We start from the raw sequence: 55,477 nt of genomic DNA, 5'->3' as shown, positions 1-55,477 counted from the left end.
GTCGTGTCCCTGGTTCTTCCGATAGCTATCGGAACTGGAGGTACCACATCCGACCCTTGATTTCTTAATGATTTCAAGGGTTTTTTGTTTTTAGTCGTGTCCCTGGTTCTTCCGATAGCTATCGGAACTGGAGGTACCACATCCGACCCTTGATTTCTTAATGATTTCAAGGGTTTTTTGTTTTTGAACTAAGCAACGTGCTTATTTCGAATTAGTTGAATTTAGATTACCAAATATGAGTTGTCATTCGTATTCTACAACCTAGTAATAAAATAATTGTCGCAAACCTATAAACTTACTATTAAAAACGTTTCAAAATCTCTAGACTTATATCGAAAAACAACGACCCTTCCTCGCTTTCAAAAAAGCAGTTTCAATTAAGCTAAAAACCCACCTACTTAAACAAACCGACAACAAAGTCGATAGTAATTCCAACACCGATTACCAACAAAAACTGCGTGATGCCTCCCAAAAAATACACCAAAAGCGATTTGCCATAATTTAGTGCTTTTGCCCGATTAAAGAACTGCGCCAAGACAATTACAGGATACAGTATCGTAGTTCCTAAAAGTAAAATATTGGTAATGCTTTGGTTTAAAAAGCTGGTAAACGGAAGGATTACTCCAACCAACAACATGCCCTGCGCCGAAACAAAACACATCAACGTCATGATTTCAAAAATGTTGTAGCCGTATTTTCTGAAAAACAATCGGGCCCAGCTGGCAATAAAAAAGCTCTTCACGATAAAATCGTAGCCAAAGTTTTTTTGAAACCACGATTGGATCGCATAAACCGTAGTGCCATAGAAGTATGAATCGGTTGGCGGAGTTGTTGCTGCGGGCTTAAAATTGTTGTAGATAATCGTGTAAATAACCGCCGAGAAAATCAAAAACCCAATCGGTTTCATGTGTTGGTCGCGGCGTTCGTTAATAAACGTTCGAATACTGGCAGCCGGACGAATGCAAAACTCCTTTACATTGAAAAAAAATCCCTTATCCAAATGCCACAAATGAAGTAATTCGTGCGAAATGTAATGGCTGTCGATCCGTTTTATTTGGCAGTTTGTAACATTCTTATTAGCAGATTCGTTAATCAACTCACTTTTGCTATTTGTCATAATACTCGTTTTGTTCATGCTCGTTTCTAGTAGCAAAGTAATGAAAAACCGACTTTAAACACACTGCCGAAAAGTAAATCAAAAAACATCAAGGCTACAAAAATAGAATATGCAAAAAAGCCTTGCAACAAAATGAAGCAAGGCTAATCATAAGTTAAATCAAAAAGGGCGTAAGTTCAATGTAAGAATTGAACTCATTCTAAAACCTTAGAAATCTAGCACCAAACCTACTGTAGGAATAATGGTATTATTGGAATTATCCACTTGTATCAATTGTCGCGGCGAAACTACCGCATCGTTTTCGTCGCGAAGTAATCCAAATTGTGGTATTTGTGGTATACGCTGCGCTAGTAAATTCTCAAAATCAACAAACACGTCTAGTGCAACTTTCTTGAAATTCCATTTTTTATCAACTCGAACATCCAACTGATTGAAAACACCTAGCTTTCTTGTTCCTAATGCATTGTAATCCAAGATTATTTCAGGATATGCAGCGAGAGTTTGTTGCTGATCAACGGGAACATACGGAGTTCTTCCCGCAAATCGATTTCGTAAACTAACCTCCCAATTCTTTTTAAACTTGTACCCTGCTGTTAACGAAAATAGGTGTCGGCTATCCCAAACCGATGGTAAATACTGATTGGCAACACCCGAAAACTCACTGTAAAAAAAGGTGTATGAAGCAATAGCAAAGAAATTCTTCACAAACTTTTGCTGAAACATGACCTCCGCTCCATAAGTTCTGCCGCGGCCATTCGTAGCAATAGCCTCATTACCTAAGACTTCAAAACCGCCGCCTTTGTTGGCTAACGAAACGCCATCTTCTAAAGAAACCGGATAATCGCGGTACTTTTTATAGAATCCTTCCACAGTTAGTTTTGATGCTTCTCCAATTGCTTTTTCAAATCCGGCAACGTAATGCGTACTATTTGTATAATTTCCGTTTTTATTTGCCAGTTCACCATTTTGGTCTCTAAATCCAAGTATGGTATACGGTAAAATCTTGTAATAACTGCCTACACTGGCGTTGAACCGATAGCCTTGACCTAACTTAACCGATAAAGCAACACGCGGCGAGAACGTTTCGAGTAAACTCACACGATCCAAAAATGTATCATCATCGAAGCGAAACCCAGCCGAAAAATCAACACGATCGTCAAAAAAGCTGCTGCTAGCGTTGGCAAAAAAACCGTATTTAAAAAAATCGATACTTGTTGAATACGTTCCCGTATTGGAATCGATAGTATTATTGTTATAGCTGGAAAACTGTCCGTTAAAACCTGTAGTTACTTTCACTTTGTCAAAATAGTACGTGAATTCCTGACGCATTTTGGTTTCAATTTCCTCAGCCTCGTTGCTAAAGATAATTCCCTCACGGTTAACAGTATCTTCGTAATTCACAAACGAGTTTTTAAAGTAATTGTTTGAAATTGTAGTTTGCGCATTTCCTAAATTGTTTTTGAACCGTCGCTTCCACGTTAAACCGATCGCATTAGAACGCTGTTCGATATACGGCGACTGTTCCAAAACTGCGCGCTCACTTGGCGTCAAATCGTTTGAAGCCTCTAGCGAAAACTCGTCGATCGAACCAACACCAATCAAAGAAATATCATTGTATGCATCAATTTTATGATTGATTTTGTATTGGTAATCCCAGTAATTTGGTCGTATCGGTAATCCGATAAACTCAAACAAAAATTGCAGATAACTTCGTCGAACCGAAGCGAGGAATGTCGTATTGCTTTTCTCCTTATTACCTTTAAATAATGGCCCTTCAAAAGTTGCTGCGGCCTCTGAAGCACTTAATCGAAAGTTGGTTTTGTACGAAGTAGCACTGCCCGTGCGTTGCTTAAACTGCAACACTCCGGATAACGGATTGTCATATTGGGAACCAAACGCCGATGTGCTTAACGTAACATCATCAATAAAGGAAACGTTTAAAATGCCGACCGGGCCTCCCGAACTTCCCTGTGTACTAAAATGATTGATAGTAGGAATCTCCATGCCGTCTAAATAATAAACGGTTTCGTTAGGAGCACCACCCCGAATAATTAAGTCGTTTCTAAAACCTCCCGGCGAAGGAGAGATGCCGGGTAACGATTGCGCCACGCGAACCACATCGTTATTCGAACCTGGATAATTGGCAATTTCAACAGCTGAAAGCGATTGTATAGATAACGGCGTTTCTTTACTGCGCTTTAACTTACTGCGCTTAATTACAACCTCGGTTAATTCTTGAGCCGACTCTACCAAATTAATAGTTAATTCGGCATTTCCCGCCGATTTAACAATCACATTAAACACAGTCTGCGTCTCATATCCGTCGAAACTTACCGTTAAATTATAGGTTTTAGGAACTACCTGCTCAAATTTGAATACACCATTCTCATCTGTAGTAGTAACGTACTCGGTACCCTCCAACAATACGGTGGCTCCCAATAACGGACTCTCAGCCTTGCCTTTTACAATTCCCGTAAGCACTACTCCCTGCTGCGCAACAACAGCCTGCAAAGAAAACAATGCAAAAAGAACCCAAATAGTTTTTTTCATTTTGTATGTTTTTGTATTATTTTTGCGCAAATTTAATTCAAAAATGTATTATTTTAATATTTTAAGTTTTTTTTAGCGCTACTTGAATCACAGTGTTTAATTTTGAGGATATGAATTCTAAGGATTTACTGCACACCATCATAAACGATTTCTACGATTTTAATTCGCATGAATCGGAGTCTGATCAAGCTTCCATGCAGAAGTTCGTAGCGTTTTTAAATGCGAAATACGACACGGAGAAAATTGAAGTACGACCGCTTACCGACGCCGATACAGAAATCGACTTACTAGTACTTGAAAACGAAAACGAAGACAAGCGCGACGTACTGCTACTCTTTATTTACTTGTTTAAATACGCCAGAAACTACATTAAAATGGCTTTGGCCGAATCGGAAATTCATACCGCAGATGAATTTGCCTTTGTAATTTCAGTTTTGATGACTCCTGAATTAACTAAAACTGATTTATTTCAAAGAAACATTGTTGAAAAAACTAGCGGAACGGAAATCCTTAAACGCTTAGTTAAAAAAGGTTTAATTCACGAGTATAAATCCGATAAAAACAAAAAAAATATCTACCTGAAAATCACGCCTGAAGGCGAGGGGGTAATTACTCGTGTATTACCTAAAATGCAGGAGGTTACCGAAATTGTTTCTGGAAATTTAAGCGCGTTTGAAATTAAAAATCTACTTAAATCTCTAGCCAAACTCGAAGCCTTACACAACGATATTTACAACCAGCACAAAGACCGGGATTTGACGCAAATACTGGAGTTCATCAAGCAAGCGAAATAGTTTTTCTTTCTTCTTTGGGCAACTGCTGCCTCTGTTCCGCCGGCAGCACCTGGCTGTTCCTGCAATCTTTTAACCTGAGTTCGATTTAAAAATTACAGTCAGAAAACAGATAAATGGTTGACCACAAGGCAGAATTGTTTTGAGATACTATAGTATCGCAAAAAATTCTAACGAAGTAGGCGACCGTTTATCTGTTTAGCGTCTGGGTCGTTCATTCATAAGGATACCAGTTTTTTCATTTTAATTATTTTCAGCGTTCTGACAAAGATTTTTAATCGAACTCAGGTTTTTACTGCTCGCGCCCTCGCAGTAAAAGGATTTCCGTGCCATCCCTGTTGTACCTAACCCAACCCACAATACGTGTTTTTAAAACTTTCCGCTACCTTTGCCGCAAACAACACAACTATGCCTATTATCGCACCTTCTGTACTTGCAGCCGATTTTGCTAATCTGCAACGCGACGTCGATCGCATCAACGAAAGTCAAGCCGATTGGTTTCACATCGATATCATGGACGGGGTTTTTGTACCCAACATTTCGTTTGGTATGCCCGTGCTCGAAGCCATTCAAAAGCACGCAAAAAAACCGCTCGACGTGCATTTAATGATCGTCGATCCCGATCGATATACCGAAACTTTTGCCAAATTGGGTGCCAATACATTAACGGTGCATTACGAAGCGTGCACGCACTTACATCGCAGCTTGCAACACATAAAAAGTAACGGCATGCGCGCAGGAGTTGCTTTAAATCCGCACACACCGGTACATTTGCTTTCCGACATCATTCGCGAAATTGATTTGGTGTGTTTAATGAGCGTAAATCCGGGTTTTGGCGGACAACAATTTATTGAACACACCTACGAAAAAGTACGTGCCCTTAAAAAACTGATCGTTGAAACGGGAGCAAAAACCCAAATTGAAATAGACGGTGGTGTAAACAGCGGAAACGCAACGGCCTTAGTACAGGCAGGCGCCGATGTTTTAGTAGCAGGTAATTTTGTATTTAAAGCCGAAAACCCGTTACAAGTGATTGCCGACTTAAAAACGGCACACTAACGATTGTATTAATCGAGTTTTTCGGTAAGTTTTTTAAAGACTTTTCGCGCTTCTTTACCTTCATATAAAATGCTGTAAACCGCGTCGATTATAGGAGTTTTGGCGCCGTATTCTTCGTTGAGCTTGTACGCACTTTTTACCGCGTAGTAGCCTTCGGCAACCATACTCATTTCCATCATGGCGCTTTTTACGGTATAGCCTTTACCAATCATGTTTCCGAACATGCGGTTTCGCGAAAAAACCGAATAACCGGTTACCAACAAATCGCCGAGATACGCGCTGTTGTTGATGTTTCGTTTCATTTTGTGCACTTTGCGAATAAATTTCTTCATTTCGCGAATGGCGTTACTCATTAAAACCGACTGGAAATTGTCGCCGTAACCCAAACCGTGCGCAATACCTGCGGCAATGGCGTAAATGTTTTTGAGCATGGCGGCATATTCGGTACCGATAATATCGTCACTGATTTTTGCTTTGATGTAATTTCCGGAAAGCGCCTGTGCTACGACCTTTGCTTTTTTTGCGTCGGCGCAGGCAATAGTTAGGTACGATAAACGCTCGAGCGCTACTTCTTCGGCGTGACACGGCCCAGTGATTACGCCAATATTTTCGTATGGAATTTGATAAACTTCGTGAAAATGCTCGCCAACAATTAAACTGGTTTCGGGCACGATACCTTTGATCGCAGAGAAAATGACTTTATCTTGAAGGGAAACTTCGAGTTTCGCAAGTTCGTTATTAAGAAACGCCGACGGAATAGCAAAAATGATGATTTCGGCATTTGCGATGGCGTAATTGATATCGGTTGTAAGATCGAGTTTTTCGATTTGAAACGTTACCGAACTTAGGTAGTTTGGGTTGTGATGCTGCGTTTGCAGGTGTTCGATGGCTGCTTCGTTTCGCATATACCAAATTATGCGCGATTCGTTTACGCAAAGCATTTTGGCAATGGCTGTGGCCCAGCTTCCGCCGCCGATAACTGCAAATTTAGTCATTTACTACGCTTTTGTGTTTAGCGTGGCAAATGTAAGCAGCTGATTTTGATATTTGAAAGCAAATTGCAGCGAATTCGATTTCGTAACTTTTGGAAATGGTTTTTCTTTGGCACAAATCTTGGGTTTAGTTGGCCGCGCGAAGGATAGAGCGGATTACCCCGCAGCCACAAAAAGCGCGCACAAGCGGTTTTTGTGGCGAGGCGTATAAGCGAAAGCCTGACGGCGCAGAAAAACCCTGTACTACCATTCGAATTACAGCGAAATTTCGGGTTTTACTGTGCCGGCGCGCCCAAAAAACAACTAAAAATTCGTGTACAATCGTTATCTTTACCTCACTTAACTTTCTACCATGCGTGCAATTTTTCTCGGATTGTGGTTTCTTTTAAATGTATATTCAGGTTTTTCGCAGCTTCAAAAAGAAGTTGAACCGCCTTTTCACATAAAAACGGCTGCATTTTTTCAGGACGGAAAAATGGTGTTGCCAATGTTTCAACTAAACGACAATTTTCATTTTGAGTTTGATGATTTGCATGGCGACGAAGCCGATTATTATTTTGAAATTGTGCATTGCGATTACGATTGGAAAAAATCGGAATTGGCAAAAGCCGAATACTTAAACGGCGTGGATGGGCAGCGCATTCAGGATTATTTGACTTCGTTTAACACCGTGCAATTGTATTGCCATTACCGCATGCCTTTTCCGAACCGTTTCATGAGTTTTCGCGTAAGTGGCAACTACATTATTCAGATTTTGAACTCGGATCGCGAAGTGGTTTTTTCGCGCAAGTTTGTGATCTATGAAGATCGTGTTTCGGTTCCGATGGTTATTAAACGTCCGCGTACATTAAAAGATATTGAATACAAACAAAACGTAGAATTTTCGATTAAATCGCAAGATATTTTGTTTCAAGCGCCCTTACAAAACGTAAAAGTTTGGTTGCTGAAAAACGGCGATTTTAAAACAGGAATTACCAATATTAAACCACAATATACCATTGGCAACGATTTGATTTACCGGTACGACAAGGAAACGCAATTTTGGGGCGGCAACGAATACCGATTCTTTGAAAACAAGGACATTCGGGCAGCGAACAATTTTATTGCAAAGATTGAAAGTAAAGAAACTTACATTGCGTATTTATATCCAGACAACGCACGCGCCAACCAGCCTTACACCTACGCACCCGATGTAAACGGTATTTATCAAGTACAAAACTTAAACTCGCAAAACAACGCTGTAGAAGCCGACTACGCTTGGGTGTATTTTAGATTGGTTGCGCCAACCTACATGGGCAACGACGGCGTGTATATTAACGGAATGTTTAACAACTGGTCGTTAGCACCCGAATTTAAAATGGATTACAATACCGAAGGTGGCTATTTTGAAAAAGCGTTGATTTTAAAACAAGGATTTACGAACTACCAATATGTTATTGCCTCAGAAAACGGGAAAATTGATTACGAAAATGCGCCCGACGGCAACTTTTATCAAACGGAAAACAACTATTTTGCTTTGGTGTATTACCGAGAAAACGGTCAGCGATACGATCGTATTATTGGAAAAGGCAGTGCTAGTTCGATTGATATCAGCAACTAACAAAGATTTAAACTTGCTTCGTTCGAAAATTTGCTAACTTTGAAGTGTGAAACTGGTTGAGCGCTATGGTTACTCAAATAACACAAGGGATAAAAATTTCGGTTAGAACTTCTTTTGAAGGAACTTACTACAAAAACGGTAGGTTGCACTACGCATTTTGTTATGAAATTTCGATAGAAAATCACAGTAAAGACAGCGTACAATTGATGTCGAGACACTGGGACATTTTCGATGCGCTTCAAAACATGGAAACCGTGGATGGCGAAGGTGTGATCGGTAAAAAACCTGTTTTAAAACCCGGCGAGCGTTACAGCTATACTTCAGGCTGTTTATTGGCTTCGCCATTTGGAGCTATGCGCGGCTATTTCAACATGATTAATTTTACAACGACCCGCAATTTCCGGGTAATTGTGCCGAGCTTTAAACTAAGCGCCGATTTCGCCTTGAATTAATTTCAGCGCTCTTTATTTGTATTTCAAACTTGGTTCTGAAAATATGCACTTACGTCGAGAACTTCGCGTTGGGCAATAGCGAACACCTTATCCGTTGCGGTTGGTTCGAGTATGTACTTTCCGGTAAAAACGCCAAAGGCAGGTAAAATTAGTTGGTTTTGAGATTGAAAAAAACAAGGCAATCGCAAGGATTGTCGGCCAGCACCACGCAACAAAACGCCGGGATGTATGTGTCCGCAGATGTTTAGCTTCGAATCGGTTTCGGTAGGATGATGCGTGAGTAACAATTCGTTGGTTTCGATTTCGGAAACTACTTCAATACCCAACTTTTTGTAATGTGATTCTGAAATAATATCGTGATTTCCGGCGACCAATACGTGCTTTTGTTCTGCATTTCTTTCGATAAACGCCGAAAACGCTCGCCAATCGTTGTTGGTTTTGGAGTGAAATAAATCGCCGAGATAAATTACTGATTTCGGATTGAAAAATGAGAGCACTTCTTCTAACAACTCGAAGTTTACCAAACCTGCCGCTGCCGGAACGGCTAATCCGTTTTTGCGAAAATGCGCCACTTTACCGAGGTGCACATCGGCAATTAATAAGCAGTTTCCATTTTTCCAGAAAGCGGCTCCGGAGTAATGCAAAACGAATTCGAGCTGATTGTATTTGAGTAGCGTTGTCACAGATAAATTCCGATGCAAGGTAATTCAAGTATAGGAAACGAGCCGACAATTACTTCATAAAACTGGCGGTCATTTTCGCGATTCGGTCGGCAAGCGTTTCGCTGCTGAGTTTCTCTCGAAGTCGGTCGGTGATAATTGGAAACGAAAACGGCGTGGGTTTCGAACATTCTTTGATGACGATATTTTGTTGGTTAATACGTTCCAAGGCAAGAATCACACGTCCTTCTTCTAACTGATGCTCGAAGGTTTCGCTAATGGCTTGTTGCAGCAATAAATTATCGGGTTCGTAATCGCGAAATACTTCGAAGAACAGCTGCGAACTTCCTTGTAAATGTTTGGTTTTAATTAATTTACCGGGATAACCCGTAAAAACCAATCCGCTTATTACGGCTATATCTCTAAATTTTCGTTTGGCCATCTCGGTGGCATTTAAACTGCTTTGCAAGTCTTGATGCACGTATGAAGCTGAAAACAAGTTGTTGTCGATTACCGATTCTAAATCGATGGGTTGATCGGAAAGCAACTCGAAACCATAATCGTTGTAAGCCAGCGAAAAGCTAATAGGCGTAAGTAAACTAATTCGGTAAGCGAGTAAGCTTGCCAGCGCTTCGTGCACAAACCGACCTTCAAACGGATAAAATAAGCTGTGATACCCTTCGCGTGTTTTGAATGTTTCGATAAGAAATTCGTTGCTCGACGGCACGATTGATTCGCGTCTTTGACGGGTAAAAACGGGTTCCATTGCCGCGAGTTCGACGGATAAATCTGAAGTATTTGCACGATAGAGTTCTTCGCGCAGGAGTTGCGACATTTGTGCGGAAAACGACAAGCGACCACCGAGCCAGCTGGCCAGTTTTGCTTTTCCGCTTCCGGTTGCGTTGCGCACCAAAACCTGCATGTTTTTAATTTGATAGAGTTCTAATCGGCGTCCGCCAAACTGAAAAATATCACCGGGTTTTAATCGTGAAATGAAGTATTCCTCAATGGAACCGATATAACCGCCGCCAAGAAATTTGACTTGCAGCGATACGTCGCCAACGATCGTGCCAATTTGCATGCGATGGTGCATGGCAATTTTGCGGCTGTTGACTTTGAATTTACCGTCGGCTTCGATTTCTACTTTTTTGAATTCGTCGTATGCTTGCAAGCTTTGTCCGCCTTTGGTTATGAAATTTAAAATCCAGCGCCATTCCTCGTCGGTCATCGCTTGAAAACAGAATGTATTTTGAACTTCTTGTCGAATTTCGTTCGGGTAAAAACCATCGGAAACGGCTAGTGTTGTAAGGTATTGTACTAGAACGTCGAAGCTGTTTAGATAGGGAATGCGATCTTCGACCAAGGTGTGTTTTACAGCTTTTTGAAGTGCCGACGCTTCGATGAGTTCCATGGCATGCGTTGCCAAGAAGTAAATCACCGATTTCTTTCCCGGTTGGTGACCGCTGCGTCCGGCACGTTGCATGAATCGCGCAACGCCTTTCGGACCGCCGATTTGAATAATGGTTTCAACTGGCGCAAAGTCGACACCTAAATCTAAACTCGACGTACACACTACTACTTTGAGTTGCTCGTCGCGAATAGCCTGTTCGACCCAAAGTCGGGTTTCTTTTGCGATACTGCCGTGGTGCATGGCAATTTCACCGGCAAATTCCGGATACTTATCGAGTAATTGCTGAAACCAAATTTCGCAAGCCGATCGAACATTGGTAAAAATTAGTGTGGTTTTGCTTCGCTTTACGATGGCAGCTACTTCGTCGAGCAGGTGTAAACCCATGTGCCCGCGCCACGGATAGGCATCCATGGTTTCGGGAAGTATCGCGTGTACTTCAATTTGCTTTTGAATATTGGCTTGCACGAGTACAGCCTTTTCGTTTGTTTTCGAATCTAAACCTAATAAAACTTCACGTGCTTGTTCGAGATTTCCGATGGTTGCCGAAATGCCCCAAATACGCAAATTAGGTGCAATGGTTTTCATCCGCGACAGCGCAAGTTCCATTTGTACGCCGCGTTTCGTACCCAGAAGTTCGTGCCACTCGTCGATTACAATGGCTTGACATTGCGACAAACGTTGTGCGTAATCTTTTGAAGCGAGCATCAGTTGCAAGCTTTCTGGCGTTGTGATGAGCAAATCGGGAAGCTGTTTTTGCTGTTTTCTACGTTCGGCTTCTGCGGTGTCGCCGGTTCGAATGCCAACGGTTAAGTCGAGCTGAAATCCTTCGATAACGCGTTCGGCAGCCTGTTTTATCTCTACCGAAAGGGCGCGTAAAGGTGTAATCCAAATAGCTTTAATTCCGGTTTTCGCTTTCGCGGAACGAGATCGCTCCCGAATTTGTTCAAGGACAATCGGTATCCACAAAGCATACGTTTTCCCGCTGCCGGTGGGTGCATTCAGCAAACCGTTTTTGCCTGCGAGGTAGTGTTCCCAAGTTTCTTTCTGAAACGGAAACACCTGCCACTGCTGACTTTGAAACCACGAATCGGCTCGCGCAAATAGTTCTTCGTTTGTCATTTCGGAATCAAGCTTTTTAAATCGTCGAGTGTGTTAGCTTCGTCGATTTTTTTATCGGTTCGCCAACGTAAGATACGTGGAAAACGGGTTGCTATTCCCGATTTATGCCGTTTGCTAAGTGCTATTCCTTCAAAACCGATTTCAAAAACCAGCTCAGGTTTTACGCTGCGCACCGGACCAAATCGTTCTAGTGTATTTTTCTTAATCCAATCGTCGACTTGCCGAAATTCGGCATCGGTTAATCCGCTATATGCTTTTGCAAAGGTAACGAGTTGTTTTTCGCCGTTTTCTTGTTCTTCCCAAAGTGCAAAGGTGTAATCGGTAAACAAGTTGGCACGCCGCCCCGAGCCGCGCATGGCGTAAGTTAGCACGGCGTCTATGGATAAAGGCTCGATTTTCCATTTCCACCAATCGCCTTTTTTACGACCTACTTGATACGAGCTGTCGAGTTTTTTCAGCATCAGACCTTCGGAACGCATTTCCCGAGCTCGATTTCGTTCGGCTTCGACGGCTTCCCAAGAATCCAAAACCAAAAACTCCGATTCGAGTATGGGAGCAGCTTCCGGAAGTTGGTTTAAAACAACTTTTAGTAATCGGCGTCGTTCGCTGTAAGGAAATTGTCGGATGTCGTTGCCTTCAAATTCTAATAAATCGTATGCTTTTATTCGAATTGGAACTTTTCGAAGCAAATCGGCACTAACGGTTTTTCTTCCGATGCGTGTTTGTAAATCGTTAAACGTGCCGATGTTGTTGTCGATCCACGGTAAAATCTCGCCGTCGATTACGGTTCCGTCGGGAAGCAGCTGGGTTAACACTTGCAATTCCGGATATTTATCGGTTACGAGTTCTTCCCCACGACTCCACACGTAGAGTTGTTTGTTTCGAACAATGGTTTGCGAGCGGATTCCGTCCCATTTGTGTTCGATGGCAAATTCGTTGGCATTCCCGAGTTCTTGTGGTTCGCCTTCTACAGGATATGCGAGGAAGAACGGAAAGGGTTTGCTTTCGAAATCGGTGCTGCGTTCGGCGAGAATTAAATCTTCGAAAGTGGTTTTTGCCGGTTTCCAATCGCCCATCAATTTGTAAGCAAGTACATCTTCATCGACGCCGGTAGCATTGGCCAAGGCGCGTGTCATTAGCTTTTGGCTTACGCCGATTCGGAAACTGCCGGTGATGAGTTTGGTGAACACAAAGCGTTCGTAATAGTTGAGTTGCAGCCAATTTTCGTGCAGGTATTCGCGTTTTTCGGTATCGGATTTGGCTTTAAGCGCAATCATTTCTTCCAAAAAGCGACTCAAGGATTTTTCAGACGATTGTTGGGTGGGTGGAAGAATGAGCGCGATGGTTTCGGCCAAGTCGCCCACAATATGATAACTTTCTTCGAAGAGCCACAGCGGTATTCCTGCGAGTTCGTTAGCCCAAACGCGCAAGAGTGTTGTATTTACGGGCCGCGGTGGCCTGCGGTGGGAAAGAATGGCAATGGTCCAAACTTTGTCGGCATCGTTGGCTTTTTTGAAGTAGTTGGTTAATGCGGCTACTTTTACATTGGTTTTGTTCGAGCTGTCGAGTGCTCGTATGAGTTCGGCGAAGTCTTTCATACGGCATCTTCTGGTTTTTCTTCGCCGTTAAGTTCGGCCATTTCGCCTTCGTATTGGGTTTGCTCGGTTCGGGCGTCGTAACCCAGCGTTCGGAGGTAGCGCGAAAAAATATCGGCATACCCGTGGGTACAAATTACTTTTTCGGCTCCGGTTGCGGTTATGGCTGAAAGTAGTCCATTCCAATCGCAGTGATCGCTTAGCACAAAACCTTTATCGATGGCTCGTCGGCGGCGTGCCCCGCGAAAGGTCATCCAACCGCTGGCAGTTCCGGTTACGTAGGGCGTCATTTTTTTTAGCCATACGCTGCCGTGCGCCGAAGGTGGTGCTAAGACCATTTGTCCGATGAGATCTTCTTTTTTCACGGCTTTGGTTAAGGGAATGGTTTCAGGCATTTGAGCGAACTCGCGCAGCACTTGCGTCATATTTTCAACGGCGCCGTGGGTGTAGATGCGGCCGATGGATGGATCGAGAAATTTCAAAATGCGTTGTGCCTTACCGAGACTGTAGCCAAAGAGCACGGAAGTTTGTTTCTCGGCCTGATTTTCGGCCCACCAGGTATTGATGTCGTACATTACTTGTTGTTGTGGAATCCAGTTGAAGGCGGGCAATCCGAAGGTACATTCGGTGATAAAGGTGTGGCATTTTACGGGTTCGAAAGGTGTGGAAAGTAGGTCGTTTTCGGTTTTATAATCGCCGGTAAAGACCCAGACTTCGCCTTGATATTCGACACGTACTTGCGAGGATCCGATAATGTGTCCGGCGGGATGAAGTGAAAAAGTTACGCCGTTTATGGTAAAGGTTTCATTCCAGGCTACTCCGGTTGCGTTGATCTCGCCCAAACGGTGCTTTATGATGGGCACATTGGTGTGATGGGTAATGTAGTGTTTGTGTCCCCAGCGCGAGTGATCGGAATGTCCGTGTGTGATTATAGCACGATCTACGGCGCGCCACGGATCTAGGTACACATCGGCTTGTGCGCAATAGATTCCTTTATCGTTGAAAGCCAGTAGCGGTGTTTGAAGTTTTCGCATTTTTAAAAATACGCTTATCGCGAAAAGCAGTAAACTATTTTGAGATTGCTTTAACGTTTGATTAGGGGAGGGAGGTGGGAAATAAGTACTTGTTACGTGGTAGGAATTTGATATTTTTGAAATTGAAACAAAGCACTAACTAATTCTCAGCTTAAATTAAACAGCTCGAAGAAAATTCGCGAAGTATTCGAACGTTTTGTATTTTCAGGTTTATAAGACTAGAAATAAGTTTTACTTTTGAAAAAACCGTCCAAACAAACACTACAAGATGAATTCTTTTGGAGAATATTTAAGAAATAAGCGGGAGCAGCAAGGGCTGCCACTTAGAAAAGTTGCTGCCGAACTTGACATAGACACATCTATCCTAAGTAAAATTGAGAGAAATGAGCGGATGGCGACAAAAGAAATGTTGCCGATTTTTGCTAAGACTTTGGAAATAGAGGGAAGAGATATACAAATTGAATTTATTCGTGCGACCGTTTTAAGTACACTCGGCGACTTGGAATTTTTGGCTGAAGGACTAAAAAACGTATTGAAGAAGATATGAGTACACAGTTTTTTACAAATCGAGACAGCAATAATCTGTTAACAAAATTCCAAGGAGTTCTTGAACACATTCCAAATCTTCATTCATTTGATGCTTTGGTGGGTTATTTCCGATCGACAGGCTATTTTAAATTAAGGCCGTTTCTTGAAAATATTCAGCATATAAGAATTTTGGTTGGTATAAACGTAGACCAATTGGCGGCTCAATATACCGCTGTAGGACAACAATATTTAAAAGACCCCATTGAAACGAAAGAAGCTTTTCTAGAACGGCTGAGAACCGATATTGAAGAAGCGGAATACAATAAGGATATTGAAAAAGGTATATTTCTTTTTATTGAAGATATAGTTACAGGCAAAATTCAAATAAAAGCGCATCCTGAAAAAAATCTACATGCAAAAATTTACATTTTCAAACCTCAAAACTTCAATCCTAATTCAACGGGTACTGTTATAACTGGCTCTTCAAACTTTACCGATAATGGACTCGGAACAGCTGAAAAGTCAAATTATGAATTTAATGTCGAACTGCGAAGATTCGATGACATTAAGTTTGCGTCTGATGAATTTGAGGATTTGTGGCTTGAAGCAATTGATATTTTACCCATTGACGTACAAGGACTTAAAAAAGTAACTTATTTAAACGATGAGTTTACCCCTTTTGAATTGTATATCAAATTATTGATCGAATATTTTGGTCAGAGAATTGACTACGATCCTGCAAACGTTGATTTATTATTACCCGACAACTACAAACGTCTAACTTATCAAGCAGAAGCAGCAATTGAAGGCTACGAAAAACTAACAAAGTACAATGGGGTATTTCTTGCCGACGTAGTAGGTCTGGGAAAAACCATTATTGCCTCGATCATAGCTAAAAAATTTGTTTTTGAAAATGGGTATCATTCTAAAATACTAATTGTTTATCCACCTGCATTGGAGGCGAACTGGAGAAAGACAATTAAAGATTTTCACATTTGGAACAATTGTTCTTTCATTTCAACTGGAAGCCTACACAAGGTAATCGACAATGAAATACTAGATTACCCTAATGCAGACGAATTTGACTTAATCATTATTGACGAAGCGCATAAATTTAGGAACGACACTTCACAAATGTACGAGAAGTTGCAAACTATCACAAAAACCGACAGACGTATTCCGGGTGTGGATGGTGATGTAAAAAAGAAAGTGATGTTGCTAACTGCAACACCTCTTAACAACCATCCAGCGGATATTGAAAATCAAGTCTATTTATTCCAAGACAAACGAAATTCAAATCTACCAGCGGTTAAAGACTTGCAACAATTCTTCACACCCCTAAAAGAAGAATACGATAAACTCAAAAAAGATGAAGTATTAAACGTAAGAAAGGTCAAAGCAATTTTTGACAAGATTCGAGATAAAGTTGTTGAGCCTTTGGTTATCAGAAGAACTAGAACAGATATTCTCAACAATCCTGAGTATCTAAAAGACATCAAAGATCAAGGCATTGAATTTCCTGAAATCAATCCGCCGAATGAAGTGAATTATGAGTTTGACAACAACCTTTCGCAACTTTTTGATAAAACTATAACTCTCTTAACTGGATTAGACGAAAACGGCAAAGAGGTCGGTGGTTTGGGGTACTATAGGTATAGAGCCATTGAGTACTTGTTAAACGAAGAGGATAGAAAACGATATGGTGATGTAGTGTCTATCTCAGGTCGACTTTCTGCCATTATGAAAACTTTGCTAGTGAAAAGACTGGAAAGCAGTTTCCACGCTTTTAAAATGTCATTAGGCCGTTTGTTAAAAAACACAGACCATATGATTAAGATGTTTGAAGATGACAAAGTTTACGTGGCTCCTGATATTGATGTTAATAAATATTTAGATGAAGGTGATGAAGAAGGCTTAGAGGCTAAAATCAATTCCAAAGGTGGTAACAATCAAATTTATCAATCTAAAGACTTTAAAGAAACTTTTATTCCCTTGCTTAAACTAGATCATAAAATGGTTGCTGATCTAGTCGATGCTTGGAAGGAAATAAACTACGATCCTAAACTAGATAAGTTCTTGGTTGAATTGCAAAAAACCTTTTTAAAGAACACCGCAAACCATTCGGGTAAATTGGTGATTTTCACAGAGTCTAAAGAAACAATGGATTACATTGAAAAAGCTACCAATCAAGCAGGTTTTACTAAAACAATAGGAATTAGCGCCAACAACAGAAAAGAAAAAGAGAAGACAATTCGTCTAAATTTTGATGCTAACCAAGATAAGGCTGATTGGCAAAATGATTTAGATTTTATTTTTACTACAGAAGTATTAGCTGAGGGTATTAACCTGCATCGTTCTAACGTTATTATCAATTATGATGTGCCTTGGAACTCGACTCGATTAATGCAAAGAATTGGGCGTGTTAATCGTATTGGAACGGAAGCAAAGGAAATCAATGTGTTCAATTTCTACCCTTCTGACAAATCAGAGAACCAGATAAAATTAACACAAACGGCTATTAAAAAATTGCAAGCGTTTCATTCAGCCTTTGGAGAAGATTCTCAAATCTACTCGCAATTAGAAGAAGTAGGTGAAGCAGGTTTGTACGGTTCAAAACTAAAAGAGGAAATCAATGAAACTTTACTTTTTCTTCAAGAGCTAAGAAGTTTCAAAAAAGACCATAAAAAGTATTTCGAAGCCATCGCCAAGATACCGCAAAAGGCACGATTAGCTAGAAATGCTGAAAATGTAAGAATACATCCCGTTACCAAATGCTCAGTAACCTATTTGAAAAGCGAAGGGCATCCCGGAGTGTTTTACAAAATAGATGAAACTGGAATTGTACACGAACTGAACTTTGTAGAAGCAGCTAAAATATTTAAAGCTACTGACAAAGAAGTGTCGTTAAAGCCCCTGCCAGAATATCATCACGAGCAGGTAAATAAAGCAACAGAGCATTTCAAAACAGTAGTTAAGGTGTCAGAAAACCAAAAAGTAATCAAATCACAATTATCGGCTATTGAAAAACGCGTTTTGAATGTTTTACCAACGTATGCTGCACAAGTGAAAGACGCTTTTTACAAAAAAATTTTATTAAGAACCATTGATGAGTTGTATAAAGGTTCACATAGAAAACTACCAAATAATATTGATGCATTTATCCGGAAAGCCAAACAAGAAAAAATAAACAATTTGGAAATATGGGTAGACAAACTGTACAAAGAAGTATTAGCAGAATATAAATTTAGTGACACTCAATTTGACAGCAACAACTCAAAGGCGAAAAAGATTTTTGCAAAACCTCAAATCGTAATTTCAGAGTCGTTTGTTTAGCCTATGAAATACTTATCCCAACTCATATCCACCATTAATGATGTTCACATTGAACTTCAAGCCTCTGCTGCCAATGCCGTAAATAAAGCATTGACCGTTAGAAACTGGCTAATTGGTTATTACATAGTAGAATATGAGCAGAATGGCGAAGATAGAGCGGAGTATGGTGCCAATTTGTTGAATGTCCTAGCCTCTAAAATTTCAATTAAAGGACTCACTAGTCCAGAATTATCGAGATGCAGACAATTTTATCAAACCTATTCATACTTTCTTGGGACACTGTCCCAAGATTTAATAAAAACCACCCACATTAATCTTCTTGGGACGATGTCCCAAGAATTAATAAGTGTAGAAACAGATAACTTTTCAATTCGGGGTCCACTGCTCCCCGAATTGACGGTACCGCCAAAAGTTCTACTTTCAAAGTTATCTTATTCGCATTTAATTGAACTCTTAAAAGTTTCTGAACCCCTAAAACGAACCTTCTACGAAATCGAGTGTATCAAAGGAACTTGGAGCGTTAGAGAATTAAAAAGACAAATTGCCAGTTTATATTTTGAACGAAGCGGCCTGTCTCAAAACCCAGAAAAACTGGCGGAGTTGGTTCAACAAAAAACAAAACCTCAACAGCCCAGAGACATCATTAAAAATATATACGCTTTTGAATTCTTAGATATTGGTATAAATTCTATCGTGGAAGAATCTGATTTAGAAACAGCACTCTTAAATAATCTCCAACAGTTTATTATTGAACTTGGCAATGGCTTTTGTCTTGAGGCTCGGCAAAAACGTATTTTAATTGGCGAAACGTATTATTTTATTGATTTGGTTTTCTATCATCGAATTTTAAAATGTCACGTTTTAGTTGATCTTAAAATTGGGGCATTCGATCATGGCGATATTGGTCAGTTAAATACCTATCTGAATTTCTTTAAAGCAGAAATAACGGAAACAAACGATAATGCTCCTGTAGGGATATTACTAGTAGCCGAAAAAGACCACGCTTTAGTAAAATACGCCACTGCTGGAATGGATGAAAACCTCTTTGTACAACAATATTTAGTGAAATTGCCAAGCCAGGAACAATTGGTAAACCACCTTGAAACCGAATTGAAACATTTCAGAAATGAATAAAGATACTTTAATACAACTCTTCAAAGCACCTTATAATCGCGACGCTTTTATAAACAGCGGCCTATTGCCAACATTTCAGGGAAAAGTAGCCAATCTAAAAGTTTTTGATGAACAAGGAGTTCAGAAAAAGGAATTAACCGCATCAGAACAGCAATTCGCCGTTTCGGTTGTGAAATACGGTGAATTTCAAACCTTAGATGCACTTTCGAGAACGGTAGAGCTCTTTGAAGTGATTGTTAACGACGACAAGCAAATCGAAAGAAACCGCGTTGGTTTGGGCGCGTTGATAAAAAAGCACATCATCGGTAACAATGCTGTTCTGGTAAATTTTGCCTATCAAAATCCTGAAAAAAGAAGTTGGCGATTTTCATTCATTGCACGCGACGGCGTGTTTCAAGATGGCGAAATGCAAATTACTGATACACACCCGAAACGTTACACCTATGTTTTTGGTGAAGCAGACGAAACCTACAAAACAGCACTCGACCGATTTTTTATTCTAGGCAATGAATTAGAAATTACCATCAACAAAATCAAAGATGCTTTTGGCGTGGAAGCAATGTCTAAAGCCTTTTTCGACGAATACCGCGATGTGCATTACGCCGGTTTTGTAGATTATTTGATGCGTTCCAATTTCAAAAAAGCGGCGTTCGATGGAAACGATAAAGATGTGCGGGATTTTGTAAAAAAATTATTGGGACGCATTGTGTTTTTGTACTTTCTCCAAAAGAAAGGTTGGTTGGGAGCGAAAGATACTTCGTACAAAAACGGTGACAAGAACTTTATGACCAATTTCTTTAAAAAAGCTGGAGCCAACGATGCTTTTTATGCCAATTGGTTGTCTAAACTGTTTTTTGACGCTTTGAATAACGAAAGACCGAATGACGATTTCACCATGCCTGATGGCGAAATCGTAAAAATCCCCTACTTGAACGGCGGTTTGTTTGAAAATGAATCTGCCAAATACGATTTCTTGACCTTCCCTGCCGATTTATTTACCAACTTATTTGCGTTTTTCGACCAGTACAATTTCACCATTTTTGAAGACAGCCCCGAAGAACATACCGTAGCGGTTGACCCCGAAATGCTGGGACATATTTTTGAAAACTTGCTCGAAGACAACAAAGATAAAGGCGCATTTTACACGCCCAAAGAAATTGTACATTACATGACGCAGGAATCTTTGATTGAATACTTACACACCCAAATTCCAGCTGCTAACCGCAACGATATAGAGCACTTTGTAAAAAACAAAATTCCAACAGAGCATAGCAAACTCAGCAAAGAGCATAAAAAATTGATTGATGATAAACTCGATACCGTAAAAATTTGCGATCCAGCTATTGGCTCAGGCGCTTTTCCGATGGGTTTACTGCAGGAGATTTTTGGATTAAAAGAACGCATTGCTTACGACTTAGGGTACAAAGTTTGGAGCCCAGCTACAGTGAAAGAAAATATCATCCAAAAATCGATTTATGGTGTAGATATTGAGCGCGGTGCAGTAGATATAGCCCGTTTGCGTTTTTGGCTATCGCTCATTGTTGATGAAGAAATGCCCAAAGCTTTACCCAATCTCGATTACAAAATTGTGGTGGGTAATAGTTTAGTGAGCAAGTTCGATGATACTGTAATAGAAGTAGATTGGGATAGAAAAGGTAGCGTGGGTGAAGCCGATAAACACATTCAAGGCGTGCAAACAGCATTAAAAGGTATCTCAGAAAAGCAAAAGCAATTTTTTGAAAGCAAAAGCAACAAACAAAAAGCCAAACTCAAAGCCGAAATAAGAGACTTGAAGTTAGATGTTTTAATCAACCAACTTTCGTTTAACAAAACCTTCTACCTTAATAAAAACCAAAAAGTAACCGATATGGGGTTTGGCTTAAAAGCCACCGACCATAAAAAGAATTTGGAAATAGATTTACAAGTAGCCGAGTTTAATCAAACTCTTACCAAACTCCAAAAATTAAAAGAAAACCCCGATCAAGACTTTAATCACTTCGACTGGAAATTGGATTTCCCTGAGGTATTGAATCCTTTGGTTAATGAAGAAACAGGGTTTGATATTGTGATTGGGAATCCGCCATATGTTTCAGCTGTTACAATGAGAAGAACAGATGAAGAAAAGCAAGTTTTTAAAAATAAATATCCCGAAATTTCAGGTTCTTATGACCTTTATATTTTATTCCTTCTATTAGTTAGAAATATTTCTAGAAAACAAGGTTTTTATTCTTGGATTATTCCCAACAAGGTTCTTATTTCAGATTATGCTAAGCAAACTTTGAATTTCCTTAAAGAAAACGGTTTGATTGCATCATTAAATGTTTCAAAGTTTAATGTTTTTAGGGGTGTTGGAGTTTATCCAATTATATTAAAAGGTTTAAATTTTTCAGATAAAAAGGATTTTGAGGAGTTATTTGTTGATGAATACACAGACTTAGCTAAAGGTAAATTCAAAAAAGTTCAAGAACTTCCAAACTATTCAACAATAAAGAGTGAAGGTTTAAAAATAAATTCTGGGACAACAGGTTTTGAGGCTCAAAAAATCAAGAATTTAGTTTCTGAAAAATACGATAGTTTGAAAATTCCATTTACAGTAAGTGGAAATATTGACAGGTACGTTTATAACAACGAGAATGTACAATTTATGAAGAATAGGTATCCATTTGCATTTATACAAAAAGTGGATGAGATCGCTGATTCAAAGTGGAAATTTTGGTCAAAACCAAAAATTGTAATTGCTGGTATGACAAAAGTAATTGAAGCAGTTTATGTTCCTGAACCATTAGCATTAGGTGTTGGTGTTTATGGAATATATGATTTCAATGGTTTAGACCCTTATGCACTAACCGCAATTTTGAATAGCAAATACCTTTCTTTTTATTTTAAACTAAAATTCAAAGACAAGCATTTAGCTGGGGGGTATTTGGCAATTAACAAGTCCACAATTGAAGAGTTTCCATTAGTTAAACCAACTAAAAGTCTAGAAAATATTTTAAAATGCATTTCTATTATTGTGCATTTCATCACTCAAAAATCATCAAATATTAACTCAGAAGTTCCAAACCAGTACCTAACCGAAGCCTTTGAAGAAGTCATAGATGCGTTGGTTTTTGAGCTGTATTTCCCAGCAGAATTTGCAGAAAAAGGCATTGAAATAGAAAAATATGCACAGAATATTTTTCAACCTATTGATGGCTTGGACGAAGAAGAGAAAATCAAGGCTATCAAAGAAGTTTATCTAACCCTTCGAGAAAAAGACAATCCGCTTCGCAATCAAATCAAGTTAATGAAGATAGAGCTGAAAGAATTGTTGTTACCCATTTTAAGTGTTTAAGTTATGCAAAAGATTAAATCCATAACGCTGCGTAATTTCAAATACTTTTTTGGAAAAGAAACGGAGCAAGCACAAAACAAGATAGAATTAGACAAGCAAAATCTTCTATTGTACGGTGAAAATGGAAGTGGCAAAAGCTCTATTTACTGGGCTTTATACACTTTTCTACAAAGTGCCATAAAAGACCAACGTTCAAAAATTGAAAAATACTTTGACCCTACAAACGACCAAAACTTGCGAAATCGCTTTGCCCAGCCCGATGATGAATCGGGTATTATAGTAGAGTTTTCTGCACCGTCAGGAGGAACAATAAAAGAACTAAAGCGTAATACAGATAGAACATACAGCATTAACACATATCAAGACACTTTCACCGAAAGAGCATTAATTGGTAGTGACTTTATCAATTACAAGTTTCTATCAAAAATCTACGATTTCCGCAATAGCGAGCCAATAGATTTGTTTGAAATGTTTGAGAGAGACATTTTGATGTTCATAGATTTTGAAGAAGCCTACAAGGAACACGATGGTACACTCTCTACAAAAACGTATGCCAGTGATTGGTGGAAGTTTATTTGCGAAGGTCATAAAAAGCTGCCTAAAAACACAAACAAGGTAGCAGAACGTACCCATGAATATATCCAATTTCAAAATGAAACAATTCCAAAGTTTGTGGGATTGCTAAAAAGCTTTTTGATTGACATTACTAAGGGGGCTAATGATTTGTTGGAAAAGGAATTCAAAGAGGTTTTTAGAATAAAATTTGATACGGACAGTATCGAATGTATATTCAATAAACGCATTGATGGAAAAAATAAACAAAAGGACGGCAAGCTTCACAAGCCAAAAATTCCCCTTCAAGTAATTTTCAATCACGGAAGTCTTACAGAACCAAATAAGGCCATAATAAAACCTCACACTTTTTTAAACGAAGCTCGTTTGACAGCTATTGCTCTGGCTATTCGTTTATCCATCTTAGACCGAAGACCTACAATTCCAAATTCTGCAAGAATCCTTGTTTTAGACGACTTGCTTTTAAGTTTGGATATGAGCCATAGAGACAAAGTATTGGATATTTTGTTAAGTGATAGTTTTATCAACACTTATCAAATTCTAATTCTTACACACGACCGTGCCTTTTACAATATGTGCAAGAATAGAATCCAAGACCGTTTTGAAACAGGCTGGATTTTTAAGGAAATGTATCAGCACCAAACAGAAACAGGAATTCCTTGCCCTTTTATTCCTGAGCAAAGCAATTATTTGGACTTAGCCAAAAAGTACCTGAAAGAGTTTGATTATCCTGCCAGTGCCAATTATTTAAGAAAAGAAACTGAGCGCGTTTTTAAGTATTTGTTACCAAGAAATCTTTGTTTGCACTTCAAAGAAGATAAAGGAATGGTTACTTTGCAATTAGACAATCTTATTTCTAATTTTTTAAAGTATTTCAAAGAACTAGGTGGCAACATAGAGCCGTTTAAAAAGCTTAAAGAACATAAAGATTTACTCTTAAATCCGCTTTCTCACGACAACACTGAATCACCAATTTACAGACGAGAACTTGACAACATTATTGAGATTCTGGAAAAGTTGAATCAATTGAAAGTTCACACGATTGGAATGGATGATGATGCAGACCAAAACATATTTGAACTTCACGAAACAGACACCACAGGAGATAATTGGGTCATTGAATTTACCTTAAAAGAGATTTACAGAGGTATTAGAGACCTAAACGGAAATTGGTGTTTATCAAATCCAAACTGCCATTTCTTAACAAAACAGAATACGACACAAAATACAGCAAAAGTTTCACTTGGAACTCCAGTAAAACTTGGACAAGGTTATGGGAATATCAGACACAGTTTAAAAATAAAGACTCATGCGGATGACAACATCAAAGACTTGAAAGAAATAATTTTTAAGGATGGTCAAAAACTAGTGCAAATCTTAAATGGATAAAATTGTAATAAGGAGTCAGTTTATTCTCTGGCGCTAGCTTTCTAACATTTTGCCTCTGTTTTTTTCATTTGTTGAGGTCGTATTATACCTTTGCAGCACATTCACGAAAACGTTTTCAAAAACCTAAATACCACAACACCTCATGTTAAAAGGATTTTTCTCTGTGCCTACTCCGGTAAACGAACCGGTAAAGTCGTATAAACCCGGAAGTCCGGAAAAAGAAGCTGTATTGCAAGCGTACAAAACCCTGTGGAACAACCCGATAGATGTGCCTTTGTACATTGGAAGCCAACGCATTAAAACAGGAACTACACGAAAAATGACCGCACCACACAACCACCAACACGTAGTAGGAACCTATCATTTGGCTGAGAAATCGCATGTTGAGGCAGCTATTGATGCGGCTTTACACGCCAAAGCAGCTTGGGAAAATTTGGCTTGGGAACAACGCGCCGCCATCTTTTTAAAAGCAGCCGAGCTTATCGCGGGTCCGTACCGTGCTAAAATTAATGCAGCGACGATGATTGCGCAATCGAAAAACATTTTCCAAGCGGAAATTGATGCCGCGTGTGAGTTAATCGACTTTTTACGTTACAACGTGGCGTTTATGACGCAGATTTACGCCGACCAACCGAAATCGGATTCGGGTGTTTGGAATCGTGTAGAATACCGTCCGTTAGAAGGATTTGTATATGCCATTACGCCTTTTAACTTTACGGCTATTGCTGCGAATTTGCCTGCAAGCGCCGCCTTAATGGGAAATACCGTAGTATGGAAACCGAGCGACAGTCAGGTTTTTTCGGCAAAAGTGATATTGGACGTGTTTCAAGAGGCAGGCGTTCCTGATGGTGTTATTAACGTGGTGTTTGGCGATGCGCAAATGATTAGCGAAACGATTTTTAATCACGCGGATTTTGCCGGTGTGCACTTCACCGGATCAACGCACGTTTTCAAAGATATTTGGAATACGATTGGAACCAATATTTACAAGTACAAAACGTATCCGCGCATTGTAGGCGAAACCGGTGGAAAAGATTTTATTGTTGCGCACCCGTCGGCTAACGTGAAGCAAGTTGTTGCCGGAATTATTCGCGGTGCGTTCGAGTTTCAAGGACAAAAATGTTCGGCTGCCTCGCGGGCGTATTTGCCAAAGAGTTTGTGGCCGGCTATTAACGATTTACTCGGAAAGGAATTGGCAACGTTAAAAATGGGATCGCCGCAAGATTTTAGCAACTTTATTACAGCGGTTATTCACGAAGGTTCGTTTGATAAATTGGTGAGCTACATCGAAAAAGCGCGTACGGCAACAGATGCCGAAATTATTTACGGCGGTACGTACGATAAATCGGTTGGGTATTTTATTGCGCCAACGGTTATTTTAACAACCAACCCCAAGTACGAAACGATGGAAACCGAACTTTTTGGTCCGGTGATTACTTTGTATGTGTACGAAGATGCCGAGTGGAACAATATGTTGCATTTGGTGGATACTACCAGCGAATACGCACTTACGGGCGCTATTTTTAGTGCCGATCGTTATGCTATTGCCGAAGCGACAACGGCTTTAAAAAATTCGGCTGGAAACTTTTACATCAACGACAAGCCAACGGGCGCGGTTGTGGGTATGCAGCCGTTTGGTGGTGCACGCGCATCGGGAACAAACGACAAAGCCGGATCGGCGATGAACTTGTTGCGTTGGGTTTCGGCTCGAACAATAAAAGAAACGTTTGTAACTCCGGAAGATTACCGCTATCCGTTTTTGGGTGAATAGTTTTAGAACAATCTTTTAAAAAACTGCGAACCAACTTCGCAGTTTTTTTATGCACGCACGTAAACACGTATTTTCTGCAACAGCGATTGGAAAAGCAAGCGTGCGCGAAAAAAAACGTACAACAGCACGTGGATTTTAGCGACCAGCGGAAGCTATAAGATATGTAGCTGTTGTTGTTTTTTTAGCGCACCTTGACTTGGAAAGCGCGGTGACCGGCACAAGTATTTCCAGCGAACGTTTGCCGGGCAGTTGCCCAAATAAGCGACCTAAAATCGTAAAAATAGCTTGGAAACGCTTACATAAAAGTAATATCTTCGCTAACAACATGGTTACACCGATAGGAATTATGCGACTTCGATATTTTGTGCTTTTTATTTTTTGCAGCGTTGTTGCAGCTGCGCAGGAACTTCCGACGACGGTTGCCGACACTACGTTTTATTCGAAGGTTGATTCGTTGTATCGCGAAGACCAATTATACCTGCGTATTACCTACAATTTACTCCGACAAACGCCAAACGGATATTCGCAAAACGGTGTATCGCCCGGTTTTGGCGGTGGTTTTCTGCGCGATTTTCCGCTGAACAAAAAGCGAACGTTTGCTGTAGCCGCCGGTATGGGCATTTCGTACAACAAATACCACCACGATTTGCAGGTGAGTGAGTTTGATGGTATACGCAACTATGTGATTTTACAAGACGTGAATTACGACCGCAATAAATTAGAACAAGTTTTATTGGAGTTTCCGCTCGAAATTCGGTTTCGGAATTCAACACCGCAGTCGCATAAATTTTGGCGATTCTATGCCGGTGTGAAAGCCTCGTATTTGGTTTTTTCGAAAACAAAGTTTATTGGAAATGAAACGGTTACGGTAATCAATAATCCGGATTTTCGAAAGTGGCAATTTGGTCCGTACCTCTCGACGGGCTACAATACGTGGAATTTTTACGCGTATTACGGCGCAGAGCCTTTGCTACGTAACGCAAGTATTGATGGGAAGCGCATTGATTTAACGACCTTAAACTTAGGTTTGATGTTTTATATTTTGTAGAAACACTTCCCTAGCTCCTTTAAAACCAAAACAATAGCAGCAATTGCGGTGCCGTTCCGACGATTAAACCCGCGAGTAATTCGCTTGGCGTGTGTGCTTTCATGAGGAGTCGCGATGTGGCTACAGCACCGATCGAAAAGATGAGTAGTACAATTACCGGCAACAAGTTTACCTGAAAAAAAAGCGAGGTTACCACAGCGAAAGTTGCCAGACCGCTTGTAGCAGTGAGGTGCAACGAAACTTTTAACTCTAGAAAAGTGGCCATTAGCGCCAACAGCGTACTGATTAAAGTTCCTAAGAAAAAGTAGTACAGCGGTAAGCCAAACTCGACCGAAACCGTGTTTTTCAATAAAATAAATACCAATAAACCATGAATGGCAAGAGGCATTTTACGCTGGTTGACATTTGCCAACATAATTGACTCTACTTTATTGTAGGATCGCAGTAAGAAATAAACGGTTAGCGGAATGAAAACCGTTACCAATATTATTTGGATGTAAAACAAATACTTAGCCTCGGCGGGATAATTGATGCCGATAAAAAAATCGTAGAAAGTAACGGCAAATAGCGGCGTAAACAGCGGATGGAACACGTATGAAAATCCGATTAGGACGTTGCGAAGTGCTTTTTTTAGCTGCTGATTCATTACATTTTCTTACGCATACGCGCCACGGGAATGTCGAGCTGTTCGCGGTATTTTGCAATGGTTCGGCGCGCAATAGGATAGCCGCGTTCTTTGAGAATTTCGGCTAATTGATCGTCGGGCAGCGGTTTGTGCTTGTCTTCTTCGCTGATTACGTCTTGCAAAATCTTTTTGATTTCGATGGTAGAAACGTCTTCGCCTTGATCGTTTTTCATGGCTTCGGAGAAAAACTCTTTGATGAGTTTCGTTCCGTAGGGCGTTTCCACATATTTACTGTTGGCCACGCGCGAAACGGTTGAGATATCAAGACCGACTAAATCGGCGATATCTTTCAAAATCATCGGTTTCAGTTTGGTTTCATCGCCATCTAAGAAGTATTCTTCTTGATAATGCATGATGGCGTTCATGGTTACAAACAGCGTTTCTTGGCGTTGCTTGATGGCATCGATAAACCATTTTGCCGCATCGAGTTTTTGTTTGATGAACTGCACGGCTTCTTTTTGTTGCGACGATTTATCGCGAGAAACCTTGTATGTCTGCATCATTTCTTGGTAATCGCGCGAAACGTGCAAGCTAGGTGCATTACGTCCGTTAAGCGTGAGTTCGAGTTCGCCGTTGTTGATGCGAATCGCAAAATCGGGCACAACGGTTTCGGTGAGTCGACTGCTGCCTGCGAACGAGCCGCCTGGTTTCGGGTTGAGTTTCTCGATTTCGTGAATCGCTTTTTTCAATTGCTCGTTGCTGACACCGTATTTCTGGGCGAGTTTGTCGTAGTGCTTTTTCGTAAAGGCATCGAATTGGTTTTCCAAAATATCGATGGCTAAATCAACGTATTCCGACGGAGTTTTGTGCTTTAATTGCAGCAGTAAACATTCCTGCAAATCGCGCGCACCTACGCCCGAAGGTTCGAGTTCGTGAATCACGTGCAGCATGCGTTCTACGGTTTTTTCGTCGGTATAAATGGCTTGGGTGAATGCTAAATCGTCTACAATATCGGCGATGCTTCTGCGAATGTAACCCATGTCGTCGATCATTCCCACGAGAAATTCGGCTATGGCGCGCTCGTTTTCGGAGAGAATGAAGGTATTGAGCTGATTGATAAGATCTTGATGAAAGCTAACCGCTGCGGCGTACGGCGATTCGCGGTCGTCATCGTCGTCGCTGTAGTTGTTGATTTGCGTTTTGTAATCGGGCGTTTCGTCGTTACTCAGATATTCGTCGATGTTGATGTCGTCGGCGTCGATGTGTTCGTTGTCGTCGTTATCGTACTCGTCGTAACTGTCGTTTTCGTAGGCGTCTTTTTCAAATTCGTCTTCATTGCCCGATTCCAGTGCCGGATTCTCGTTCATTTCTTCCATGAGGCGTTGTTCGAACGCTTGAGTAGGAAGCTGAATCAATTTCATCAACTGAATTTGTTGAGGCGAAAGCTTCTGCGAGAGTTTGAGATTGAGATGCTGTTTTAACATAACGATTATTGGTAGCCTAAATTTACGGATTTAGTGGCAGTTGTGTCAAGCCGAAATTTATTTTTCCAACGATTAAAATTCTGCGTTTTGTGGTGTTCTTGGGAACGGAATTACGTCGCGAATATTGCTCATTCCGGTAACGAAAAGTACCAAACGTTCGAAACCAAGACCAAAACCGGAGTGAATTGCCGATCCGAAGCGGCGTGTATCGAGATACCACCACAATTCTTCTTGGTCGATTCCGAGTTTTTCCATCTTTTCGACCAGTACCTCGTAGCGTTCTTCTCGCTGCGAACCACCTACAATTTCCCCAATTCCCGGGAACAAAATATCCATAGCGCGAACGGTTTTTCCGTCTTCATTCAAACGCATGTAAAAGGCTTTGATGTTTGCCGGATAATCGAATAAAATTACTGGAGATTTGAAGTGTTTCTCAACGAGATAGCGCTCGTGCTCCGATTGTAAATCGGCTCCCCATTCTTCGATAACGTATGCGAATTTCTTGTTTTTATTGGGTTTGCTGTTTTTTAGAATATCGATTGCTTCGGTGTATGAAACGCGTTTAAAGTTGTTTTCTAAAACGAAGTTCAGCTTTTCGCGAAGTTTCATTTCCGAACGTTCGGCTTGAGGTTTTGATTTCTCTTCGTCTAACAAACGCGACTCGAGGAAGGCGATATCGTCTTCACAGTGATCGAGCGTGTATTTGATGACGTAACGAATGAAATCTTCCGCCAAATCCATATTGTCGTGCAAATCATTAAACGCTACTTCGGGTTCGATCATCCAGAATTCGGCTAAATGGCGCGAGGTGTTTGAGTTTTCGGCACGAAATGTCGGTCCGAATGTATAGACTTGCCCTAATGCCATCGCGTAGGTTTCCGCTTCAAGCTGACCTGAAACCGTTAAATTGGTATGTTTTCCGAAGAAATCTTCTTTGTAATTGATGGTTCCGTCTTCTTTTCTTGGAATTTGATCTAAGTTAAGTGACGTAACTTGGAACATTTCGCCAGCTCCTTCTGCGTCGGCGCCAGTAATTACCGGCGTATGCACATAAACAAATCCTTTTTCTCTAAAATATTGGTGAATGGCAAACGCTAAAGCCGAACGCACGCGCATGATGGCACCAAAAGCATTGGTACGCACGCGAAGATGTGCGTTTTCACGCAGGAATTCGAGACTGTGTTTTTTCGGTTGCATCGGAAACTTCTCAGCATCCGAATCGCCTAAAATTTCCAAGCGCGTTACTTGAACTTCAAATTTTTGTCCGGCGCCCTGACTTTCCACCAAATTTCCGTGCAATTGTAAAGCAGCACCGGTTGTGATTCGCTTTAAAGTTGTTTCATCGGTATTTTCAAAGTCAACTACACACTGAATGTTATTTATGGTTGATCCGTCGTTGAGTGCAATAAACTGGCTGTTACGAAAAGTTCGTACCCATCCGCGAACGCCAACCTCAGTATTTACAAGGGTTCCGGCTAATAAATCTTTTACCTTAGAATATTTCATAATCGGGCAATCTGTTAATTTGCAATAGCGCGCAAATATAGTTTAAAAAGTATTTTTTTATGCTAAGACGATAAATCGCGATGTCCGGGCATTTGGTCGATTTCGTCGTCGGTGCGTTCGGCAATCGGAACGATAGGTTCTTTAAATTCTTGTTCGTTTGCCAAAGTTTTATTGAGTGTTAATACGAGCGATGGAAGTAGCATTAAATTCGATAACATGCCGAAACAAAGCGTAATGGAAACGAGTCCGCCGAGAGCAATTGTTCCGCCAAAGCTCGACAACATGAATACTGAAAACCCAAAAAACAAGACAATCGAAGTATAGAACATGCTCAAACCAGCATCGTTAAAGGTAGCGTAAACCGATTTTCGAATTTTCCAATTGTTGCGTTTCAATTCTTCGCGGTATTGCGCTAGGAATCGGATGGTATCGTCAACCGACAATCCGAAGGCAATTCCGAATACTAAAATGGTCGATGGTTTTAACGGAATATCCAAAAAGCCCATTAAACCTGCCGTTAATAAAAGTGGAAGCATGTTAGGAATAAGCGATACCAATATCATTTTCGGTGAACGGAACATAAAACCAACGAGTAAACACGTCAGGAAAAATGCAAAAAGTAACGACGACATTAAATTGTCGAGCAAGTAGCCGGTTCCTTTTTGGAAGACAAAAGCTTTTCCGGTAATAGTTACGTTGTAGCGCTCTTTTGGGAAAATTTTATCGATTTCTTTGCGAAGTTCGGCTTCGATAAGTGGAATCTTATCGCCGTTTTCGTCGCGCATAAAGGTCGTTACACGTGCGTATTGTCCGGTTGAATCGACATAACTTTTCAATAAATCGGTTTTCTGGCTTCCGGAAGAATTCTTGATATACGTTAAAATAAACGCTTGTTCTTGAGATGTGGGAAGTGCGTAAAATTGCGGATTTCCGTTGTAGTACGCTTGCTTGGCGTATTTAATGACACCAACAACCGACAGCGGTTTCGACAAGCCCGGAATTTCGTCGATGGCTTGTTCCAGTTCGTCGATTCGTCGTAAAGTAGCCGATTTCATAACACCTTTTTTGCGTTTGGTATCAATCATGATTTCCAGCGGCATCACACCATCGAACTCTTTTTCAAAGAATTGAATATCTCGGAAAAAGTCGGTATTACGCGGCATGTCTTCTATAATACTTCCGCTGATACGCATTTTATAAATTCCGATGATACTTAAAACAAGCAGTGCCACGGCAACGCTGTACACCGAAAAACGGTTGTACTTAACGGTTCGAAGTATCCAATCCATAAAGGTTTTTACGGCACTAGAATCGAGGTGTTCGAGGTGGCGATCTTTCGGCGGCGGAATGTAACTGTGTGCAATCGGAATCACAATCAAACACAAGACAAACAAGCCCATGATGTTAATTGCGGTTACAATTCCGAATTCGAGTAACAATTGATTATTCGAAGTAACAAAAGTGGCAAAACCAATTGCAGTTGTAAGGTTGGTCATAAGCGTTGCCATTCCCACCTTCGTGGTAACGCGTTGCAATGCTTTAACCTTATTTCGGTGTACTTTAAATTCTTGATGGTATTTGTTGGTAAGAAAAATACAGTTCGGAATGCCAATAACGATTACCAATGCCGGGACAAGTGCGGTAAGAACGGTAATTTCGTAGTTTAGAAGACCAAGTATCCCGAACGACCACATCACGCCAATGATGACGATAAATGTGGAAATTAATGTAGCTCTAAAACTTCTGAAAAAGTAGAAAAACAACAAAGAAGTTACCAGCAAAGCCGCACCGATAAAAATGCTGATTTCCGATAGAATTTTCTCGGCATTTAAGGTTCGGATGTAGGGCATGCCGCTTACGCGAAGATCTACTTTTGTTGCTTTCTCGAATTGGTCAACCAGCGGAACAAAACGTTTGAGGATGTATTGCTTGCGTTCGGGTGTGTTTACCAAATCTTTTCGCATGTAAATGGCGGCGCGCACCGTTCCGCTTGCTCGATTGAGCAACAAACCTTCGTAAAACGGGAGTTTTGTGAACAGAACTTTTTGAAGCGAATCGAGATACCTTTGATTTTTCACTTTAGCCGCATCTACAAACGATTTCAGTTCAAAGCCTTGAATCGAGTCGTTTCGCGTGAGAACTTTCAGGTTGTTTGGCGCTAAAACCAGACTAATTTCTTTGTCGCTTTCTAAACTGCTAATCAATTTTTGCCACTGCTCAAAAATCTGCGGTTTAAACAAATCTTGTTGCTTGATTCCGATGACAATCAGGTTTCCTTCTTCACCAAAGCGGTTTAGAAAGGCGTTGTATTCAATATTTACCGGATTGTCGGCCGGCAGTAAATTAGCTTCGGTATGCGTAAATTTGATGTATTTCCACTGCAAACAAAGAAAGGCAGTTAAAACGGCCAAAGTTATGAGCATGAGTGTTTTATTCCGCAAAACAACCCGCGCAATTAACTCCCAAAAGCCCAAACTAAACCACTTAACCATCCCAAAAAAATTTCGGCAAAGGTAGCGTAAAACTAAGGGTTATGGAATAGGAAAATGCGTGATTTTACGGCTTTTCGTCGCGGTTTAGTAATTTAAATTTTAGCTAAAATGATTTGAAAAGAAAATGTATATATTTGAAAACATCGACATTTGAATTTTTAGGTCTTTTTGTGAATGAAGAATTTTAAAAACACAGCTTTTTACATATTGATAACCGGCGGATTTTCAGCGCTGATTTACTTCATTCTCATTGAAGGCAAAAAAATGCAAGGCTATGTTCCTAAACCGGCATTGAAAAATATTCCAGACCAGTGGGGACATTTTGTCGAATCGATGATCGAGAGTGTACGCGAGCCCTTGGCTATTCTTTTGCTGCAAATCATTACCATTATTCTGACTGCTCGAATTTTCGGATGGATTTTCAGAAAAATCGGACAGCCGAGCGTTATCGGCGAAATGATTGCCGGAATTGTTCTCGGACCCTCGCTCGTGGGAATGTACTTTCCCGAATTTTTTGAAACGCTGTTTCCCGTTGCTTCCTTAGCGAATCTGAAGTTTTTGAGTCAGATTGGATTAATCCTCTTCATGTACGTTATCGGTATGGAGCTCGATCTTAACGCGTTACGGAATAAAGCCAACGATGCTGTGGTGATTAGTCACGCCAGTATCATTTTTCCGTTTGCGCTCGGAACAGGATTAGCCTATTTCATTTTTACCGATTATGCACCTGAGGGAATTGCTTTTTCATCATTTGCACTGTTTTTAGGAATTGCCATGAGCATAACTGCCTTTCCGGTTTTGGCACGAATTGTTCAAGAGCGGGGCATTCACAAAACAAAGCTCGGAACTATAGTAATTACCTGCGCGGCGGCCGACGACATTACGGCTTGGTGTATACTTGCAACTGTTATTGCTATTGTAAAAGCGGGATCATTTATTTCGTCTTTGTACGTTATTGCTATGGCTGTTGCCTACGTTTTTCTGATGCTAAAATTGGTAAAGCCGTTCTTAGCGCGCATAGGTGCTTTGAAAAATTCGCGTCAGAGTTTGAGCAAACCCGTAGTAGCCATTTTCTTGCTAACGCTCATCATTTCGGCATACACCACCGAAATTATTGGTATTCACGCCTTGTTCGGTGCGTTTATGGCAGGTGCAATTATGCCTGAAAATGCACGCTTTCGCGGAATTATCATCGAGAAAGTAGAAGACGTTTCTGTAATCTTACTTTTACCGCTGTTTTTTGTTTTCACGGGTTTACGAACGCAAATTGGTTTGATAGACGACGTTGAGTTGTGGAAAATGACCGGAATCATCATTGTTGTGGCTGTTGCCGGAAAATTCTTAGGCTCGGCACTAGCGGCAAAATTCGTTGGGCAATCGTGGCGCGATTCGTTTACCATCGGAGCGCTCATGAACACGCGTGGTTTAATGGAACTTATTGTATTAAACATCGGTTTAGACTTGGGGGTTCTTACTACAGAAGTTTTCACAATGATGGTAATCATGGCATTAGTGACCACGTTTATGACGGGTCCGGCGCTGGATTTAATCAATTACATTTCGAAGAAAAAAGATTCGATTGTACCGGAAACGGTTACTTTGAGCGATAAATTCAAAATTTTATTGTCGTTTGGAAACGCCGAGCGCGGAAAGGCTTTGCTGCGATTGTCTCATGCGCTTACGCAGAAAGAACAGCAAACAAGTATCGTTACCGCGATGCACCTCACCTTGAGTAATGAATTACACACCTTTGAATTCGACGAATTGGAGAACAAAAACTTCAATCCGATTCTAACGGAAGCTAAAAATCTAAACCAGCCGATATTAACGATTTTTAAAGCGTCGAACGACATTGATACCGACATCGTTGAGATTTCGAATCAGGGCGATTACGATTTGCTGCTCATTGGCTTGGGGCAGTCGATTTTTGACGGCACTTTATTGGGTAAGGTTTTGGGGATTACGACTTCGATCATTAATCCGGATCGTTTGTTGGATAAATTCACGGGAAAAGAAGGATTATTTGCCAATTCGCCTTTCGACGAGCGCACGCGACTCATTTTATCCAAAGCAAAAATGCCAGTTGGAATTTTAGTGGAAAAGAACTTAGAACAAATCAACAAAGTTTTTCTGCCGATTTTCAGTGAAGACGATCGTTTTCTAATTGATTACGCTGCGCGATTGATTCGCAACGGCGTTTCTTCGGTTACGCTAATCGATCCGAACAACGTGGTCAAAAACAATGCGCAATTTTACGGAGCGCTCGACATAATTGAACGCGATTTCCCTGGCAGTACCGATATGCTGGAAGATCGGATTATAAAGAAAGAATTTTTGGCGCAGCAAGACATTATGCTGGTATCGTTCGAAAGTTGGCGAAAGCTTGTTAGTTCGCAAAGTGTTTGGTTGAGCAACAGTCCATCGACGCTGATTATGCGGGCGTAACAGTTGGTTGAAATCTTCCTTCAAACTAAAACCCTAAATTCAACATAAAACTCAGCTTTATTGCGATGTTATCCTCTAAGCGAGGAAGTTGATTGGGTCCATAACGATAAAATGCGGTGAGGCCGAAACCGCTGTAAATTTTGTTCAACTCCAATCCCGATTCTAAAAACCCTTTATCGAGCGTTTTAAACGGAATGCCAACATGCCTATCCGGATTGCGCATTGTACCAACGGCGGCACGTGTAACCAACACAATTAACGGTTTTATTTTTCCACTAATTTGCAGCGGTTTAAATCCGTGTTTTAAATGCAAGGCCGCGTAAGAAGTCGAGAAAAACTCGTTAAAGTACATGGTTTCAAAGCTGTTGTTACCGGCAATAGTGATACGTTGCAGCAACCGATCTTTCGTTAAATTGTTCGGCGAAGTGTTATACAGATGCGTTAAAGGCACGGCGCCTGATGCCATTCCGGCCTCGAGCAACACAGAAAATCGTTCGCCGCCAATAAACTTCTTTTGATAATCAACTCGAACGTCGAGCTTCTGAAAGTCGAAATCGCTTCCAAAAACATTTCGCAAGCTTTTTGTGAGCTGAAAAGTAAATCGCGGATACCTTTTATAGATTTCAACCCGGCCAGTTGGAGTTTGCATAAAATCCGAGAACGGATTCCATTGAATAGACGTTTGCCACATCGATAAGGTAAAATTATCATACAAACGCTCGTTATAACTAAATACATAGTTAAAAAGCGGTGTGACATCCATGCGTTGAAACTGCCAAATACTCTCGGTTTTAGGAATGATTTTCGTTTCTGCGTAAGCGCGAACCGACCTATAATTATAGAATGTTGAAATGTTGATGGGCCGCGGATCGTAGAGTTTGAAGATGCGTTTATCAATTGTAAAACTAGTACTCGCAATCTCGCGAATATCGTCGGCAAAGCTTAATCCAACCCAAGAGTTAGAGAACTTACCGATGCGTAGGGCACCGCCTAAACTAAATTTAGCCGTTTGATCTTTTGTTCCGAATGCATAATAAGCATCGAATTTTAAGATACGCGACAAACGTTCATTGGTGACACCTCCCATACCTACGCGAAACCCCTCGAAATTGTTGTAGCTCAGTACCTGACGCAAATCCATATCAAAGAAAGAAAACGGCACATAACCATTTAAAATCTTTCGTCCGATTCGAAGCTTACTTTCTATCCGTTCGGCTCGAACTAAACTGTCGAGCTTGCGATAAGTCTCCAGACTCTTTTCGTCGGGATAGCGCTGCATATAAGTTTCCCAATACGACGCCGGCCGATTAACCGCGGCGTCGTTGATCTGAAGTGCAATGGATTCCTTTCGAATAGAAACCTCCTTGTTGAGTTTTGGCTCCTCGTAATAGGTTTTAGATATCAGATAGGTAATGTCGGTAAGCTGTTGTTTCCGTGTTCGATAAATCGGACTATCTTCTGGGTCGAACTGAAATGTTTCTCCCAAAATACTGATGTCTCTATCGTTCTTCCCCTTAATAACCTTAAATTCCTTTTCGGAAATCAAGTATAATTGATTATCGGTGTCATAAGTAAATTCGTAACGCGCTGTTACATCGAGTACACCTTGAACTCTAAAAACAGCTGCTGCAATGGCGTAGTTCTCCAAATCGCAGTATAAAATGCCGCTCAATCCTTTTTTAATCGATTTTTTATTTTCGAAATGAATAACGGCAACAGATCTGCCGCCTAAACGTACCGTGTCTAAAACAACGGCGTGAAACAAACCAACAGCCTCCTCATTTAGCGGAGACAAATAGCGCGTTTGTAACATTTCGAAAGCACTTTCATAAACCGAAAACGATTGTAAACGAAAAGCAACAAGTTCGTAAATAGGGGTTTGCAAACCCGACATTCTTGCTGCTGTAATTGTTTCCTTGAAAATATCTTTATTGAGTTGAAACTTCGAAACTTTCTCCGCTTCAAACAAGTGCTGCTTTTGCACCATTGTTTTAAACTTCACGCTGCTGCTGTCGATTTCCATGCGCTTTCTCCCCCACCAATTGCGTTTATAAATCGTGTCTATTTTAGCATCAACATCGGCTGCATTAGCCGTAACTACAACACGATTGTAAGCCTCTATTTCGAAAGTTTGCAACTTTTTTAACGGATCGTTATTTCGCTTGTTTGCAATGATTTTCTGCAAGTAATCGCCAGCAAGCGCAGCCGCTTGAGGAGTATTTGGCTGTGGAAGTAGTTTTATTTGTTTGGAGTAAACATCGGAAAAACGGCACTCTTGCAACTGATAGCCCGCAGCACCGACTCGAATAACTATTGGAAGCTCTTGAACCTGAATTTCAAAATAGCCATTAATATCAGTGGCAGTTATTCGATTCCCTGCCACAACCGAAGCACCTCCGACGGCGCGTTCTGTTTCGGCATCGATTATTAGTCCACGCAATTGATGCTGGGCACTGGCCGAGAAAAAAAGCAGCCAGAAAAAAAGCGTGAAACAGATTTTTTGCATTTGCGATAAAAAAATGTCCGCACTAAGGCGGACATTAGAGCACTAATTTTCAACTATACTTTCATGATTTCGGCTTCTTTCGCCGCTGTCAATTCGTCTATTTTCTTTATGTACGTGTTGGTTAAAGTTTGTACTTCGTCTTCAGCCGACTTGCAAACATCTTCCGACATACCGTCTTTTTCTAGCTTTTTGATATCCGTATTGGCATCTTTGCGCACATTTCTCACGCTAATTTTCGCGTCTTCGGCTTCTGCTTTAGCTTGTTTGGCTAAATCTCGGCGGCGTTCTTCGGTTAGCGGCGGAACACTGATAATTACCACATCGCCGTTATTCATTGGGTTGAAACCCAAATTGGCAATCATGATGGCTTTTTCAATGGTGTGCAACAAATTTTTCTCGAACGGTTGTACGGTAATTGTTCGTGCGTCTGGAATACTGATTTTAGCCACCTGATTTAAGGGCGTTTGCGATCCGTAATAATCTACAAAAACACTTCCGAGCATAGCCGGAGATGCTTTTCCTGCGCGAATGTTCAAAAATGATTTTTCCAAATGGGCAATTGCCGCATTCATGGATTCTTCAGCGCTGTCTAAAATAAAATCGATTTCTTCGTTCATAACAGTTTCTTGTATTTAAACGGTAACAACTGTACCTATGGTATCTCCTTTACAAATTTTTAGCAAATTCCCTTGTCCGTTCATATCAAATACAACGATAGGAAGTTTGTTTTCTTGACTTAAAGTGAAGGCGGTAGTATCCATAACGTTTAAACCTTTAGCCAACACTTCTTCAAAACTCAATGTATCAAATTTCGTTGCTGAGCTATCTTTTTCGGGATCTGCAGTATAAATTCCATCCACACGTGTTCCTTTCAGGATAACGTCGGCATCGATTTCTACGCCTCGTAGTACAGCCGCAGTATCTGTGGTGAAATACGGATTTCCAGTTCCTGCACCGAAAATAACGATACGTCCTTTTTCGAGATGACGCACCGCGCGGCGTTTGATATACGGTTCGGCTATCGCTTCAATTTTCAATGCAGTTTGCAAGCGCGTTAGCATACCTTTGTCTTCCAAAGCACCTTGCAGCGCCATTCCGTTAATTACGGTTGCAAGCATTCCCATATAATCGCCCTGAACACGATCCATTCCGTTAGAAGCGCCGGCAACACCTCTAAAAATGTTTCCACCACCAATAACAATGGCAATTTGCACTCCTTGATCGTGAATTTGCTTAATTTCATCAGCGTATTTTGCCAAAACTCCCGGATCAATACCGTAAGCACGTGAACCCATGAGCGCTTCACCACTCAGTTTTAGCAAAATTCTTTTGTATTTCATAGCGTTTAAAATTGTTGTGCAAATATAGCGGAATTCCGTAATCGGCGAAGAAGCTTATCGCTCAAATGCAGGATGAATAAACTTCTGAAAATAGGCATCGCGCGCTGCTTGATAACCAATGTCAAAAATCTGACGCATTCGGTACGTTTTGGTCTCGAAAGTAGAATAAGCCGACAAATCGTCGGGCGTAATCACCCAATCGCAAATATTAAACTTTTGGTTGTTGGTATTCGCAGTAAGCAAATCGAATGCCCGCGCCGTTACGTGTTTAATAGTGCGTAAATCTTTGGCTTCGATGGCTTGTAACGGACTCACATACATTCCGATTAAATAATCGCAACGACCTTGTAAAATATCTGCTGGGAAATGATTTAAAATCCCGCCGTCGCTGTACACTTTGCCGTTAATGACATGGGGAGAAATAATTCCCGGAAAGGCCGCCGACGCCACCACGGCATCCTTAATTCGGGTTTTGGCTGAAAAAACCGTGAGCTTTCCCCGAATCATATCCGTTGCGGTAATGTGAATCGGAATCTTTAAATCGCCTATCGTAGCTTCTCCAAAAACGACATCCAAATAACTGGCAAAAGCCTCCGAATCCATCAAACCCGCTTTTCGAAAAGTAAAATGACGCCAGTAAAAAAAATCAACCGACTGGAAAAAACTGAGAATTTCCTCCGGAGTTTTTCCCCAAGCATACAGCGAAGCTACAATACTGCCGGCGCTACTGCACGCTATTTCCGACGGAAACACTTCTACTTCTTCCAAAAACTTTAAAGCGCCGGCATGTGCCAAACCTTTGCTTCCGCCACCGGAAAACACATAACCTACTGCGCTTGAAAATTCAGCTAATGGTGTCATAAGACTAAGAATTAAACGAAATTAGCCTAATTTTTGCAAGAGACTGCCGTTTCAGCAAAAAAATCATCATTTACAAAATATTGATTTTTAGATATTTGCAAAAATTATCTGAAAAAAAACAACTTTTTTTTCGTGTTGATACAACCATTTCTGATCGAAAATCGTCTTTTAAAATATAAGCAAGATTAAACGTGAAGGTAATCAAATTACAGAACGAACTTGAACAAATCATTGAGTTGGCACGCAACCGAAACCGACACGCGCAGCAGGAAATTTACAGCCGCTTCGCTCCGAAAATGTTGGGCGTTTGCCGCCAATACATCAAAGATGTTCATCAAGCCGAAGATGTAATGATTTGCGCCTTTCTTAAAGTATTCGAAAACCTGCCGCAATATTCAGGTGTCGGAAATTTTGAAGGCTGGATACGTCGGATTACAATTAACGAAGCTATTTCTTACTTACGTGTTCAGAAAAAGGCTGTTTTTATAGACGATTTAAGTAGCGAGAGTTCATGGTCGGAAGAACAACAGCACGAGTTCACGGTAAATGAAATTCAGGAATTAATCGACGCCTTGCCCGACGGTTATCGAATGGTTTTCAACCTGTATGCCATCGAAGGATACAAACACCACGAGATTGCCAAGCTGCTCGACATCAGCGAAGGCACCTCAAAATCGCAATTGTCGCACGCACGACGTTTGCTACAAGAACAAATTATTAAAAGAAAAATGAGCAATCATGAAACCGCATAACCTAGAAGATCAAATAAAAAAAGCGCTCGAGAACCGAGAAATCTCGCCTCGCCCCGAATCTTGGGATCGCTTAAACGCCATGCTTACTGCAAACGAAAGCAAGCCTGTTCGCAAAATTTTTCCGTACTGGAATATTGCTGCTGCCGTGGCTGTTTTTATCGGATTGTTCAGCTTTTATCTTTTTCAATCGGAAGAAATAACTGACGTAGCCTTACCCGAAAAACAAGTGGTTTCATCAGAAAATCCAAATGCAGCTGCTAGCGTTTCCGACGACACTGCCGCCAATGAAATAACCAATCAAAATACAGCGCAAAAACCGAGTTTCAATCCATCAATCAATCAAAAAATCAAATCAATCAATCAAGAATCAAAGGCAGTAACTGCTGTGCCGGCGCAAACTGAAAAAACACAAACAACAGCGCAAAATAACAACAGTGCTCTCGCCGAAAATCAGTTGCAGAAACAACAAAATACGCAGGAGCAGCTGGTGGCAGCAGTTACCGACGAAGCACATGTGGAAGCGTTGTCTGAAAAACTAAAAAAACGTTCGCGCTTTAAAACCAATCCCGATGCGTTGTTGCAAGCAGCTTCCCAAGAAAACGAACGCCAATATCAAAATCAAATGTTGGCTACGGTAGTCAAAAAATTCAACGAAGTAAAAGTCGTTGTCCAAAATCGAAACACAGTTAAATAATCATCAAATCAAATTACCATGAAATCAATTACACTGTACTTGGCCTTATTACTCACGTCTTTATTTTGCAAAGTTTATGCACAGTCCGACTTTAGCGAGAAAATGAATGAACTGTCGTTGAAAATGGAAAAAACCATCTCCGACGAAAAAGAACTGCTTGCCAATCAGCTCGAAGCCGTTAACAACCAACTTTCGTTCGGAACTCTTACCGCCGCCGAAGCCGAGGCAAAGAAAAAACAACTCTCTACCGAAAGCGCGACTCGTTTGGATGAAAAGCTTGCCGAAATCGACGAAGAACGAAACCTTCTCATTCAAAACAAAATTGAAGGGAAAGTCGAATTAGCCAAAAGCGATTCCACTAAAACCAAAAACTATACGTTTGCTATCAACTCTAAAAATAAAGACAAATTCAAATATGGGGAATTGCGCACCACGACACAATTTGTTTTTGCCATCGGACTCAATAATGTTGTTACCGACGGCTCTATTGCCAACTCAGATTACCGCGTATATAAGTCGCGCTTCTACGAATGGGGCTTTACGTACAACACCCGTTTAGACAAAAACTCGCAACTATTTCACATTAAATACGGTTTGTCTTTACAATACAACGACTTACGTCCGACAGATAACCGCTATCTGGTTGACAACGGCGAAACGACCGACCTAGTTACAAGTCCGGTTGTTCAAGACGACTCGCGCTTCCGAAATGTAAATTTGGTATTTCCCGTGCATTTTGAGCTCGACTTCTCGAAAACAAAAGATCGCGATGGTAGAAAGATTTTCCTTTCTCACGATTCGTTCCGATTGGGTATTGGAGGTTACACCGGCTTTAATGTAAAATCGAAACAGATTCAAAAATACGACGTTGCCGGCTACGACACGCGAACTGTAACGCGCGGCGACTGGAATACAAATAACTTTATTTACGGATTAAGCGGGTACATTGGTTACGGGCAAATTAGTTTGTATGCCAAGTACGATTTAAATCCGCTGTTTAAAGATAACGCGGTCGATCAACGTAATATCTCAATGGGTTTGCGCTTCGATTTCAACTAAAATTTGGGTTAGTTAGTTTTGAAAAGGCACTTGTATTTACAGGTGCTTTTTTTATGGGCGGCATTTCCGGCTGTTCGCTGCAAGCTTTTTCAAATGAGGCACAAAAGTAAGCGTTGGCCGCGGCTTCTTAGGTCGCCACGCCCAATGCACTTTTGTTTGCCCCATTTATCAAAAGGCTTTCCGCTGCCATCTGGGCCGCAAAGGCGTTACCGTGAAACGTACGTGATATTTAACTAACTTTACTAAGAGTTAATTAATCAGTTTTGCTTTACAGTACACCGATAGTGGCATTTTCACAGCTGTCGACAGCTATTTATAAGTAGTTTTTCTAATCACCGAGCAAATCTACAAGCCACATTCTTACAAGAATTTGCTGATTTCGGAATTGAGTTATACAAGACCGATGATTTAGTTAATTTTACACAGTGGAAAAAAGTAACACTAACAAACGAAATACCATGCCCATAAAAAAATCAATTACGTATTGCGTGCATTTTACACTTTTTGCACTGATTAGTTTTTACGGTTGGGGGCAATCCCCTGTGCTAACTACCAGCATATATAATCAAGGTCAACAAGAGTTAAACAACATGCAATGGGTTTACTATAAAGATTTCGACAACGATTTAGATCCTTTTGTAGGTGTTTATGAACTTACAAACAATCATTTTTCATGGAAAATAGAGTTGCGTAAAAAGCTAATGAGTAAATCGAATTGGGAGTACGAAGACGTAATTTTTGGCGAATATCAGTATAAAATCGGAAACGTTGTATTGTATAATTCCATCCCAAACATTGATATGGCAGCAGTCGCAGAGTATCCTTGGGATTTTTCGAGTATCGGAATAGGTTATATCGCAAAGTATCCGGATAACCCAATGTGTCGTATTTGCACAACCAACGGCGAGAAATTTATTACAATTTATATAATAAACGCAGCTGCAAACTTTTTATGCGGTTAATTACTGTTGATGGGCAAACTGCTCTACAGATAGATGTATTTTATGAGCATGGAATTCAGCGTGCTAGTGATCCAATTCCCACAGAAACACCTGCTCTACCACCTCATGGGCAGCATGTTTTGCTTAAGCAATAAACTTCTCAACTTAATTTAGTTGTAAGAAAAAAACACCAAACCGCACCCATCGTGCGGTTTTTGCTTTTGTACGCGCCGCACTTGGCAAGGCTTTTCGCTGTTAAAGAAGTGTAAAGTTGATGACGAAAAAGTGTTGGTTTTTAGCTGATTTTTAACATACGTAATATGGCAATATTACCCCCAGGAAAACATTGAATATCAATTTAATAAAACATCGATTAAATACGTAAAACAAAAAAACGTTTAATTCTAGTACGAATTTACGGAAACGATACCCGCGGCCGTGATGGCAGTGAAAATGAAAGCGTAACGAAAGCGTGTGAGTGCGGTTTTGAATGGGCGACCAGCGGAAGCCCCAGACAAAGCCAACACAAACCGCTTTTGTGGGTTTTTATTGCAACGAACAGCGCGAAATGCCGCCCAAAAAATTAAAAAATAGGTGAATGACTAAGCTGTGTAAGGCTTTAAACAAAGTGGAATGATTTCGTTGGCCTGCAATGCGTAGGCTGAAATCTCTGCGGCACTGAGAAAATCGATTGCAGCAATTTCTCGAACCTCGAATCCGGCTTTGCGCAGTTTGTCGAAGTAATCTCGGCCGTAAATTCGAACGTGGTCGTACTGACCAAAGATCTCGGCACGTTGCCGCGGATCGGTTATGCTGTCGTCGGTAAACGTTACGTCTCGGTTCAAATCCTGTGGAATCTGGAAAATGCCCCAGCCGCCGGGTTTAAGCACGCGGAAAAGCTCCGACATGGCTTTTGTATCGTCGGGAATGTGCTCTAACACGTGATTACAAAAAATGATGTCGAAAGCGTTGTTCTCAAACGGAAGCTTGCAAATATCTGCTTTAACATCGGCAAGCGGCGACAGCAAATCGGTGGTTAAATACGCCAAATTAGCTTGCTTTCTAAATCGTTTGTAAAAGGCTTGCTCCGGCGCAAAATGCAGCAACTTTTGCCGTTCCGTGTTGGTGAAGAAGTTCGTTTGTCTTTGCAAATACAACCACAGCAAGCGGTGTCTTTCGAGCGATAAGGTGCCGGGAGCCAACACATTATCACGCTGTTTCCCGTATCCGTAAGGCAAGAATTTCTTAAACTGCTTTCCGTCGATTGGGTCTGTAAAACCTGGTCCTTGCAACCACCACGCCAAAACGGGACGCGCAACGTAGCTCAATCGAATTAAGAGCGGTCGCGGAACTGCGTTGAGCAAAAATTTGAAGAGTTTTTTCATGCTTCCAGAACCAGTGGCTGTGTGCGGAACGGCGCTTCTTCGTCGGATTCGATACCCAGAGCTTTGTAGATATACGCAAATGTCGATAACAACTCCGGTTTCCCATTTACCAAGGCAATGTTGTGTTCGAAATGCGCGCTTGGCTTTCCGTCGGCGGTAACTATTGTCCAACCGTCTTTGAGGTATTTTACGTTTCGACTGCGCATATTTATCATTGGTTCGATGGCTACAACCATGCCTTCCTGAAACATTTTTCCTTTGCCGCGTTTGCCGAAGTTTGGCATTTCTGGCTCTTCGTGCATTTTTCGTCCGAGGCCGTGTCCGACTAAATCACGCACAACACCGTAACCAAACGATTCGGTATAGTTTTGAATGGCTGCTCCCACATCGCCAACGCGATTGCCTGAACGAAACGCTTCGATACCGATATACAGCGACTTTTTAGTTACTTCGAGTAGCTGTAAGGTTTCGGGAGCCACTTCGCCGATGGCAAATGTAAAGGCGTGATCGCCGTAGAATTCGTTCATTAAAACGCCGCAATCTACCGAAACAATGTCGCCTTCTTGAATAGGTCTATTTGTTGGCAAACCGTGTACTACTTGTTCGTTAACGCTGGTTAATAATGTCGAAGGACAGCCGTATAAGCCTAAGAAACCAGGCACAGCATGATGATCGCGAATAAAGGTTTCGGCCAATTTATCGAGTTGTAGCGTAGTAACGCCGGGTTTTATTTCAGCAGCTATCATGCCTAAGGTTTTGCTTACCAATAAGGCGCTTTTACGCATAAGCTCAATTTCCTCGGCTGTTTTCGGAATTATCATTTAAAAAAATTTTTGCAAAAGTACGCAATAACTAGGTTCAGCAAATAGCTTAGCAGGATTTCGGCCTATGGCTGCAACTGCACAAGCTGAAAGCGCTTTAAAGTTCTGAAACCAGTAGATTCAAACTTAACGTTTCAAGGTAAAATGCCCGCTAAATGTACCTCGGGTATTTTGTGTGGCATATTCTGCTTTAAACCAATAGTCGTCGGCAGGCAATGGAGCGCCGTTATAGGTGCCGTCCCAACCGGTTTGGTTTTCAGAAAGTTCGCGAATTAGTTTTCCGTGTCGATCAAAGATGAATATGTTATTGAATCGCAATCCGGTGCGACCTTGCAGGTTCCAAACGTCGTTAATGCCATCGCCGTTTGGTGTAAAAAACTTCTGATAATCGACAACTACCACAGTGGTAAATACTTCGCCACAACCAAATTTATTGCGAACGGTAAGCGTGTAAAGACCTTCGCGCACGTTTTCGAAAGTCGGGCTATCCTGCCAGCCGTAATTTCCGAGCATGTACTCGTAATCGTTTGATTGCGGTGCTGCGATCGCGGTAACTGTATTATCGATTTCAAAAGCAACTAAAACTTCGGGCGTTACGCTAACCGAGGTCGGAATAAGAGTTTCTCTTGTGGTAAAATTGAAAACAGAGCTACACAATGGCGGCGTGGTAATGTTGGTTGCCCGTACCGAGTATTCGCCTGCTTCGTCGGTTAGGAAAGTTGGTCCGTTTGCGCCTAATATTAAATTTGCTGGAATGGCGTCGAATCCGCGATACCATTGGAATAAGTGATCCGCAGCAGCTAAACCTGTATCGATAAATGCTTCTCGAGTTATTGTTCCAGTTTCGGTCACACAAATTTTGTATGGATAGCTATTCAATTGATTCTGTGGATATGCTTGCACAATTAACGGAAGTTCTAAAACCGTGAAGCAAGGGATATTATTTTCGGTATCCGAATTAACGGTACTAGTTATACGAACGTAAACGGTTTGTGTATTTTGAATGGTATTTCGGAAAGCTTCGGGCGTGGCTATATAAGTGTCGTTTCCAGCAAGGGCATCGTCTTGATTGATGTAATAGCGAACAATCGCCTCGTTGTTTGGAGTTGAAGCTAAGACTGCTGAGAGGCGTTCGGTCAGATTAAAATCGGCATATCCACTGTCGTCGCAAATGTATAACGGCTCCGGATTTTGGGTTGCTCCGGGATTTAGATTTACATTTAATTCCAATGTGGTTTGCGACGGGCAATTGTTATTTGCGGTATCGTTTACGAGTGCAATTACGGTTGTTGAACTCGTAATAAAAGCAGTCGGATCAGTGATGGGAACGTTGGCGTTAAAATCGGCCTGACTCGCAAAATACGTGACAACCAAATTCGGATTACCGCCTGTTATTTGGTTATTTCGAATCGTTAAATCAAAGTTCGCAGTAGTACTTCCGCACACGCCAATTGGGCTTGGCGCCGTTAATACGGGATGGTCAAAGTTATTGATTTGAAAGGGCAAAATTGCCAAACATTGGTTTGACTGCGTTCGAATTCCGGCAAAAACGTCGGTAGTTCCAATCGGTAGCGCGAGATTAGCGTTTTTGTTGAATGCAGAGCTGTTTGCTTCTGCGGCAGCAAAAGAAGGATAGTAATTTATACTTACATTTTGAGTTTGAAAAGCCAAGATTTCTGCATCTTTTGAAGAGAGAACAAAAACATCGTTGTTACATTTCGTGACATTTGCGATGCTACCCTGTTGTGGCGGCGTATTTACTAACAAGTTAAACGTTGCTATTCCTTGACAATTATTTCCAGATTCGACTCGAGCAAAAATTTGATTCAATCCGACAGGAATCTGACTGGTATTGTCAAGCGGGTTCGTCTCTACCGAGGCATCAGTAGCAGAAGAATAAAAAGCAATGTCGACATTAACCGTTGGGAAGTAGGTGCTTTTGATAAACTGTCGTCGTTGTTCGAAATTAGCGAGACCGAAATTTTGGTTGATCTCAGGACAAATCGGCGCCATATCAGGGTAGGTATCAACAGTTGTTGGATTTACTTGTAAACTAATTGTTGCTACATTCGAAGGACAAACAGGATTTTGCGTAGGTATGCTTCCAGTTACGTATATGGTTTGATTGAAAGGAACGTTGTTTGTAAACGTTTGAGGAGAAGTTATTTCGTCGGTTAATGCGGCATCGCGAAAATAGCGAAGGACAATTTGCGTGTTTCCCTGATTAAGTGTGGCAGCGGCTTCTGTAAGATTAGAAACTGCAATACCGTCGGTGGAAGGCGCTATATAGTCACATTGTTCTAGGCTAACATTGGTGGCAAGCGTAGGCAACAAATTTAGTGTAACGTTAGCGGTTGTACTAGAAATACATTGATTATTGTTGGAAACTTCAACTTCGTAAAGAACTGTGGTTCCGGGTGTTTGTAGGGTGTTATCTACTTGCAAACTCGGATTAATGGCATTGGCAATCATTATTCCATCCTTAAACCATTGATAGGTTGGATTTGATATTGCGGATAGATTTCCGACAACTACGGTTAAATTTGTAGAAGAATTTTCGCAGATAGAAACCGCAGAAAACGTATTTAATTGTGGCTGACTTAAAATTTCGATGGCATTAGAAAGTACAATCGGGCACGAATCATTGCTAAGTCCTGCGGTATAAATTCCTGGCTCTGTCGGAAGATAGGTGCTTCCACTCGCGCCGAAAATGAGATTTGAATTACGGTACCAATTCACGAGTGTGGTCGTGGAATTCGGTGCAATGTCTTGTACAGTGAGAATCGGGACATCTGACAAGCAAACTGTTGAGCTGCTCAACACAGGTTGTGGTGCGTCTCTAAACGTGAGTACTATTTCGTCGGAGCTAATTGGCAGACTGCTAACATCAATATTTGGATCGGTACTATCGTAGGCAGTTAAATCAATTCGATAGGTGCCCGATGTGCTGGCGGTAATAAAGTTTTCAGATGAGGGCGATACTAAAGTTTCAGAAATCAGTGCATTATCCAAATACCAGCGAAAGTTGAACCTTAAATCTTGTGGCTGACCATCGAAATCGGAAGTTTCTACTTTTGCATAAAGGTTAACTGTTTCTGGGTTACAGTAGTTTAAATCGGTTATTTCCTGATCGTTGATGTCGGCAATTTCGACAGATGACAAAAAGCTACAATCCGAACTTCCATCACCTGCGATTTGAGAAATTGTAATCTCGCCAGGTACATTCGCATAGTTGTCAACTAACAAAATGTAGTATTCGCCAGTCACGGCATTTGAAATCTGAACCTCTTCGATTGCTGCAGGAGCATAGCTACAGTCGACCTCATTCGAAATAATTAAATCCGGACAAAAATTGGTAAGATTAGGAAACGGTCCCCAAATAACAAAATCCACATCTGAACCTATTCCATTGGTGGATACCTGGGAGATTTCTAAAGTAATAGAACCCGATTGTTTAATTTGGAGAAAAAACCAAGTTGGCCCTTGGAAAGCTGAAGGAATACAACTTACATTAAAGCTCTCGCCGCTGGTGTTTCCCACAGAATTGGTAAACGGAATAGAGGTTGCGCAAGATTGGTACAAATCTGGGTTGGCTTGTAACTGCCCACACGAGCTCGCTCCTTCTTGCGAAAAGACAAGTTGAATGACAAATAACAAACAAACGCTTAAATAACTTTTCATCTCTAAACTAAAGGATTACATGTCATCACATCTGGTTGCGCGACATTCATCAATTTTAGAATGGTTGGAGCAATATCTCCTAAAATTCCATTCTTTATGATTTTGATATCTGGATCTATGGCAATTATAGGAACCGGATTAGTCGTGTGTGCCGTATTAGGCGATCCGTCTGGGTTTATCATCGTCTCGCAGTTGCCATGATCGGCAATAAGTAGCGTAGTATAGCCATTTTCTAAGGCAGCGGTAACTACGTGTTCCACACATTTATCGACCGCTTCGCAAGCCTTAACGGCAGCTTCAAAAACGCCGGTATGCCCTACCATATCGCCGTTGGCAAAATTCAGACAGATAAAATCGGCTGATTTCGCACGAATCTCAGGAACCAGCGCATCGGCTAATTCAAATGCACTCATTTCTGGCTTTAAATCGTATGTAGCTACTTTTGGAGAATTTTTAAGAATACGTTTTTCTCCGACAAAAGGTTCTTCGCGACCGCCGGAAAAGAAAAAGGTAACGTGCGGATATTTCTCGGTTTCTGCAATTCTGATTTGTGTCTTTCCTGCATTTTGAAGCACTTCTCCCAACGTCATCGTAATATTATCTTTGTCGTAAATCACATGAACATTCGAGTAGCTGTCGTCGTAATTCGTCATCGTCAAATAGTACAAATCAAGCTTGTGCATATTCTGTTCGTGGAAATCCTGTTGCGACAGTGCTTCGGTTAATTGGCGTCCGCGATCGGTTCTGAAATTGAAAAATACCACAACATCGCCAGATTCAATGGTTGCTACGGGTTTTTGATCGTGATTTGTCAATACATGCGGCAATATAAACTCGTCGGTAATATCGGCTGCATACGAAGATTGAATGTCCGACAAAACATCTGTAGTCGGCTTCCCAATACCATTTACCAATAAATCGTAAGCCAACTTTACACGTTCCCAACGCTTATCGCGATCCATTGCGTAGTACCGACCCACAACGCTTGCTAAACGGCAATGCTTTCCTTGTAGGAACTCTTGCAATTGAGAAATGTACGTAATACCTGATTTTGGATCAACATCACGACCATCGGTAAACGCGTGAATAAACGTATTTTCAAGTCCAAACGATTCGGCAGCTTCAACCAATCCGCGCAAGTGCGACGTATGTGAATGCACGCCACCATCGGAAACGAGACCTAGAAAATGTACTTTTTTATTTGTTGCTTTCGCATAAGAAAAGGCTTCAAGCAAGGGTTTTTCTTGCTTAATCGTACCGTTCGCAACCGCTAAATTTATCTTTGCTAAATTCTGGTAAATAACTCGCCCCGCTCCTAAATTCATGTGACCTACTTCGCTGTTGCCCATTTGGCCTTCTGGCAAACCAACATGCAAGCCGTCGGTACGAAGTTCAGCGCTTGGATATTTTTTATATAAGTTATCGATAAAAGGCGTATGGGCGTTGTCGACTGCCGAAACTTTTGGGTCTGGCGACTTCCCCCATCCATCTAAAATCATCAAAATAACTCGCTTATTCATAGTTTATTCATTAAAGAACCGCAAAGTTAGCCGAATAATGCAACTAAAATGTTAAACGTTAAAAAAGTATAGAATTGTTAGAACCAATTTTTGGCTCCGTTGTAGTCGATATAATAGCGGAAACTAACTGAAAAGATATTTGCCATGTTTTCGGCAAACAAATTCTGGAAACTACGCCCGTAATTTTGCGATAGATCGTTTCGGTAATCTTGGGCGCTGTTTCGATATAAAACAGTAATCTGGCTCGCGGGTGCAAACCACCAGGTGTACGACAAATCAAGGTTAAAGGCACCGAAATTGTCGTCGATTCCTTCAATAAAATCGGTTGCAGTTAGAAACCCGTCGTCGCGCAAGGTAAAATTTGCTTTGTTGCGCGAAGTTAACCAGTAGTGACGTGCCGTTAGATTAAAAGTCATTCGATTGTTTAATGCAAAACGTCCGGTTAAATCTGTTGTTATAGTTTTAACCGTTCGGCGCGTGTAATAAATACTGCCCGCATCATCAACAAAACCAATAGAACCCAAATCGTTGATGCTTCGAACATACGAGGTACCTGCAATTAGTAAACATCGGTCGCTCACACGTATGCGAGGCGACAAGGAATACACGTAATCGATACGGTTGTATTCAAAGTATTTGCGATAATTCAATCGCGCATCTAAGGCAAACGCTCGATTGTAATTGCTAGAATAATAGGCATTTAAAATGTACGACCCAGGCACATAATTAAATCGGTTTTCTACCTGTGGCATGTAAAAGTCGTAAGATGTCAACGGATTATACTGCGCCTCGAAAGAATAAAAATCGTTCGCACGTGAAGTCGCCGAAATACTTACGTTGTGGTAATAGTCTTGAACTCGTCCGGTACTGTTTTGAAATTCAACGGAATTTCGGAACGCAATACTAAAACTATTGAACCAACCCTTCGGATTTAAAATACGGTAACTCCAATCGACGTATGCATTGTGATAATTCGTCTGGAACAAAATTCCCAAGTCGTTTATTTCGTAGTTATCCGACAGATATTTACCAAATAAAGAATACCGCCACTTGCCCGAAGTTTTCTCAAAATTCAAACTCGTCTTAAAACCATCCACATAAGTATCTCCGAAAATGCTGCTGTATTTAAAATCGCCAAAAAGATTATACGAGTTGTCTTTCGTATATAAATCAAAGTTTAAAGCACTCACTGTGGCATCGCGGTAAAAGCCATTGCGCAAAACCGACGTATTGGTATAGGTAACCGAAGAGTTGTTGTTAAATCGTTGGTCTACAACAAAAACATTATAGTTGGTTAACGGCTCTATGATGGCACGCCTTGTGGCTCCTGTTTCGTTGTTGGTAAATGTCCCATAAGTTTCTTCGGTAATGGCATTTAAAACTCCAATGCCCAAACCGCCTTTAGTTCTTCCGGATATTTTTAATGCATTTAAAAGATCTACTGCTGCTGGTTCATCGGTAAGCGACTCGACAGTCGGATCGAAATCTCGTGGCCGAAATCGTGCTGGACCGCCAATCCTGCGTGTATAAAGCAAGTTCGCTTTTGAAAACAAATCGGTACCTTCCGTAAAAAAAGGTCGGTTTTCGGCAAACTGCTGCTCAAACGGCGTTAAGTTTAAGATGATGTTGTCGAAGCGTGTTTGTCCGAAATCTGGAACCAAAATCGCATCTAAGGTAAACGCGTCGTTAATCCCATATTTTATATCCATTCCGGCTTTAACCGTATTAGCAATTCCGCCCGGCGTATCTTCGTAATAATAGGAAGCATAAGGAATGAAAAACAAACGGGTAGGCGTTTTTACATCCTTAATACCCTTAAGCAAACCGTTCTGATTTCGGGTTGTTGCAATTTTAGCATCGACAAAATTCCAAGTGTACACTTGTCGGTCGCGACGAATTTCTCTGTAAAAGTTCAATCCCCAATTTTGCACCTGTTCTTTCGAAAAGCGTAAGGCCGCGTACGGAATTTTCATTTCCACTGTCCATCCCGATTCGGTAAGCTCCGTGGCACTATCCCAAATGGCGTCCCACGACATATCCTGACTAAAGTTTGAAACATTTACCTCGCCGTCTTCGGTAGCGAGCCGATCGAGCTGCACGCCCGATGCGGTTACAAAGAACTGGAAATCTTGTTGGCCGTCGTTAAATCCGTTCAAAAACACGCCAAAAATATCTGCAGTTCCTACCACATCGCGTTGGGTGATTTCTTTTAAAATAAGCTTCGGATCATCTTTTAACGTGCCGGCAATATAAACTGCCTCGTTATCGTACAAAAAACGTACTTCGGTGCGCTTTTCAGCTGCTATTGCTTTGCCATTATCCGGTGCAAACATGACAAAATCTGTTGCAACAGGCGCTGTTTTCCAAGCCTCTTCATCCAGTTTTCCGTCGACGGTAATTCGAGCATTCGTTCGCACCGCATCGATACTCTTCTGCTGAGCAAATCCAGCGAAAAAGCAAAAAAAGAATACCGTCAAAAGCCTAGGGAAATTCAACATTTACAACAAAATCGAGCAAATGTAAATAATTGGATTGGTTTACCCGCTGTTAAAACCACTTGTTTTTTACACTTTAACGATAAAAAATGCAGAAAAACGATAAAATTCTACAAAATAATCAGAATTATCCTGCAAAATGAAACTAAAAGTCAATTCCGTTTGTGTTCGTGCTAAAGGGGTTTATCTAAGGTTTTGAACAGGGTTTGATGTGGGCCTATTCCGGGAATATCGAAATATGTACCGTTGCCGCGGTAATTTGCCGTTTCGTAAAAAGGAACTGCTTTTATGCGTGCATTCAGCCAAAACCGGTGTGCACCTTGCTGCACCAAAACAGTTTCCGCCCACTGCAAAAGCGCTCCGCCAATTTTACGACCCTGAAAATCTGCTAAAACTGCCATTCCTCGAAATTGTATGGCAGCCTTATCCCCAAAATGCACATGCGTTCGATGTAGAGCGGTTAGTACACCAACCATTCGATCGTCGATAAACGCAGCAAAATGCATTGAGTCGGGGTCGGTATCGCCTTCAAAACCACAATCTTCAGGCTGTAAATGCGGACGCAATACGGGTTGCCGAACAGTATACAACTCCGGCGCTGTCACAATTTTAAACTGCAAATTGTTATTTGTTAAAAAACTCATTACTCGAGAATTAGGTAAGGCAAGTCCGACAAATGTAATTTTTTTTCAAAAAACACTTGCTTTAAGACTTTTAATGTTTTTATATTTGCACCCGCAAGCGGAAGTAGCTCAGTTGGTAGAGCTCCAGCCTTCCAAGCTGGTTGTCGCGAGTTCGAGCCTCGTCTTCCGCTCTAAACCCTTCAGATTCTGAGGGGTTTTTTTATGCCCCCTTTTTTGGGCAGTCCGGCGGCACGCACAGTGGAAGTTACGGCAGCCGCCGTCGGGTTTTCCGCGGCAAGGTTTCTCAAAAGTTTGCCACTTTTGTAAGGCTTCTGCAAGCTTCTTACAGTCGCTCGCACAAACCCACAAAAGCAGGCACTTTTTTCAAAACGCTTTCTGCTTCACCCCCTACTGCAAAATCGTGCTCCGAAAAAGTACTCCGAAAATCAATTCAAAAACAGCAGAAAATTTACGGAAAACCCGTAATGATAATTTCAAACAAATTGTAATTTCGCTTTACGGGGCGGGGGTGGAAGTTCCCAATAATAGTATAAGCAAGCGCATTTTTAAAACGCTTGTTCCTTCAAATCCGGTGCAAGATCGTGCTCCGAAAATGCGCTCCCAAAATCAATTCAAAAACAGCCGAAAATTTACGGAAAACCCGTAATGATAATTTCAAACAAATTGTAATTTCGCTTTACGGGGCGGGGGTGGAAGTTCCCAATAATAGTATAAGCAAGCGCATTTTTAAAACGCTT

37 protein-coding genes and 1 tRNA gene are annotated in these 55,477 nt (G+C 41.1%); 17 read left to right on the top strand and 21 right to left on the bottom strand.

What is annotated here, in order from left to right; translation table 11 throughout:
* Nucleotides 1–394: 394 nt before the first annotated feature.
* Together Q0064_RS00985 and Q0064_RS00980 are read right to left on the bottom strand one after the other, a co-directional pair.
* On the bottom strand, nucleotides 395–1,117 hold the full coding sequence (locus tag Q0064_RS00985; protein ID WP_298142935.1) for a DUF3667 domain-containing protein: 723 nt from the start codon (nucleotides 1,115–1,117) through the stop codon (nucleotides 395–397).
* Nucleotides 1,118–1,324: 207 nt separating this feature from the next.
* Nucleotides 1,325–3,667: a TonB-dependent receptor gene (locus Q0064_RS00980; RefSeq protein ID WP_298142932.1), complete on the bottom strand. Its 2,343-nt coding sequence runs from the start codon at nucleotides 3,665–3,667 to the stop codon at nucleotides 1,325–1,327.
* 110 nt (nucleotides 3,668–3,777) lie between these two features.
* On the opposite strand from Q0064_RS00980, the gene Q0064_RS00975 reads away from it, so the two are divergent.
* Together Q0064_RS00975 and rpe are read left to right on the top strand one after the other, a co-directional pair.
* Nucleotides 3,778–4,461, top strand: a complete 684-nt coding sequence (locus Q0064_RS00975) for a winged helix DNA-binding protein (RefSeq protein ID WP_298142929.1) — start codon at nucleotides 3,778–3,780, stop codon at nucleotides 4,459–4,461.
* 405 nt (nucleotides 4,462–4,866) lie between these two features.
* Nucleotides 4,867–5,517 carry a ribulose-phosphate 3-epimerase gene (rpe, locus tag Q0064_RS00970; RefSeq protein ID WP_298142926.1) on the top strand — a complete coding sequence of 217 codons (651 nt, stop codon included), beginning with the start codon at nucleotides 4,867–4,869 and terminating at the stop codon, nucleotides 5,515–5,517.
* Nucleotides 5,518–5,525: 8 nt separating this feature from the next.
* Here rpe and Q0064_RS00965 read toward each other — a convergent pair whose 3' ends face one another.
* Nucleotides 5,526–6,512 (bottom strand): NAD(P)H-dependent glycerol-3-phosphate dehydrogenase, encoded by a 987-nt coding sequence (locus Q0064_RS00965; RefSeq protein ID WP_298142923.1) that lies wholly within the window; start codon nucleotides 6,510–6,512, stop codon nucleotides 5,526–5,528.
* A gap of 349 nt (nucleotides 6,513–6,861) precedes the next feature.
* Here Q0064_RS00965 and Q0064_RS00960 point away from each other — a divergent pair, with 349 nt between their 5' ends.
* Both Q0064_RS00960 and apaG read left to right on the top strand, forming a co-directional pair.
* Entirely contained in the window at nucleotides 6,862–8,109 is a 1,248-nt protein-coding gene (locus Q0064_RS00960; RefSeq protein WP_094485186.1) for a DUF5103 domain-containing protein, read from the top strand.
* A gap of 65 nt (nucleotides 8,110–8,174) precedes the next feature.
* Complete coding sequence (apaG, locus tag Q0064_RS00955) at nucleotides 8,175–8,561, top strand: Co2+/Mg2+ efflux protein ApaG (protein ID WP_094485187.1); 387 nt, start codon at nucleotides 8,175–8,177, stop codon at nucleotides 8,559–8,561.
* Nucleotides 8,562–8,584: 23 nt separating this feature from the next.
* Here apaG and pdeM read toward each other — a convergent pair whose 3' ends face one another.
* From pdeM to Q0064_RS00935, 4 genes are read right to left on the bottom strand one after another with little or no spacing between them, the layout of a single operon-like run.
* Entirely contained in the window at nucleotides 8,585–9,244 is a 660-nt protein-coding gene (gene pdeM / locus Q0064_RS00950) for a ligase-associated DNA damage response endonuclease PdeM (protein WP_298142913.1), read from the bottom strand.
* Between the two features lie 49 nt (nucleotides 9,245–9,293).
* Complete coding sequence (locus Q0064_RS00945; protein ID WP_298142910.1) at nucleotides 9,294–11,750, bottom strand: ligase-associated DNA damage response DEXH box helicase; 2,457 nt, start codon at nucleotides 11,748–11,750, stop codon at nucleotides 9,294–9,296.
* Nucleotides 11,747–13,348, bottom strand: a complete 1,602-nt coding sequence (locus tag Q0064_RS00940; protein ID WP_298142908.1) for an ATP-dependent DNA ligase — start codon at nucleotides 13,346–13,348, stop codon at nucleotides 11,747–11,749. The genes Q0064_RS00945 and Q0064_RS00940 overlap by 4 nt, the downstream gene beginning before the upstream one ends.
* A complete protein-coding gene (locus tag Q0064_RS00935; protein WP_298142905.1) occupies nucleotides 13,345–14,379 on the bottom strand; it encodes a ligase-associated DNA damage response exonuclease in 1,035 nt (344 codons plus the stop codon). Before Q0064_RS00935 ends, Q0064_RS00940 begins: the two co-directional genes overlap by 4 nt.
* A gap of 268 nt (nucleotides 14,380–14,647) precedes the next feature.
* Between Q0064_RS00935 and Q0064_RS00930 the strand changes: the two genes are divergently transcribed.
* The 7 genes from Q0064_RS00930 to Q0064_RS00900 all read left to right on the top strand — a co-directional run bounded on the left by Q0064_RS00930 (nucleotide 14,648) and on the right by Q0064_RS00900 (nucleotide 27,489).
* Nucleotides 14,648–14,926, top strand: a complete 279-nt coding sequence (locus Q0064_RS00930; protein WP_298142902.1) for a helix-turn-helix transcriptional regulator — start codon at nucleotides 14,648–14,650, stop codon at nucleotides 14,924–14,926.
* Nucleotides 14,923–18,240: a helicase-related protein gene (locus tag Q0064_RS00925; RefSeq protein ID WP_298142899.1), complete on the top strand. Its 3,318-nt coding sequence runs from the start codon at nucleotides 14,923–14,925 to the stop codon at nucleotides 18,238–18,240. The genes Q0064_RS00930 and Q0064_RS00925 overlap by 4 nt, the downstream gene beginning before the upstream one ends.
* Before the next feature lie 3 nt (nucleotides 18,241–18,243).
* Nucleotides 18,244–19,374 carry a PDDEXK nuclease domain-containing protein gene (locus Q0064_RS00920; RefSeq protein ID WP_298142897.1) on the top strand — a complete coding sequence of 377 codons (1,131 nt, stop codon included), beginning with the start codon at nucleotides 18,244–18,246 and terminating at the stop codon, nucleotides 19,372–19,374.
* A complete protein-coding gene (locus tag Q0064_RS00915) occupies nucleotides 19,367–22,708 on the top strand; it encodes a TaqI-like C-terminal specificity domain-containing protein (protein ID WP_298142894.1) in 3,342 nt (1,113 codons plus the stop codon). Before Q0064_RS00920 ends, Q0064_RS00915 begins: the two co-directional genes overlap by 8 nt.
* Nucleotides 22,709–22,711: 3 nt before the next feature.
* Nucleotides 22,712–24,670, top strand: coding sequence for a hypothetical protein (locus tag Q0064_RS00910; protein WP_298142892.1), 1,959 nt, complete (start codon nucleotides 22,712–22,714; stop codon nucleotides 24,668–24,670).
* A gap of 142 nt (nucleotides 24,671–24,812) precedes the next feature.
* Nucleotides 24,813–26,441, top strand: coding sequence for an L-glutamate gamma-semialdehyde dehydrogenase (gene pruA / locus Q0064_RS00905; RefSeq protein WP_298142889.1), 1,629 nt, complete (start codon nucleotides 24,813–24,815; stop codon nucleotides 26,439–26,441).
* A 325-nt stretch (nucleotides 26,442–26,766) separates the two neighbouring features.
* Complete coding sequence (locus Q0064_RS00900; RefSeq protein ID WP_298142886.1) at nucleotides 26,767–27,489, top strand: porin family protein; 723 nt, start codon at nucleotides 26,767–26,769, stop codon at nucleotides 27,487–27,489.
* A gap of 19 nt (nucleotides 27,490–27,508) precedes the next feature.
* On the opposite strand, the gene Q0064_RS00895 is transcribed toward Q0064_RS00900, so the two are convergent.
* The 4 genes from Q0064_RS00895 to Q0064_RS00880 form a co-directional block, all read right to left on the bottom strand.
* Nucleotides 27,509–28,135, bottom strand: coding sequence for a hypothetical protein (locus Q0064_RS00895; protein WP_298142882.1), 627 nt, complete (start codon nucleotides 28,133–28,135; stop codon nucleotides 27,509–27,511).
* Nucleotides 28,135–29,598 carry an RNA polymerase factor sigma-54 gene (gene rpoN / locus Q0064_RS00890; RefSeq protein WP_298142879.1) on the bottom strand — a complete coding sequence of 488 codons (1,464 nt, stop codon included), beginning with the start codon at nucleotides 29,596–29,598 and terminating at the stop codon, nucleotides 28,135–28,137. Before rpoN ends, Q0064_RS00895 begins: the two co-directional genes overlap by 1 nt.
* A 72-nt stretch (nucleotides 29,599–29,670) precedes the next feature.
* Entirely contained in the window at nucleotides 29,671–31,104 is a 1,434-nt protein-coding gene (gene asnS / locus Q0064_RS00885) for an asparagine--tRNA ligase (protein ID WP_298142876.1), read from the bottom strand.
* 62 nt (nucleotides 31,105–31,166) lie between these two features.
* Complete coding sequence (locus Q0064_RS00880) at nucleotides 31,167–33,596, bottom strand: efflux RND transporter permease subunit (RefSeq protein ID WP_298142873.1); 2,430 nt, start codon at nucleotides 33,594–33,596, stop codon at nucleotides 31,167–31,169.
* Between the two features lie 174 nt (nucleotides 33,597–33,770).
* On the opposite strand from Q0064_RS00880, the gene Q0064_RS00875 reads away from it, so the two are divergent.
* On the top strand, nucleotides 33,771–36,041 hold the full coding sequence (locus Q0064_RS00875) for a cation:proton antiporter (RefSeq protein ID WP_298142870.1): 2,271 nt from the start codon (nucleotides 33,771–33,773) through the stop codon (nucleotides 36,039–36,041).
* 25 nt (nucleotides 36,042–36,066) lie between these two features.
* Here the strand turns inward: Q0064_RS00875 and Q0064_RS00870 are convergent, their stop codons facing one another.
* From Q0064_RS00870 to Q0064_RS00855, 4 genes are read right to left on the bottom strand one after another with little or no spacing between them, the layout of a single operon-like run.
* The gene (locus Q0064_RS00870; protein ID WP_298142867.1) at nucleotides 36,067–38,547 is read right to left on the bottom strand and encodes a DUF5686 family protein; all 2,481 of its coding nucleotides are present in this window, start codon (nucleotides 38,545–38,547) and stop codon (nucleotides 36,067–36,069) included.
* Between the two features lie 53 nt (nucleotides 38,548–38,600).
* The gene (frr, locus tag Q0064_RS00865) at nucleotides 38,601–39,164 is read right to left on the bottom strand and encodes a ribosome recycling factor (RefSeq protein WP_298142865.1); all 564 of its coding nucleotides are present in this window, start codon (nucleotides 39,162–39,164) and stop codon (nucleotides 38,601–38,603) included.
* A gap of 15 nt (nucleotides 39,165–39,179) precedes the next feature.
* Nucleotides 39,180–39,887 (bottom strand): UMP kinase, encoded by a 708-nt coding sequence (gene pyrH / locus Q0064_RS00860; RefSeq protein WP_094487563.1) that lies wholly within the window; start codon nucleotides 39,885–39,887, stop codon nucleotides 39,180–39,182.
* 54 nt (nucleotides 39,888–39,941) lie between these two features.
* Nucleotides 39,942–40,748 (bottom strand): patatin-like phospholipase family protein, encoded by an 807-nt coding sequence (locus Q0064_RS00855; protein WP_298142858.1) that lies wholly within the window; start codon nucleotides 40,746–40,748, stop codon nucleotides 39,942–39,944.
* A gap of 191 nt (nucleotides 40,749–40,939) precedes the next feature.
* Here Q0064_RS00855 and Q0064_RS00850 point away from each other — a divergent pair, with 191 nt between their 5' ends.
* From Q0064_RS00850 to Q0064_RS00835, 4 genes are all read left to right on the top strand, one after another.
* On the top strand, nucleotides 40,940–41,500 hold the full coding sequence (locus Q0064_RS00850; RefSeq protein ID WP_298142856.1) for an RNA polymerase sigma factor: 561 nt from the start codon (nucleotides 40,940–40,942) through the stop codon (nucleotides 41,498–41,500).
* The gene (locus Q0064_RS00845) at nucleotides 41,487–42,194 is read left to right on the top strand and encodes a hypothetical protein (RefSeq protein ID WP_298142853.1); all 708 of its coding nucleotides are present in this window, start codon (nucleotides 41,487–41,489) and stop codon (nucleotides 42,192–42,194) included. Before Q0064_RS00850 ends, Q0064_RS00845 begins: the two co-directional genes overlap by 14 nt.
* Nucleotides 42,195–42,212: 18 nt before the next feature.
* The gene (locus Q0064_RS00840) at nucleotides 42,213–43,253 is read left to right on the top strand and encodes a hypothetical protein (RefSeq protein ID WP_298142850.1); all 1,041 of its coding nucleotides are present in this window, start codon (nucleotides 42,213–42,215) and stop codon (nucleotides 43,251–43,253) included.
* A 458-nt stretch (nucleotides 43,254–43,711) separates the two neighbouring features.
* Nucleotides 43,712–44,215: a DUF6705 family protein gene (locus tag Q0064_RS00835; protein WP_298142847.1), complete on the top strand. Its 504-nt coding sequence runs from the start codon at nucleotides 43,712–43,714 to the stop codon at nucleotides 44,213–44,215.
* Nucleotides 44,216–44,796: 581 nt separating this feature from the next.
* Here the strand turns inward: Q0064_RS00835 and Q0064_RS00830 are convergent.
* The 6 genes from Q0064_RS00830 to Q0064_RS00805 all read right to left on the bottom strand — a co-directional run bounded on the left by Q0064_RS00830 (nucleotide 44,797) and on the right by Q0064_RS00805 (nucleotide 54,740).
* Entirely contained in the window at nucleotides 44,797–45,579 is a 783-nt protein-coding gene (locus Q0064_RS00830) for a class I SAM-dependent methyltransferase (RefSeq protein ID WP_298142844.1), read from the bottom strand.
* Nucleotides 45,576–46,400: a type I methionyl aminopeptidase gene (gene map, locus Q0064_RS00825; protein ID WP_298142841.1), complete on the bottom strand. Its 825-nt coding sequence runs from the start codon at nucleotides 46,398–46,400 to the stop codon at nucleotides 45,576–45,578. Before map ends, Q0064_RS00830 begins: the two co-directional genes overlap by 4 nt.
* 126 nt (nucleotides 46,401–46,526) lie before the next feature.
* Complete coding sequence (locus Q0064_RS00820) at nucleotides 46,527–50,081, bottom strand: T9SS type B sorting domain-containing protein (protein ID WP_298142838.1); 3,555 nt, start codon at nucleotides 50,079–50,081, stop codon at nucleotides 46,527–46,529.
* Between the two features lie 2 nt (nucleotides 50,082–50,083).
* Nucleotides 50,084–51,601: a 2,3-bisphosphoglycerate-independent phosphoglycerate mutase gene (gene gpmI / locus Q0064_RS00815; protein WP_298142835.1), complete on the bottom strand. Its 1,518-nt coding sequence runs from the start codon at nucleotides 51,599–51,601 to the stop codon at nucleotides 50,084–50,086.
* Nucleotides 51,602–51,678: 77 nt separating this feature from the next.
* Complete coding sequence (locus Q0064_RS00810) at nucleotides 51,679–54,078, bottom strand: DUF5916 domain-containing protein (RefSeq protein ID WP_366094537.1); 2,400 nt, start codon at nucleotides 54,076–54,078, stop codon at nucleotides 51,679–51,681.
* 191 nt (nucleotides 54,079–54,269) lie between these two features.
* A complete protein-coding gene (locus Q0064_RS00805; RefSeq protein ID WP_298142829.1) occupies nucleotides 54,270–54,740 on the bottom strand; it encodes a GNAT family N-acetyltransferase in 471 nt (156 codons plus the stop codon).
* A gap of 97 nt (nucleotides 54,741–54,837) precedes the next feature.
* Here Q0064_RS00805 and Q0064_RS00800 point away from each other — a divergent pair.
* Nucleotides 54,838–54,910: transfer RNA gene (locus Q0064_RS00800), tRNA-Gly, on the top strand.
* Nucleotides 54,911–55,477: the final 567 nt, after the last annotated feature.

It is taken from the genome of Flavobacterium sp., from assembly GCF_027490375.1.
In the GTDB taxonomy this organism is placed as follows: Bacteria; Bacteroidota; Bacteroidia; order Flavobacteriales; family Flavobacteriaceae; genus Flavobacterium.
The sequence above is the reverse complement of the archived record's forward strand: the minus strand, read 5'-3'. Positions and strand labels throughout refer to the sequence as shown.

Coding starts and splice junctions, on each gene's coding strand:
- Q0064_RS00985 (WP_298142935.1), bottom strand. CDS start 1,117: ATGACAAATAGCAAAAGTGAGTTGATTAACGAATCTGCTAATAAGAAT.
- Q0064_RS00980 (WP_298142932.1), bottom strand. CDS start 3,667: ATGAAAAAAACTATTTGGGTTCTTTTTGCATTGTTTTCTTTGCAGGCT.
- Q0064_RS00975 (WP_298142929.1), top strand. CDS start 3,778: ATGAATTCTAAGGATTTACTGCACACCATCATAAACGATTTCTACGAT.
- rpe (WP_298142926.1), top strand. CDS start 4,867: ATGCCTATTATCGCACCTTCTGTACTTGCAGCCGATTTTGCTAATCTG.
- Q0064_RS00965 (WP_298142923.1), bottom strand. CDS start 6,512: ATGACTAAATTTGCAGTTATCGGCGGCGGAAGCTGGGCCACAGCCATT.
- Q0064_RS00960 (WP_094485186.1), top strand. CDS start 6,862: ATGCGTGCAATTTTTCTCGGATTGTGGTTTCTTTTAAATGTATATTCA.
- apaG (WP_094485187.1), top strand. CDS start 8,175: ATGGTTACTCAAATAACACAAGGGATAAAAATTTCGGTTAGAACTTCT.
- Q0064_RS00945 (WP_298142910.1), bottom strand. CDS start 11,750: ATGACAAACGAAGAACTATTTGCGCGAGCCGATTCGTGGTTTCAAAGT.
- Q0064_RS00940 (WP_298142908.1), bottom strand. CDS start 13,348: ATGAAAGACTTCGCCGAACTCATACGAGCACTCGACAGCTCGAACAAA.
- Q0064_RS00935 (WP_298142905.1), bottom strand. CDS start 14,379: ATGCGAAAACTTCAAACACCGCTACTGGCTTTCAACGATAAAGGAATC.
- Q0064_RS00930 (WP_298142902.1), top strand. CDS start 14,648: ATGAATTCTTTTGGAGAATATTTAAGAAATAAGCGGGAGCAGCAAGGG.
- Q0064_RS00925 (WP_298142899.1), top strand. CDS start 14,923: ATGAGTACACAGTTTTTTACAAATCGAGACAGCAATAATCTGTTAACA.
- Q0064_RS00920 (WP_298142897.1), top strand. CDS start 18,244: ATGAAATACTTATCCCAACTCATATCCACCATTAATGATGTTCACATT.
- Q0064_RS00915 (WP_298142894.1), top strand. CDS start 19,367: ATGAATAAAGATACTTTAATACAACTCTTCAAAGCACCTTATAATCGC.
- Q0064_RS00910 (WP_298142892.1), top strand. CDS start 22,712: ATGCAAAAGATTAAATCCATAACGCTGCGTAATTTCAAATACTTTTTT.
- pruA (WP_298142889.1), top strand. CDS start 24,813: ATGTTAAAAGGATTTTTCTCTGTGCCTACTCCGGTAAACGAACCGGTA.
- Q0064_RS00900 (WP_298142886.1), top strand. CDS start 26,767: ATGGTTACACCGATAGGAATTATGCGACTTCGATATTTTGTGCTTTTT.
- Q0064_RS00895 (WP_298142882.1), bottom strand. CDS start 28,135: ATGAATCAGCAGCTAAAAAAAGCACTTCGCAACGTCCTAATCGGATTT.
- rpoN (WP_298142879.1), bottom strand. CDS start 29,598: ATGTTAAAACAGCATCTCAATCTCAAACTCTCGCAGAAGCTTTCGCCT.
- asnS (WP_298142876.1), bottom strand. CDS start 31,104: ATGAAATATTCTAAGGTAAAAGATTTATTAGCCGGAACCCTTGTAAAT.
- Q0064_RS00880 (WP_298142873.1), bottom strand. CDS start 33,596: ATGGTTAAGTGGTTTAGTTTGGGCTTTTGGGAGTTAATTGCGCGGGTT.
- Q0064_RS00875 (WP_298142870.1), top strand. CDS start 33,771: ATGAAGAATTTTAAAAACACAGCTTTTTACATATTGATAACCGGCGGA.
- Q0064_RS00870 (WP_298142867.1), bottom strand. CDS start 38,547: ATGCAAAAAATCTGTTTCACGCTTTTTTTCTGGCTGCTTTTTTTCTCG.
- frr (WP_298142865.1), bottom strand. CDS start 39,164: ATGAACGAAGAAATCGATTTTATTTTAGACAGCGCTGAAGAATCCATG.
- pyrH (WP_094487563.1), bottom strand. CDS start 39,887: ATGAAATACAAAAGAATTTTGCTAAAACTGAGTGGTGAAGCGCTCATG.
- Q0064_RS00855 (WP_298142858.1), bottom strand. CDS start 40,748: ATGACACCATTAGCTGAATTTTCAAGCGCAGTAGGTTATGTGTTTTCC.
- Q0064_RS00845 (WP_298142853.1), top strand. CDS start 41,487: ATGAAACCGCATAACCTAGAAGATCAAATAAAAAAAGCGCTCGAGAAC.
- Q0064_RS00840 (WP_298142850.1), top strand. CDS start 42,213: ATGAAATCAATTACACTGTACTTGGCCTTATTACTCACGTCTTTATTT.
- Q0064_RS00835 (WP_298142847.1), top strand. CDS start 43,712: ATGCCCATAAAAAAATCAATTACGTATTGCGTGCATTTTACACTTTTT.
- Q0064_RS00830 (WP_298142844.1), bottom strand. CDS start 45,579: ATGAAAAAACTCTTCAAATTTTTGCTCAACGCAGTTCCGCGACCGCTC.
- map (WP_298142841.1), bottom strand. CDS start 46,400: ATGATAATTCCGAAAACAGCCGAGGAAATTGAGCTTATGCGTAAAAGC.
- Q0064_RS00820 (WP_298142838.1), bottom strand. CDS start 50,081: ATGAAAAGTTATTTAAGCGTTTGTTTGTTATTTGTCATTCAACTTGTC.
- gpmI (WP_298142835.1), bottom strand. CDS start 51,601: ATGAATAAGCGAGTTATTTTGATGATTTTAGATGGATGGGGGAAGTCG.
- Q0064_RS00805 (WP_298142829.1), bottom strand. CDS start 54,740: ATGAGTTTTTTAACAAATAACAATTTGCAGTTTAAAATTGTGACAGCG.